The organism is Sinobaca sp. H24, from assembly GCF_023845525.1.
This window is the reverse complement of sequence record NZ_JALBWT010000001.1, coordinates 171,769-228,590: the sequence shown is the minus strand read 5'-3', so window position 1 is coordinate 228,590 and position 56,822 is coordinate 171,769. Positions and strand designations below refer to the sequence as shown.

59 protein-coding genes, 8 pseudogenes and 1 riboswitch are annotated in these 56,822 nt (G+C 43.7%); of the genes and pseudogenes, 46 read left to right on the top strand and 21 right to left on the bottom strand.

Annotated features, from left to right (window positions below):
* Positions 1 to 28: 28 nt before the first annotated feature.
* Complete coding sequence (locus tag MMY81_RS01310) at positions 29 to 595, top strand: FAD-dependent oxidoreductase (protein ID WP_252311317.1); 567 nt, start codon at positions 29 to 31, stop codon at positions 593 to 595.
* Between the two features lie 96 nt (positions 596 to 691).
* Here MMY81_RS01310 and MMY81_RS34810 read toward each other — a convergent pair.
* The 3 genes and pseudogenes from MMY81_RS34810 to MMY81_RS01300 all read right to left on the bottom strand — a co-directional run.
* Positions 692 to 1,048: pseudogene (locus MMY81_RS34810) on the bottom strand (Asp23/Gls24 family envelope stress response protein); the annotation flags it as partial.
* Positions 1,049 to 1,080: 32 nt separating this feature from the next.
* On the bottom strand, positions 1,081 to 1,650 hold the full coding sequence (amaP, locus tag MMY81_RS01305) for an alkaline shock response membrane anchor protein AmaP (protein ID WP_252311316.1): 570 nt from the start codon (positions 1,648 to 1,650) through the stop codon (positions 1,081 to 1,083).
* Positions 1,651 to 1,783: 133 nt separating this feature from the next.
* Entirely contained in the window at positions 1,784 to 3,226 is a 1,443-nt protein-coding gene (locus MMY81_RS01300; protein ID WP_374560987.1) for an alanine/glycine:cation symporter family protein, read from the bottom strand.
* Between the two features lie 533 nt (positions 3,227 to 3,759).
* Between MMY81_RS01300 and MMY81_RS01295 the strand changes: the two genes are divergently transcribed.
* From MMY81_RS01295 to MMY81_RS01270, 6 genes are all read left to right on the top strand, one after another.
* Complete coding sequence (locus MMY81_RS01295) at positions 3,760 to 5,181, top strand: GAF domain-containing protein (protein ID WP_252311315.1); 1,422 nt, start codon at positions 3,760 to 3,762, stop codon at positions 5,179 to 5,181.
* Entirely contained in the window at positions 5,178 to 6,563 is a 1,386-nt protein-coding gene (locus MMY81_RS01290; protein ID WP_252311314.1) for a putative bifunctional diguanylate cyclase/phosphodiesterase, read from the top strand. Before MMY81_RS01295 ends, MMY81_RS01290 begins: the two co-directional genes overlap by 4 nt.
* 112 nt (positions 6,564 to 6,675) lie before the next feature.
* On the top strand, positions 6,676 to 8,181 hold the full coding sequence (locus MMY81_RS01285; protein WP_308215193.1) for a thiamine pyrophosphate-binding protein: 1,506 nt from the start codon (positions 6,676 to 6,678) through the stop codon (positions 8,179 to 8,181).
* 113 nt (positions 8,182 to 8,294) lie between these two features.
* Entirely contained in the window at positions 8,295 to 8,654 is a 360-nt protein-coding gene (locus tag MMY81_RS01280) for a winged helix-turn-helix transcriptional regulator (protein ID WP_252311313.1), read from the top strand.
* Between the two features lie 117 nt (positions 8,655 to 8,771).
* Positions 8,772 to 9,608 (top strand): SDR family NAD(P)-dependent oxidoreductase, encoded by an 837-nt coding sequence (locus MMY81_RS01275; RefSeq protein ID WP_252311312.1) that lies wholly within the window; start codon positions 8,772 to 8,774, stop codon positions 9,606 to 9,608.
* Between the two features lie 84 nt (positions 9,609 to 9,692).
* Complete coding sequence (locus MMY81_RS01270) at positions 9,693 to 10,382, top strand: YqcI/YcgG family protein (RefSeq protein WP_252311605.1); 690 nt, start codon at positions 9,693 to 9,695, stop codon at positions 10,380 to 10,382.
* 28 nt (positions 10,383 to 10,410) lie between these two features.
* On the opposite strand, the gene MMY81_RS01265 is transcribed toward MMY81_RS01270, so the two are convergent.
* Positions 10,411 to 10,992, bottom strand: a complete 582-nt coding sequence (locus tag MMY81_RS01265) for a uracil-DNA glycosylase (protein ID WP_252311311.1) — start codon at positions 10,990 to 10,992, stop codon at positions 10,411 to 10,413.
* A 97-nt stretch (positions 10,993 to 11,089) separates the two neighbouring features.
* Positions 11,090 to 11,716, bottom strand: a complete 627-nt coding sequence (locus MMY81_RS01260; RefSeq protein WP_252311310.1) for a uracil-DNA glycosylase — start codon at positions 11,714 to 11,716, stop codon at positions 11,090 to 11,092.
* Between the two features lie 98 nt (positions 11,717 to 11,814).
* On the opposite strand from MMY81_RS01260, the gene MMY81_RS01255 reads away from it, so the two are divergent.
* Positions 11,815 to 12,585 carry a TSUP family transporter gene (locus MMY81_RS01255; protein ID WP_252311309.1) on the top strand — a complete coding sequence of 257 codons (771 nt, stop codon included), beginning with the start codon at positions 11,815 to 11,817 and terminating at the stop codon, positions 12,583 to 12,585.
* Between the two features lie 38 nt (positions 12,586 to 12,623).
* On the opposite strand, the pseudogene MMY81_RS34805 reads toward MMY81_RS01255, so the two are convergent.
* Positions 12,624 to 12,674, bottom strand: a pseudogene (locus tag MMY81_RS34805) (hypothetical protein); the annotation flags it as partial.
* 215 nt (positions 12,675 to 12,889) lie between these two features.
* Here MMY81_RS34805 and MMY81_RS01250 point away from each other — a divergent pair.
* The 6 genes and pseudogenes from MMY81_RS01250 (at position 12,890) to MMY81_RS01225 (ending at position 17,579) form a co-directional block, all read left to right on the top strand.
* Complete coding sequence (locus MMY81_RS01250) at positions 12,890 to 14,104, top strand: BglG family transcription antiterminator (protein WP_252311308.1); 1,215 nt, start codon at positions 12,890 to 12,892, stop codon at positions 14,102 to 14,104.
* Positions 14,104 to 14,715, top strand: coding sequence for a PTS sugar transporter subunit IIA (locus MMY81_RS01245; protein WP_252311307.1), 612 nt, complete (start codon positions 14,104 to 14,106; stop codon positions 14,713 to 14,715). Before MMY81_RS01250 ends, MMY81_RS01245 begins: the two co-directional genes overlap by 1 nt.
* A 19-nt stretch (positions 14,716 to 14,734) precedes the next feature.
* On the top strand, positions 14,735 to 15,640 hold the full coding sequence (locus MMY81_RS01240) for a ketose-bisphosphate aldolase (RefSeq protein ID WP_252311306.1): 906 nt from the start codon (positions 14,735 to 14,737) through the stop codon (positions 15,638 to 15,640).
* Between the two features lie 23 nt (positions 15,641 to 15,663).
* A complete protein-coding gene (locus MMY81_RS01235) occupies positions 15,664 to 16,146 on the top strand; it encodes a PTS sugar transporter subunit IIA (protein WP_252311305.1) in 483 nt (160 codons plus the stop codon).
* Between the two features lie 2 nt (positions 16,147 to 16,148).
* Positions 16,149 to 16,465: pseudogene (locus MMY81_RS01230) on the top strand (PTS fructose transporter subunit IIB).
* A 19-nt stretch (positions 16,466 to 16,484) separates the two neighbouring features.
* Positions 16,485 to 17,579, top strand: coding sequence for a PTS fructose transporter subunit IIC (locus tag MMY81_RS01225; RefSeq protein WP_308215192.1), 1,095 nt, complete (start codon positions 16,485 to 16,487; stop codon positions 17,577 to 17,579).
* A gap of 52 nt (positions 17,580 to 17,631) precedes the next feature.
* Here MMY81_RS01225 and MMY81_RS01220 read toward each other — a convergent pair whose 3' ends face one another.
* The gene (locus tag MMY81_RS01220) at positions 17,632 to 18,798 is read right to left on the bottom strand and encodes a M20 family metallopeptidase (RefSeq protein WP_252311303.1); all 1,167 of its coding nucleotides are present in this window, start codon (positions 18,796 to 18,798) and stop codon (positions 17,632 to 17,634) included.
* 206 nt (positions 18,799 to 19,004) lie between these two features.
* On the opposite strand from MMY81_RS01220, the gene MMY81_RS01215 reads away from it, so the two are divergent.
* Genes MMY81_RS01215 through MMY81_RS01205 form a run of 3 tightly spaced genes read left to right on the top strand, consistent with a single transcriptional unit; the run spans position 19,005 to position 21,270 of the window.
* Positions 19,005 to 19,460 (top strand): UvrD-helicase domain-containing protein, encoded by a 456-nt coding sequence (locus MMY81_RS01215; RefSeq protein WP_252311302.1) that lies wholly within the window; start codon positions 19,005 to 19,007, stop codon positions 19,458 to 19,460.
* Positions 19,457 to 21,037, top strand: a complete 1,581-nt coding sequence (locus MMY81_RS01210; RefSeq protein WP_252311301.1) for an ATP-dependent helicase — start codon at positions 19,457 to 19,459, stop codon at positions 21,035 to 21,037. The genes MMY81_RS01215 and MMY81_RS01210 overlap by 4 nt, the downstream gene beginning before the upstream one ends.
* A 38-nt stretch (positions 21,038 to 21,075) precedes the next feature.
* A complete protein-coding gene (locus tag MMY81_RS01205) occupies positions 21,076 to 21,270 on the top strand; it encodes a cold-inducible protein YdjO-related protein (RefSeq protein ID WP_252311300.1) in 195 nt (64 codons plus the stop codon).
* Between the two features lie 307 nt (positions 21,271 to 21,577).
* Here the strand turns inward: MMY81_RS01205 and MMY81_RS01200 are convergent, their stop codons facing one another.
* Together MMY81_RS01200 and corA are read right to left on the bottom strand one after the other, a co-directional pair.
* Complete coding sequence (locus tag MMY81_RS01200; RefSeq protein ID WP_252311299.1) at positions 21,578 to 23,290, bottom strand: pyruvate oxidase; 1,713 nt, start codon at positions 23,288 to 23,290, stop codon at positions 21,578 to 21,580.
* A gap of 124 nt (positions 23,291 to 23,414) precedes the next feature.
* Positions 23,415 to 24,329, bottom strand: a pseudogene (corA, locus tag MMY81_RS01195) (magnesium/cobalt transporter CorA).
* 134 nt (positions 24,330 to 24,463) lie between these two features.
* Positions 24,464 to 24,566: riboswitch (TPP riboswitch) on the top strand.
* A gap of 80 nt (positions 24,567 to 24,646) precedes the next feature.
* On the opposite strand from corA, the pseudogene MMY81_RS01190 reads away from it, so the two are divergent.
* Together MMY81_RS01190 and tenA are read left to right on the top strand one after the other, a co-directional pair.
* Positions 24,647 to 25,928: pseudogene (locus MMY81_RS01190) on the top strand (acetylornithine deacetylase).
* Positions 25,929 to 25,930: 2 nt separating this feature from the next.
* Entirely contained in the window at positions 25,931 to 26,599 is a 669-nt protein-coding gene (gene tenA / locus MMY81_RS01185; protein WP_252311298.1) for a thiaminase II, read from the top strand.
* A 97-nt stretch (positions 26,600 to 26,696) separates the two neighbouring features.
* On the opposite strand, the gene egtD is transcribed toward tenA, so the two are convergent.
* The 3 genes and pseudogenes from egtD to egtB form a co-directional block, all read right to left on the bottom strand.
* Positions 26,697 to 27,665, bottom strand: coding sequence for an L-histidine N(alpha)-methyltransferase (egtD, locus tag MMY81_RS01180; protein ID WP_252311297.1), 969 nt, complete (start codon positions 27,663 to 27,665; stop codon positions 26,697 to 26,699).
* Positions 27,666 to 27,830 (bottom strand): annotated as a pseudogene (locus MMY81_RS01175) (ergothioneine biosynthesis protein EgtB); the annotation flags it as partial.
* 13 nt (positions 27,831 to 27,843) lie between these two features.
* Positions 27,844 to 28,824 (bottom strand): ergothioneine biosynthesis protein EgtB, encoded by a 981-nt coding sequence (gene egtB, locus MMY81_RS01170; protein ID WP_252311604.1) that lies wholly within the window; start codon positions 28,822 to 28,824, stop codon positions 27,844 to 27,846.
* A 235-nt stretch (positions 28,825 to 29,059) separates the two neighbouring features.
* Between egtB and MMY81_RS01165 the strand changes: the two genes are divergently transcribed.
* Both MMY81_RS01165 and MMY81_RS01160 read left to right on the top strand, forming a co-directional pair.
* Positions 29,060 to 29,962 carry an alpha/beta hydrolase gene (locus tag MMY81_RS01165; RefSeq protein WP_252311296.1) on the top strand — a complete coding sequence of 301 codons (903 nt, stop codon included), beginning with the start codon at positions 29,060 to 29,062 and terminating at the stop codon, positions 29,960 to 29,962.
* A gap of 12 nt (positions 29,963 to 29,974) precedes the next feature.
* The gene (locus MMY81_RS01160) at positions 29,975 to 30,433 is read left to right on the top strand and encodes a flavin reductase family protein (RefSeq protein WP_252311295.1); all 459 of its coding nucleotides are present in this window, start codon (positions 29,975 to 29,977) and stop codon (positions 30,431 to 30,433) included.
* Between the two features lie 57 nt (positions 30,434 to 30,490).
* Here the strand turns inward: MMY81_RS01160 and MMY81_RS01155 are convergent, their stop codons facing one another.
* From MMY81_RS01155 to MMY81_RS01145, 3 genes are all read right to left on the bottom strand, one after another.
* A complete protein-coding gene (locus tag MMY81_RS01155; RefSeq protein ID WP_252311603.1) occupies positions 30,491 to 31,360 on the bottom strand; it encodes a DMT family transporter in 870 nt (289 codons plus the stop codon).
* A gap of 73 nt (positions 31,361 to 31,433) precedes the next feature.
* The gene (locus tag MMY81_RS01150; protein ID WP_308215170.1) at positions 31,434 to 32,933 is read right to left on the bottom strand and encodes a potassium/proton antiporter; all 1,500 of its coding nucleotides are present in this window, start codon (positions 32,931 to 32,933) and stop codon (positions 31,434 to 31,436) included.
* Between the two features lie 76 nt (positions 32,934 to 33,009).
* Positions 33,010 to 33,897: an amidase gene (locus MMY81_RS01145; protein WP_252311294.1), complete on the bottom strand. Its 888-nt coding sequence runs from the start codon at positions 33,895 to 33,897 to the stop codon at positions 33,010 to 33,012.
* A gap of 84 nt (positions 33,898 to 33,981) precedes the next feature.
* Between MMY81_RS01145 and MMY81_RS01140 the strand changes: the two genes are divergently transcribed.
* Positions 33,982 to 35,037, top strand: a complete 1,056-nt coding sequence (locus MMY81_RS01140; RefSeq protein ID WP_252311293.1) for a potassium channel family protein — start codon at positions 33,982 to 33,984, stop codon at positions 35,035 to 35,037.
* Between the two features lie 21 nt (positions 35,038 to 35,058).
* Here MMY81_RS01140 and MMY81_RS01135 read toward each other — a convergent pair whose 3' ends face one another.
* Entirely contained in the window at positions 35,059 to 36,036 is a 978-nt protein-coding gene (locus MMY81_RS01135) for a zinc-binding dehydrogenase (RefSeq protein WP_252311292.1), read from the bottom strand.
* Positions 36,037 to 36,217: 181 nt separating this feature from the next.
* Between MMY81_RS01135 and htpX the strand changes: the two genes are divergently transcribed.
* The 12 genes and pseudogenes from htpX (at position 36,218) to MMY81_RS01075 (ending at position 44,250) form a co-directional block, all read left to right on the top strand.
* A complete protein-coding gene (gene htpX / locus MMY81_RS01130) occupies positions 36,218 to 37,117 on the top strand; it encodes a protease HtpX (RefSeq protein WP_252311291.1) in 900 nt (299 codons plus the stop codon).
* 128 nt (positions 37,118 to 37,245) lie between these two features.
* The gene (locus MMY81_RS01125) at positions 37,246 to 37,803 is read left to right on the top strand and encodes a copper resistance CopC family protein (RefSeq protein ID WP_252311290.1); all 558 of its coding nucleotides are present in this window, start codon (positions 37,246 to 37,248) and stop codon (positions 37,801 to 37,803) included.
* Positions 37,804 to 38,931, top strand: a complete 1,128-nt coding sequence (locus MMY81_RS33695) for a copper resistance D family protein (protein ID WP_252311289.1) — start codon at positions 37,804 to 37,806, stop codon at positions 38,929 to 38,931.
* A 116-nt stretch (positions 38,932 to 39,047) separates the two neighbouring features.
* Entirely contained in the window at positions 39,048 to 39,971 is a 924-nt protein-coding gene (rarD, locus tag MMY81_RS01115) for an EamA family transporter RarD (RefSeq protein WP_252311288.1), read from the top strand.
* Positions 39,972 to 40,388: 417 nt separating this feature from the next.
* A complete protein-coding gene (gene qoxA / locus MMY81_RS01110) occupies positions 40,389 to 41,321 on the top strand; it encodes a cytochrome aa3 quinol oxidase subunit II (protein WP_252311287.1) in 933 nt (310 codons plus the stop codon).
* A 30-nt stretch (positions 41,322 to 41,351) separates the two neighbouring features.
* A complete protein-coding gene (locus MMY81_RS01105) occupies positions 41,352 to 41,717 on the top strand; it encodes a cbb3-type cytochrome c oxidase subunit I (RefSeq protein WP_252311286.1) in 366 nt (121 codons plus the stop codon).
* Positions 41,718 to 41,991: 274 nt separating this feature from the next.
* Complete coding sequence (locus tag MMY81_RS01100; RefSeq protein WP_252311285.1) at positions 41,992 to 42,093, top strand: hypothetical protein; 102 nt, start codon at positions 41,992 to 41,994, stop codon at positions 42,091 to 42,093.
* Positions 42,094 to 42,167: 74 nt separating this feature from the next.
* A complete protein-coding gene (locus MMY81_RS34800; RefSeq protein ID WP_374560967.1) occupies positions 42,168 to 42,431 on the top strand; it encodes a cbb3-type cytochrome c oxidase subunit I in 264 nt (87 codons plus the stop codon).
* Positions 42,358 to 42,687, top strand: coding sequence for a cbb3-type cytochrome c oxidase subunit I (locus MMY81_RS01090; RefSeq protein WP_374560964.1), 330 nt, complete (start codon positions 42,358 to 42,360; stop codon positions 42,685 to 42,687). Before MMY81_RS34800 ends, MMY81_RS01090 begins: the two co-directional genes overlap by 74 nt.
* Positions 42,687 to 43,181, top strand: coding sequence for a hypothetical protein (locus tag MMY81_RS01085; protein WP_252311283.1), 495 nt, complete (start codon positions 42,687 to 42,689; stop codon positions 43,179 to 43,181). Before MMY81_RS01090 ends, MMY81_RS01085 begins: the two co-directional genes overlap by 1 nt.
* Positions 43,182 to 43,293: 112 nt before the next feature.
* Positions 43,294 to 43,897 (top strand): annotated as a pseudogene (gene qoxC / locus MMY81_RS01080) (cytochrome aa3 quinol oxidase subunit III).
* An 83-nt stretch (positions 43,898 to 43,980) separates the two neighbouring features.
* Positions 43,981 to 44,250, top strand: a complete 270-nt coding sequence (locus MMY81_RS01075; RefSeq protein WP_374560961.1) for a cytochrome C oxidase subunit IV family protein — start codon at positions 43,981 to 43,983, stop codon at positions 44,248 to 44,250.
* Positions 44,251 to 44,373: 123 nt separating this feature from the next.
* Here the strand turns inward: MMY81_RS01075 and MMY81_RS01070 are convergent, their stop codons facing one another.
* The 3 genes from MMY81_RS01070 to MMY81_RS33685 form a co-directional block, all read right to left on the bottom strand.
* Entirely contained in the window at positions 44,374 to 44,676 is a 303-nt protein-coding gene (locus tag MMY81_RS01070; RefSeq protein WP_252311282.1) for a hypothetical protein, read from the bottom strand.
* Positions 44,677 to 44,839: 163 nt separating this feature from the next.
* A complete protein-coding gene (locus tag MMY81_RS01065) occupies positions 44,840 to 45,391 on the bottom strand; it encodes an SDR family NAD(P)-dependent oxidoreductase (protein ID WP_308215168.1) in 552 nt (183 codons plus the stop codon).
* Positions 45,358 to 45,645, bottom strand: coding sequence for an SDR family NAD(P)-dependent oxidoreductase (locus MMY81_RS33685; RefSeq protein ID WP_308215167.1), 288 nt, complete (start codon positions 45,643 to 45,645; stop codon positions 45,358 to 45,360). The genes MMY81_RS01065 and MMY81_RS33685 overlap by 34 nt, the downstream gene beginning before the upstream one ends.
* Positions 45,646 to 45,776: 131 nt before the next feature.
* Between MMY81_RS33685 and MMY81_RS01060 the strand changes: the two genes are divergently transcribed.
* The 9 genes and pseudogenes from MMY81_RS01060 (at position 45,777) to MMY81_RS01010 (ending at position 53,096) form a co-directional block, all read left to right on the top strand.
* Positions 45,777 to 46,400, top strand: coding sequence for a flavodoxin family protein (locus MMY81_RS01060; RefSeq protein ID WP_252311281.1), 624 nt, complete (start codon positions 45,777 to 45,779; stop codon positions 46,398 to 46,400).
* A 201-nt stretch (positions 46,401 to 46,601) separates the two neighbouring features.
* Positions 46,602 to 47,901: pseudogene (locus MMY81_RS36215) on the top strand (PepSY-associated TM helix domain-containing protein).
* Positions 47,902 to 47,921: 20 nt separating this feature from the next.
* A complete protein-coding gene (locus tag MMY81_RS01040) occupies positions 47,922 to 48,380 on the top strand; it encodes a FixH family protein (RefSeq protein WP_252311278.1) in 459 nt (152 codons plus the stop codon).
* A 20-nt stretch (positions 48,381 to 48,400) separates the two neighbouring features.
* Positions 48,401 to 48,976: a DeoR family transcriptional regulator gene (locus MMY81_RS01035; RefSeq protein WP_252311277.1), complete on the top strand. Its 576-nt coding sequence runs from the start codon at positions 48,401 to 48,403 to the stop codon at positions 48,974 to 48,976.
* Between the two features lie 128 nt (positions 48,977 to 49,104).
* Positions 49,105 to 49,731, top strand: coding sequence for a nitrous oxide reductase accessory protein NosL (locus MMY81_RS01030; RefSeq protein ID WP_252311276.1), 627 nt, complete (start codon positions 49,105 to 49,107; stop codon positions 49,729 to 49,731).
* Positions 49,694 to 51,088, top strand: coding sequence for a right-handed parallel beta-helix repeat-containing protein (locus tag MMY81_RS01025; protein WP_252311275.1), 1,395 nt, complete (start codon positions 49,694 to 49,696; stop codon positions 51,086 to 51,088). The genes MMY81_RS01030 and MMY81_RS01025 overlap by 38 nt, the downstream gene beginning before the upstream one ends.
* The gene (locus MMY81_RS01020; RefSeq protein ID WP_252311274.1) at positions 51,081 to 51,548 is read left to right on the top strand and encodes a nitrous oxide reductase accessory protein NosL; all 468 of its coding nucleotides are present in this window, start codon (positions 51,081 to 51,083) and stop codon (positions 51,546 to 51,548) included. Before MMY81_RS01025 ends, MMY81_RS01020 begins: the two co-directional genes overlap by 8 nt.
* Positions 51,545 to 52,372, top strand: a complete 828-nt coding sequence (locus MMY81_RS01015) for an ABC transporter permease (protein ID WP_252311273.1) — start codon at positions 51,545 to 51,547, stop codon at positions 52,370 to 52,372. The genes MMY81_RS01020 and MMY81_RS01015 overlap by 4 nt, the downstream gene beginning before the upstream one ends.
* Positions 52,362 to 53,096, top strand: a complete 735-nt coding sequence (locus MMY81_RS01010; RefSeq protein ID WP_252311272.1) for an ABC transporter ATP-binding protein — start codon at positions 52,362 to 52,364, stop codon at positions 53,094 to 53,096. Before MMY81_RS01015 ends, MMY81_RS01010 begins: the two co-directional genes overlap by 11 nt.
* Before the next feature lie 36 nt (positions 53,097 to 53,132).
* Here the strand turns inward: MMY81_RS01010 and MMY81_RS01005 are convergent, their stop codons facing one another.
* Positions 53,133 to 54,566: an SLC13 family permease gene (locus tag MMY81_RS01005; RefSeq protein ID WP_252311271.1), complete on the bottom strand. Its 1,434-nt coding sequence runs from the start codon at positions 54,564 to 54,566 to the stop codon at positions 53,133 to 53,135.
* A gap of 146 nt (positions 54,567 to 54,712) precedes the next feature.
* On the opposite strand from MMY81_RS01005, the gene MMY81_RS01000 reads away from it, so the two are divergent.
* Complete coding sequence (locus tag MMY81_RS01000) at positions 54,713 to 55,333, top strand: protein kinase family protein (protein WP_252311270.1); 621 nt, start codon at positions 54,713 to 54,715, stop codon at positions 55,331 to 55,333.
* Positions 55,334 to 55,373: 40 nt separating this feature from the next.
* Here the strand turns inward: MMY81_RS01000 and rpsN are convergent, their stop codons facing one another.
* Positions 55,374 to 55,643: a 30S ribosomal protein S14 gene (rpsN, locus tag MMY81_RS00995; protein WP_252311269.1), complete on the bottom strand. Its 270-nt coding sequence runs from the start codon at positions 55,641 to 55,643 to the stop codon at positions 55,374 to 55,376.
* A 148-nt stretch (positions 55,644 to 55,791) separates the two neighbouring features.
* Here rpsN and MMY81_RS00990 point away from each other — a divergent pair, with 148 nt between their 5' ends.
* Both MMY81_RS00990 and MMY81_RS00985 read left to right on the top strand, forming a co-directional pair.
* Positions 55,792 to 56,229: a cupin domain-containing protein gene (locus MMY81_RS00990; RefSeq protein ID WP_252311268.1), complete on the top strand. Its 438-nt coding sequence runs from the start codon at positions 55,792 to 55,794 to the stop codon at positions 56,227 to 56,229.
* Between the two features lie 51 nt (positions 56,230 to 56,280).
* Entirely contained in the window at positions 56,281 to 56,553 is a 273-nt protein-coding gene (locus MMY81_RS00985) for a GNAT family N-acetyltransferase (RefSeq protein WP_252311267.1), read from the top strand.
* The last annotated feature ends 269 nt before the right edge of the window (positions 56,554 to 56,822 follow it).

Here is a 56,822-nt window from a genome sequence, read left to right as displayed (position 1 = left end):
AGATAAAAAGAGATAAGGGGAGATACTTATGTATGATTTGATTGTAATTGGAGCAGGTCCGGCCGGTGCAAGTGCTGCCATATTCGCGGCTAAAGCTGGAAAACATACGCTGGTAATTGATAATGAACAAAGTATGACAAAAGCGGCTTGGGTGGAAAATCATTACGGGGTACCGGAAATAGAGGGACCGGATCTGCTGGAAACAGGAAAAAAACAGGCGGAAAAACATGGGGCAGAGCGTGTTACGGCAACAGTAATCAAAATGGAAAGACTGGAAAATGATCGAATAAAAATATATTTGGACGACGGAGATTATGAAGCAGAGCATGTCCTGTTAACAACCGGAAACAATCCCCAGCTGCCGGAAGCGGCAGGTATTGAAATGGAAGAAGGCAGAGAGCCCCGCATTAAGAAAATCATAAAAGCAGATGCTGATGGCCGGACATCGATGAAGAATGTATGGGCAGCCGGTACAATTGCCGGTACAAGTGTGCATACGATCATTACTTCCGGTGACGGTGCAAGAACTGCTGTTAATATTATCAGTGAGATGAACGGAGAGCGCTACGTGGACCATGACGTACTGAAAAAATAATAAAAAAAGCATGCAGAAAACTGTCCGGCAGCTCTGCATGCTTTTTATTTGATTAAGCGATGGATTCTTCCTGAGGATTTTTTCAATGTTCTCAACAAGAAGCTTTACGCTTGTAATAGTCAGGCCTGTCATAGGCTGAAGTGCTTCGGTTACCGCTGCTTTTACACGCTGCTGAAGAGATTGAAGGTTTTCTCCGTAGCGTGCCGTAACAGTCAGCTCAATAGAAAGAGTCTGCTCATCTATAAAAGCCTGAACGCCTTTACGAGGATTGTTACTGCCAAGTCTTTCTGTCATACGATCAGCGACATTACCGCTCATTCCAACGATACCCTGCACATTCTTTGTAACGGAAGCGGCTGTCTTTTCAATAGCTTCCCGGTTATATTCAGCAGGAGTGACGTTTGCTTCTGCACCTTCTGGATGAATACGTCCCTGATAAGGATTGTGTTCCATAGTATCACCTCGTTTTTCTGCTTAATATCCTGCTATTGTACTTTTTGTTTGGAACGCTGCGAAGAAGCTTCTGCGCCTTCTACTTTAAGATTCAGATTTTTAATGGTTACTTCCGCATAGTTCTCTACATCATGACGAATGGATTCTTCTACTTCCTGTGATAGGTAGGATTCGTCCGCGCGCTCATTAGCTCTAACGGTTACATTCAGCGTGACTACATTTTCTCCGGCACGGGAACATGACACGTCTACATGTCTTACACCCGGTTTCGTAGCAGCGCTTCTATGCGCGATATCTTCTACAGTCTCCATAGGTACCTGAACACTGCCGTGAGAAGAAGTAGTGTTAATATACTTTACTTTTTTTGGTTTTTTCTTTGGCTTTAATGCGGGGATAAGAAATAGTAAGCATATAAGGGCCCATGCGCATACAACGATTAAACCAATCCACCAGCTCTGTGACATATAGGCGGCCTGAAGAAAGTAAGTTTCTATGGTCTGCAGGGCAGGCTGCCATTGGAATAGTCCTGCGATAACAAGTCCTGCCAGTGCCAGGTTTAATAGGGCAAATAGAAATAATAAAAAGCGTAAAATAACAGTCATCGTTTATTCCTCCTTTCTTATTAACATCGTGCATTGCTTACTAGATACCCCAAATACTAAGGTTGTAACCCATTTGAAAAATATTAATTGTTATAAAAAAAGCCGGCAGGGACTGTCCTGCCGGCTTTTATGCTTATTTTTTGGTGTCTTCTTCATCATCCCACGATTCTATATTCTTTAATCCTGGAATAGTATTTTTGTAAAAAACAGGATCCTGTCCCGATTTTTTCTGTCGTCTGTAGTCATTTAGTGCAGCCACCGCTGTCTTGGTAAGCAGCGTGATTGCTATTAAGTTTACTACAGCCATTGTGCCCATAAATACATCAGCCAGGTTCCAGATCAAGTCCAGTGAAAGCATGGATCCGATAAGCACCATAGCAAGAAAAGCGATACGGAATATTTGAACGTATAATCTGTTTTCCGTAATAAATTCAATGTTTGCTTCCCCGTAGTAATAGTTACCAAGCAGAGAGCTGAAAGCAAAGAAGAAAATGGCGAGAGAAACGAAGGTCTGAGCCCAGGCTCCAAAATGCGTGTCAAACGCCATTTGTGTCAGCTGAATGCCTTCCATTTCTCCAACGGTATGAACATCGGCAAGGATAATAACAAAGGCTGTCGCACTACAGATAATAAGGGTATCTGTAAACACGCCAAGTGCCTGTACGAGACCTTGTTTAACCGGGTGGGTGACATAGGCTGTAGCCGCCGCGTTCGGCGCGCTTCCCATACCGGCTTCGTTTGAGAACAATCCGCGCTGAATACCATTCATCAAGGCTGCGGCCACCCCGCCGCCTACGACTTCCTGCAGGCCAAACGCATTGCCGACAATCAGAGCAATAACACCAGGAACTTCTGTAATGTTGATGATCATTATAATAAGAGCGGCAAATATGTAAAGCAGAGCAAAGACAGGAACAATAACTTCTGCTACAACAGCAATTCTGCGTATGCCGCCGAATACCACAATACCAATAAGAATTGCGATAGCGATACCGATATAAATGGGATCAATATTGTAAGAACCGCTGAAAGCTGCAGCAATTGTATTAGATTGAACAGCGTTAAAGATCAGTCCAAAACAGAGTGTGATCAATATAGCGAAAAGAATGCCCATCCATCTGGCTCCAAGTGCTTTTTCCATGTAGTAGGCAGGACCGCCGCGGAAGCCGTCTTTATCCTTCACTTTATAGATCTGCGCCAGGGTGCTTTCTACAAATCCGGTAGCAGCACCTAATAGGGCGATAATCCACATCCAGAATATAGCACCCGGTCCGCCTACAGTGATAGCAATAGCGACACCGGCCAGGTTTCCGGTACCAACTCTTGCAGCGGTACTGATAGCAAAAGCCTGAAACGGGGTAGTACCTTTTTTGTCTTTAAATCCTTGACGATTTGTGCCTTTAAAAAGCTGAGTCACCATTTCACCAAGTAATGAGAACTGAACAAAGCCTGTTCGAACAGTAAAGAAAACTCCAAGAATCAACAGCATTGCAATAAGTACGTAGGTCCAAAGCAGGTCATTTGTAAAGGACACTGCATCTCCCAAAGGGGTATCCATTGTTAACCAATTTGCCATGGTAGGCCTCCTTTTAAATAGTATGTGTGTATAAGGTCATAATCCATAATAGCATATAATTTTCGCTTATCATGTATAGAATATAATAGAAGAAAAAAACATTTATTCAAGAGTACTGGAAGAGTCTATGGAAGCAGCGTAAATCGTTCGGCATCCCTGCAGCTGAAGCCCTTATTCTTTACCGGATGCTTTGTGACACTGGATTATCAGCCGGGTTCTTCATTAAACGTATAAATAAAATTCCTAAAAATGATATAATAGACAAAGACGGCTTTTGAAATTACACTCACAGTGAAATTTATTGAAAATTCTTTTAACTAATCATTTTTGCAGAAAGCAAAAAGCAGATAACCGGGAGCGCTGCTGTGTCAAAACAGTCCATTCATTATAGTGGTTTTTTAACATGATTAAAAAAATACGTGCCCGATTATAGAAATAGATATATATTAAGTATAACGAAATATTTTCTTTGTAAATACATATACATGCCGGATCATCCGGCTGTGGATATTCATTTAACTGGGGGGACAGACATGGAGCAGCAGGACCGATATACCAGGCTGGCAGAAGTAACCCGGCTTATTAATTCAAGGCTGGAGCTGAAGGATATGCTGAATCATGTAGTAGAGGCAATCTCTGAAGAAGTGGTCCTCTGTGATTCAGTCGGTATTTATCTTCCTCAGGGAGACGGCACATACAAAGGATTTGCAGGAAAACCTGAATTTATAAATGGAAAAACGCTGGATATGCATGTCATAGATCCGGAAACAGACATGCTGGCCCGGCAGATTATTGAAACAAAAGAAACGATTTATATTCCGAGCATTACTACAGATGAAAGGCCCGACGCAGCAGCGGTTGATGACTTTAAGATTCGTTCTCTGCTTGCTTCTCCTATCGTTTTTGATAATGAAATTTACGGGCTGGTGTTTCTATTTAACTACAATATGCCAATGGAATTGAGCCGGAATGAAATCGAAGCAGTAGAGGCCTATATTAATATGACAGCTGTAGCCATTCGAAACGCAAATGAGTTAAAACGAAAAGAATCGCTTATCGCAGAAAATGAATTAATACTGGATGTTACAAAAGCTTTATCGATGAATCAAACGGTCGAGCAGGCTATTGAAACCTGTTTTTCCTATCTCGAGAAAGTGCTGTGCAACAAGAATGCAGGTATGCACTTTGTGGAAGCTTCCATGAGCCGCTATGTTAAACCAAGAAGTTTAAATCATAAAAGCGAGTGGTCTGAAAAAGCATGGAAAGAAACCCATCAAAAAGTGAATTTAACACACGGTGAAGATCCGCTGTATCAATACGTGATGGAGAATAGACAGTCTGTTTATCTGCAGCAGGCAGAAGAAGATCCAAGAACACACAAAGAAGCAATCAAAGAATTTAATATCCGCAGCCTTCTCATGATTCCGCTTGTTTCAATAGGAGACGTACTAGGTGTTGTTGCGGTGCCTCAATTTCATGGAGGGGACCCGTACTTTACAGAAACACAGCAGACGAAAGCCAGATCTATTGTTGACGCTGTCGCCCCGGTCCTGTCCACTTTAATTTATATGGATAAGCAGGAGCTGATTATTAAGGACCGGACCTCCGCCCTTTTGAAAAAGAACGAAGAGCAGGCGGAAAATGTTAAGGAATTGGAGCGTCTTAGTAAAGAGAAAGCAATGATCCTTGATGCAGCAGGGGAAGGGATATTTGGTATTGATACGAAAGGATATGTGACATTCTGCAATCCGGCTGCCCTTCATATGCTGGGATATCAAGAGGATACTTTTGTAGAAACACGCCATATTCACGACGTATTCTCCACTCCGATTATGGAAAGCAATCCGGAAAGCAGCGTGTTTGATGAGAAACCTAAGCTTTCCGCTGAATTTTTCAAACGGGAGGATGGCACGCTGTTTCCGGAGAATATGTGCTTTCGCCGATTCTGGACATGAATGAAATAAAAGGTTACGTTATTACGCTTCGTGATGTGACGCAGCGAAAGGAAATGGAGCAGAAAATAAGATACCACGCTTATTATGACAGTCTTACCGGACTTGCAAACCGGGTGCTGTTTAAAGACCGTGTCCAGCAGGCGCTTGGATATGCAGAAGATAATAAAGAGCAGCTTGCTATCCTATTCCTGGACGTAGACCGTTTCAAAAACGTAAATGATTCTATGGGCCATGAACATGGAGATCTGCTGTTAAAGCAGGTGGCCCACAGGCTTCGAGAGGTAATGGGAACTTCTGATACGCTCTCACGGCAGGGAGGGGACGAATTTACAGTCCTTCTTCTTGGAAAAAATAATATTAAAGAAGTTCAGTGCAAAGCTAATTCGATTGTAGAAGCTTTTCAACATCCAATTACGATAAACGAAATAGATCATTTTATTACGGTAAGCATGGGTATCAGTTTATATCCATTTGACAGTGATAATGTAGAAGGGCTTCTAAAGCATGCTGATACAGCAATGTACCGCTGCAAAGAGGCCGGCGGAAATCAGTTTCAGTTCTACCACCCTGAGATGGAAACAGAAATGATGGAGCGGATGAAGCTGGAAACGGCTTTATTTAAAGCATTGGAATATGAGGAAATGGATCTTTACTACCAGCCGCAGTTCAATATGAAGACAAAAGAGCTTGTAGGAATTGAAGCACTAATTAGATGGGATCATCCTTCCTATGGAAGGTTGAGTCCAGATTCGTTTATTTCTCTAGCAGAAGAAACAGGTCTTATTATTCCAATTGGTGAATGGGTGCTTCGTAAGGCCTGCCGGCAGATGAAGGAATGGATGGCTTCCGGTATGAAGCCGGTGACGATTGCTGTTAACATCTCTCCTCGTCATTTCAGCCACTCCTCATTTATTGAAAACGTCCAGTTGATTCTGGCAGAGGAAGAAATTGATCCAGGTCAGGTAGAGCTCGAACTGACGGAAAATTTATTAATGCACAATAATGAAAAAAATGCCGGAAAAATGGAAGTTCTGCGCAGTATGGGGCTTGATCTGGCTATTGATGATTTTGGAACCGGATACTCTTCTCTCCGCTATTTAAAAGATTTTCCTGTAAGTCTTTTAAAAATAGACCGTTCCTTTATTGACAGCATGAATAAAGATACGAAAAGTGCAGCGATTACGAAATCAATTATTGCGATGGCTCATAACCTTGAATTAAAAGTAATGGCTGAAGGAATTGAAACAGAAAAGCAGGTGGAGGTCCTTCTTGAGCAGGATTGTCTTTACGGACAGGGTTATTTATTTTCTAAACCTATGGCAGCAGAAGATATTTTCACTACGTATGGACCAGTCGATATAAAAAGGAGATCTGTTGAATGAAAACTGCACGCCACTTAGTGGATTATTTAAAATCCGGCGGAATTGAATACGTTTTGGCATTCCTGCCGGATCAGTTAACGCTTTCTTCGATGAGTTATATGAAGAGCCTGGTATAGAGCCTGTTATTACGAAGCATGAAGGAGCAGCAGGCTACATGGCATGCGCGTACGCCAAATATTCCCAGTCTTTAAGTGTTTGTGTTGGAAGCAGCGGCCCGGGAGCGACAAACTTTATCACTGGAGCAGCCAATGCGATGAGAGAACAGCTCCCGGTTCTATTTTTAACAGGAGCAGTACCAGTAGCCTCCAGAGGCTTGAATGCCTCCCAGGAGCTGAATGTATCGGATGCTTATGAAAGCCTGACAAAATACAGCGTCACAATTCCAACGGCAGAAGCGTTCATGCCGGAAATAGAAAAGGCTGCGGCTATTGCTCTGGAGGGGACCCCGGGACCGGTTCATGTTGCGCTTCCTATCGATCTGCAGCTCACCTCCGTAGAACAGGGGGCACTGCTGCCTTTTCCTTCAAGAGAGAGACGCACACCAGACATGGAAATTGTTCAACAAGCAGCAGCTCAGCTTAACTCCTGTGAAAAAGGTATTATTTTTGCCGGGCAGGGTATCCGTCAGTCCGCAGACGAGGTGGAGGCATTAGCAGAAAAGCTCCAGTGGCCTATTGTGACAAGCCCTCAGGCGAAGGGAATTATTCCTGATTCCCATCCGGCAATGAAGGGGATTTTTGGATTTGCCGGAGTGGAAGAGGCTTCTGAGATTATGAATGATCCGGTCTATCAGACCATTCTAGTACTCGGTTCAAGCCTGGGAGAAACGGCAACCAATAACTGGAATCCATGTATATCAACGGGTCGTTATGTGATTCAAGTAGATCATGACACAGGTGTATTCGACCGGAAATACCCTGTCGATCTCCGTGTGCATAGCGATCTTGCTTTATTTCTTCGTCAGCTTCAGCCTCTGCTGAAAACAAAGTCTCTTCTTCAGGAAAACAAAGAGGAACCGGAGTTAAAGCAGGAGGAGTTTAATACACAGACGGTACTTCATAAGGTACAGGCTCTTCTTCCGGCTGATACGAGATATGTGGTTGATATAGGGGAATTTATGTCCTACGTTGTCCACCATATGAAAGTGCTCGAGAGAGATACGTTTGATATAAATGTGCATTTTGGAGCGATGGGAAGCGCAATTGGAGGAGCCATTGGTGCAAAAATAGCACAGCCGGAAAAGCCCAGCGCCTGCATCACCGGAGACGGATGTTTTTTCATGCACGGAATGGAAATACTTACAGCCAAAGAGTACAATCTGCCTGTCGTGTTTATTGTTATCAACAACGCCCGGCTGGGAATGGTTCATCACGGGCACAGCCTTCAATATAAGCGGGTTCATAAACGTTTCAGCCAGAAGCCGGTTTCTATTAAAGCGATGGTGGAAGCAATGGGAATTCCTGCTTTTAAAGCATCAAACCTTGAAGAACTCGATGAGCTGATACAAAAGCCGTTTCTTGAAGCAGACGGGCCATCCCTGCTGGAAATAGAACTGGTTGATGAGCAGGTACCGCCAATGGGAGACCGGGTAAAGTTTTTATCGTCTTTCGGTAAATAAGTAATAAAAATACGTATTTTTTTCTGATTTAGAAAATAGAGTGCTTTGAACCCTTACAGTTGACATTTGCGTTGTGATATAATATAGAAAACGCAAAGAAGTGAGGAATTATCATGGCACAATCAGATAAATGCACAACCGATAAATGCATGATTACGAACGCGATGGACCTGCTCGGCAAAAAATGGGTCGTTCTTGTCATGTATAAGCTGCTTAATGGGCCGCGCCGCTTTACGGAGCTGGAGGCAGACATGGCAATCAGCGGCAGGTTATTATCCGAGCGTCTAAAGGATCTGGAAGCGGCTAACATGGTAACCCGCAGGATCTATCCGGAAATTCCGCCGCGTGTGGAATATGAGTTAACTGAGAAAGGCAGGGGCATTGAACCGGTTATTAAAGAAATTTATGCCTGGGCTGAGAAGTGGGAAGCGGCTGACCTGGAACACGATAAACATCTTGTGGATCACAAATAAACGTTCTGTGGAGAATTTTCTCCATGGAACTTTTTTTTAGAAAAAAAGTGGATTCGCTTGTAAGTAGAAGAATACGGGTATAGGGAGGAAATGGAATCTGACAGAAGAGGTGTAGAAATGAAAAATATCGTAATTACAGGAGCAACCGGCGGAATAGGACGCGATGCTGCCCGCATTTTAGCCAATCAGCACCACCGCATACACATTATTGGGCGAAGCAAAGAAAGAGGGAGATCTACAGTAGAGGCACTAAAACGGGAAACCTCGAACCCGGATATTTTTTTCTATCAGGCAGATCTTTCTATTATGGAAGATATTGAGGCTGCTGCAGAAAGCCTGAAGAATAAACTTCCCGTCATTGATGTACTGATTAATAATGCCGGTGCTCTTTTTGAAAAGCGAACAGTAACGAAAGAACGGTTTGAAGAAACGTTTGCTTTAAACTATTTAGGTGTGTTTCTGCTCACTCATAAATTACTGCCGCTTATGAAAAAAAGCACAGAGGCACGGATAGTTAACGTGTCCTCTGTCGGCCATAAATTTGCACGATTTGAGCCGGATAATCTACAGGGAGAGAAAAAGTATGGAGCGATGAAAAGCTATGCAGGGGCTAAGTTGTATTTGAACATGTTTACATATGATTTAGCGGCCCGGCTCGAATCTGAAAACATTCAAGTGAATGCCATGCATCCGGGTAATATCTCAAGCGGCTTTGCCATGAACAACAAAGGTCCCTACCGGCTGCTTCACTATTTTACAAAATATGCAGGGGATTCGCTGCAGCAGGGAGCGCAATTGGAAGCAGACCTGGCCGTTTCTGAAAGCTACAGCGGAATGACAGGTAAATATTTCACGCCAAAAGGAGAGCAGGCATCGTCTGCGGCTTCCTACAATAAAGAAAATCAAAAAACACTGCGAAAGGTGTCCGAATCGATGCTTTCTTCTTATATATAACGTTTGATTTCTGACCCTTCGGGTATGGAATAGCAATACGGTGTAAGGAGGAATTCATTGAAAACATTACTCACAAAGCAGGACATGGAAGAAGGAAAAGATCTTCCGGAATGGCTTCTGCAGGAATACCGCACATTCCACGATACTGTAACCGATGCTTCATTCCCGTGTTATTTTGGAATGAAAGCAGAGAATAAAGGCGAACTAAGGTATGCATATATAGAGCATAAGGACTGGTCAGCTCTGCCGCAGGCGGTGGGGGAATTTCTGGAATTATTCGAGGAGCCGCCCTTCACCAGACACGGTTTGTTTGTATTTGTAGAACCCGAAATAAATGAAGGTTCGATGGATCAGTATCGAAACCAGTTTTGGGATATTCTTCAGTTTCTTCATGAAAAAGACACACAAAGCTGGCCGGGTGATAAGCCAAGAGATCCGGAGCATTATTTATGGGATTTTCATTTTCAGAAAGAACCTATCTTTGTGTTTGGCAACGCTCCGGCTTACAAACAAAGAAAAACCCGTGATCTTGGAAAGAGTCTGGTACTGGGATTTCAGCCCCGCAAAATATTTGAAGGTCTTGAGGGAACAGAAAAAGGCGGTATTATGTCGCGCGAAAAAGTAAGAGAACGCGTAGAAAAATGGGACAACCTTCCAAAGCATCCGGATATCAGTCATTTTGGAGACCCGGAGCATAATGAGTGGAAACAATTTTTTATTGGCGATGACGCAGAGCCCATAAAAGGCAAGTGCCCGTTTCATTATGATAAATAGAAAAAAAGCAGGAACTGTTCCTGCTTTTTTATTTTGTGCTCTCGGCGGTTGTCTGCCTCAGGCATTCCCGCAGTCTGCATAAATGTTCGTACATAGCGCTTTCAAGGGAACGATTATATAAAAGAGCGGCTGGATGATAAATAGGGAATAAAAGATGTTCTTCAGCGGACCATTGGTATTCGTAGCTGTCCGGTGAAGTGAGCTGGAGCACACTTCGTTTTTGGAGCCTGCCGGTGACAGAAGACATTTTGGGGTTGTCTCCGGTCAGGCGGCGGTATGCTACCTTGCCCATTGGAACGAGAACCCTCGGCTGGAATGTCTGAATTTCATAATCGAGCACAGGGGCATGGGCCGCTGCTTCTTTTAAAGTCGGTGTTCGATTGTATTTTTTATTTGGATTGCCGGAAGCATTTCCCCATTTGTAAGGCCGGCTTCGTACGGCACTTGTAATATAGACATCTTCCCGGGAAAGACCGAGGTAATCGAGAAATAAATTAAACTCTCTGCCGGCTCTTCCGGAAAAGGGAATTCCGTTATGAAACTCCGTTTCTCCTGGGGCTTCTCTCGATAAACATGACCTCTGGATGTAAAGGTCCGATGCCCGATACAAATCCTTCGCAAGGATAAGGGGCTAATCGTTTTTTGGCAGCGTCTATTAATTCTTCGGGGAGCATAAGAACACGTCCTTTACATTAGATGAAAAGCGATTAAAAGGTGTTGTCGGCCAGCGTCTTTTTCAATTTGTCCAGATGAGCGTATATAGTCTGGTCAAGAGAACGATTATATAAAGAGGCAGCCGGGTGGTACAGTGGGAAGATGGAATACTCTTTTTCCGACCAGACGTAGCTTCCGGATTCCCTGGAATACTGTCTGATGGGAGAACGAATGAATTGTCCCGCCGCATCCGTCATCGCAGGGCTTTTCCCGAGTAGACGCCAGTACGGCGTTTTCCCCATCGGAAGCAGCACGGCCGGACAAGTATGGCGGATTTCATAATCAAGCAGCGGCGCATGGGCCAGGATTTCCTTTTTGGAAGGGGTTCGATTGTATTTGCGGTCTTCTCCGTTTTTTTGTTTTATCGTATAAGGCCTGCTTTTAATCGTACGGGTCACATAAACGTCTTCGAGCACGTAACCAAGATACTCGATGTATTGAAGAAACTGTTTTCCGGCACGTCCTCCAAAAGGGTCTCCTTTGTATATTTCCGTTTCACCCGGTGCCTCCCCAATGAAGAAAAGATCCGGTTTGGCAGGATTTTCGCCATTAAGAAATCCTTCGCACGGGTAAGGTGCCATTCGTTCTTTGGCTTCGACAACCAATTTTTCCGGCAGCATAATGAAAAAATCTCCTTTCCAATAGAAATGATATGTCATTTTCTGTATAGTATAAAAGGTCAGTAAATAGGAATAAATAAAGAGCAGGAGTTTTACATATGGAAGATATATCACTCTACGTTATGCTGTTTCTAATTATAGCAGGGTTTCTTGCAGCTTTTATTGATTCCGTGGTTGGCGGAGGCGGGATGATTTCCACGCCGGCTCTGCTGGCTTCGGGATTGCCGCCTTCTACAGCACTTGGAACAAACAAATTAGCCAGTACAATGGGATCATTTACGAGCATGATCTCCTTTATGCGAAACGGACAGATTAATAAACGCCTCGTTTGGATTTTATTTCCGCTCTCTTTTGGAGGTTCCGTGTTTGGGGTGTTCATTGTCCAGCTGCTTCCGCCGGATGTGCTGGAGCCGATTATTTTAGTCCTTCTTATTATAGTAACCATTTATACGATTTTAAAACGCGATTGGGGCATGGCCTCCACATTTAAAGGAATATCCATGTCGCTGCTCATGTTTGCCGGAACTGCAGCTTTTGTTATTGGCTTCTATGACGGCTTCCTGGGAGCGGGAACTGGTTCATTTCTTTTATTTGCCTTTCTTATGATGGGGTTTAATTTCGTCGAAGCCGCCGGCAATGCGAAGGTGCTTAATTTTGGAAGCAATATTGCAGCGCTCATTACGTTTATCAGCTTTGACTCGGTACATTATATTTACGGTATTACGATGGGGCTTTCGATGGTAGCCGGAGCCTACCTGGGTGTGAACTTTGCTATTAAAAAGGGTGCCGCCTACGTGAAGCTGCTGTTTGTCGTTGTTACCGTCGTGCTGATTGCCGTAAATATATGGGAGTATATGACGGCTTCTTGAAAGCTGTATCATAAAAGATACTTTATAAATAAAAAATATCATATCAGTAAAATACCCTCGCCCAAAAAATGGTGAGGGTTTTCTACAGTTGTTGAGCTTTTTTAAAAGATATTTAAAAGAAGGGCAGCCAACTTCATGCTTAAATTCTTTTTTAAGTAGCTAGTTTATGTAAAAAAATTTACTATTAGATATATGTTTAAAAGCTTAATCGTAGATTTTGAAAGCGCTTCCTAAATAGTTAGGAAGAACTTTAATATAGTGATACTGAATATAATTTTTTAATATATGCATAGGGGAGAAAATAATGAAAAAACGTCACATTAAGTTACTGCAGCTGTTAAATAGAGAGGAGGAGTACATCAGCGGAAAGATGCTGGCCGAGATTCTGGGAGTTAGCGTTCGTACAGTTCGAAATGATATTCGCGACTTAAATGAAAGTTATTTAACAGAAGCGATTATTGAATCGAATAATCGATTTGGCTATAAAATATGTGGAGAAATAAGGATACTAAAAAATTTGAATGAAATGGATCCCGATATAAGAGCTTTTTTCATTATTAAATTGCTTAAAAAAAGTAATAACTGGCTCACCTATCAGGAAATAGCTGACTGTCTGTGGTTTTCTCCTCAAACCATTAGCACAGACATTCAAAAAATAACAGAAATGATTAAAGAAAAACATTATCCTCTAACACTGCATACAGAAACTTTCCGAGGCATCATGCTTAGCGGGCATGAGTGGGGCAAGCGCCAGTTAATGGCCTCTCTGGCCATTCGATCATTTGCTTCAATGGATGAATGTAAACAGATTCTATTCTTTTTATTTGAACAGGAGCTTGAACAGGATTGTATGGAGGAATTAATCCGTTCGATGACCTCTTTTTTGCAAGAGAATGAAGCAACTTTTAATTTGTACACCTGGCCTGCTTTAATGATTCATGTTTGCATACAGCTGATTTCTCCCCCTGTAGAGCATTGTGAGTGGCTTTTGGATAAAGACGATCCCTCTCTGACATTAGCTGAAACTATCGTAAATACCTTATCAACGAAAAGAGTGCCTGATAATAAGGTATCTGAAATATACTACCTTGCATCTCAAATAAAAGGATTGAAAATTCTACCATGTTCGAAAGTACAGCAGACAAATATTGATGAATTAAAACATCTTACGCAGCAGACGCTGCAGCTGGTTGGCGATAGATACGGATACGAATTGCTGAAGGATGACCAGCTCATCATAGGTATTTACATGCACTTACTTGATACGCTTCAAGTTCTGCATTACAGCCTGCCGGTTTATAATCCTTATCTTAATCAAATAAAATCCGATTATATTCAAGCTTATCAAATGTCTATATTTTTTGCGGAGATCATGGGAAAAAAAATGAATATATTTATACCGGAAGAAGAAATAGGATACATTACTCTCCATATAGAGGCAGCTATAGAGAGAATAGATACGCTCTCTCTATCCATGTTGGTCTATTGCAAACAGAAAGCAGTATTATCAGCACATTGATGAGACAGAAAATAGAGAAAAACTTCAAGCAGATTCATATTGAAGATATTTATGAGTGGAAAGATACCACATCCATACCGGACAGTATTTCCTTTCTGCTTTCCACACAGCCAATTGTAATTCCCGAAAAGAAAGTACTTGTGGTCAATCCTATATTACAGCAAAAAGATATTTCCAAAATAAAACAGACGATTACACCAAATGTGATTCAAGAACACATGGAGCCAGCTAAGTTTATTTATCTTAACGAAAAAACCAAGCAGGGTTTTTTAAAAGCAATGACTGAAGAATTTAAACTGGAACCTTTTTTTGAAGGAATTATGGATAGAGAGAATCTTTCTTCCACAGAAATTGGAAACAAGATAGCTGTACCTCATCCCTTATTTTCAGCTCATGTACCTGCCTCATCTATTTATATTGGCGTGAATGCCAGAGAACTGGACTGGGGCCATAGCAATGTAAAAGTAGTATTCTTGATTATTTTAAGTGAAAAAGACGAACTGCGATATGAATATATTTACAGAGAAATCTATCAAATTATGAAATATCGGGACATGATGGACCGCTTAATGAAGGTAAAAACGTATGAAGATTTTATTCAATTACTATAAAAAATCAGGAGGTCTACCTATGTTAATTAATATGAAAGAAATGCTGAGTGTTGCCTATAAAAATAAATTTGCTGTCGGCTCTTATAATGTATCCAATAATGAACTCCTTCGAGCCATCATAGAAACTGCTGAGGAAAAGCAGTCACCTGCTATTATACAAATTCATCCAAATGAACTCGATCTTGTAGGAGATGATTTTACTGCCTATGTTCGAGAAGCTGCCCATCATGCCAGTGTTCCAATTGTTATACATCAAGACCACTGCGACACTATTGATGGAACTATACGGGCCCTTAGAAATGGGTATACTTCCGTTATGATAGATGGATCGCATCTTCCATTTGAAGAAAACATTGCCTTGACTCAGAAAGCTGTAAGTGTCGCACACGCTGTAGGTGTATCTGTGGAAGCTGAACTTGGTACTATCGGAAACAATGAAGGAAGTTCAGAAGGAGGAGCCGATCATATTTTATATACTGAGCCGGAACAGGCAAGAGAGTTTGTAGAACGGACGGGGTGTGACACGTTGGCAGTGGCTATAGGAACTTCCCATGGGTTTTATCCTAAACACCTTCAGCCGAAAATTCAGTTAGACCGCTTAGAAAAAATATATAAATTAGTTGATATCCCGTTAGTTCTTCATGGAGGATCTGATAATCCAGATGAAGATATTCGGAACTCTACAAAATATGGAGTAGCTAAAATCAATTTATCCAGTGATATGAAAAGAGCGTTTTTTGATCAATTGCGTACAACCTTGGAAGAAAAACCAAATGATTTCGAGCCGGATATTCTTTTTCCTGAAGCTAATAAAGCAGCAAAGAGCCTGTTAGGCAGGAAGATGGATTTGTTTGGATCATCCGGAAAATCTCCTTTGTATCATATTGGGGAGCTTAGAGAGAAAAAAATGGCAGTTGTTGATTAAATATAGAACAGGAGGACAACACGATGCAGAAAGAAAAACTAGATTTAAAAGAGTTAATGAATGAACATACTATTAACCTTCATTCCAGGGCGGGTTCTAAAACGGAAGTGTTGAAAGAAATGGTCAGCAAATTAGAATCAATTGGAAGCGTTTCTGACGCTTCCAGTTTCTTAAAAGATGTTTATGCTCGGGAAAAGGAAGGATTTACAGGTATTGGGAGTGGAATAGCTATTCCTCACGGGAAATCTGAAAGCGTTATCAAAAATACCATTATGATTTATCGTACTGATCAGCTTATAGAGTGGGAAACTCTCGATGACCTACCTGTTCGTGTTATTATCCTGCTGGCAGTAAAAATAGAGGATCAAAATAACCTGCACCTGAAAATGCTCGCTTCTATTGCAGGCTCGCTTGCAGACGAAACGAGATGCGAAAGAATTACTAAAGTTGAATCAAAGCAAAAATTAATACAAATACTAGAACAAAATGAACAAGGAGAGGATTAATAATGAAAATAGTAGGAGTCGCTGCATGTACAGCTGGGATAGCACACACGTATCTAGCAAAAGAAAAAATTACAGAAGCATCAAAAAAGCAGGCCATCAAGTAAAAATAGAAACTCAAGGAACAATTGGAACCGAAGATGAGTTGACAGCCGAAGAAATTAAAGAGGCGGATGTTGTTATCATTGCAGCAGATATAAGCATATCAAATAGAGATCGATTCGAAAATAAGGTTGTGCTTCAAATACCTACACATGTAGCAATGAAATCGCCTAAGGCATTGATTAAGAAAATTGAAGAAGAGATTAATACTAAGGCTTAATCAAAAAGGAGACGAGAATCTGATGAAAAATGTTGGCTTTATTATTAAAAAACATTTATTGACTGGCATTTCATATATGATTCCATTAATCGTCGCATCTGGTATTTGTATCGCCCTTGCCCAAATATTTGGAGGGATAAATGTTTCTGAAAATGAAGGAACACTTCCTTATTTTTTAAGCCAAATCGGGGGATGGGGAATGTCGTTAGTTGTTCCTCTTATTGCTGGAGCAATTGCTATGTCAATATCGGACAGACCGGGGCTGGCTCCAGGATTAATTATAGGATTTATCGCTAACGAGATAGGCACTGGATTTATTGGAGGAATTATAGGCGGGTTTCTCGTTGGGTATGCAGTTATTCTTATCAAAAAATATATTCGTCTTCCTAAAAGTATGGAAGGTTTAATGCCTATTATGATCATTCCCGTACTTGCTACGGTAATCTGTGGTCTTTTGATGATCACTCTAATCGGACAGCCAATTGCAGCTTTTCAAAGTACCACTCTTAATTGGCTGCAGTCTATGGAAGGTGGATCTAATTTTATTTTAGGATCTATCCTCGGAGCAATGGCGAGCTTTGACTTTGGTGGACCAGTTAACAAAACAATGTCTCTCTTTGCTGACGGCTTATTAGTTGATGGGGTTTATGGTCCGCAGGCTGTAAAATTTATCGGTTCGATGGTGCCGCCTTTTGGTATTGCTCTTTCATTTTTATTTACTAGATACAAGTATACAAAGATGGAACGAGAAACGCTCAAAGCCGCAGTGCCAATGGGTGTATGTATGATTACGGAAGGAGTTATACCTATAGCTGCAAGAGACATTATTCGCGTGGTTGGCTCCTGCTCTCTAGGAGCGGCTATTGGAGGCGGATTGTCCATGTCTTTAGGAGTAGGGAGCACGGTTCCTCACGGTGGACTATTAGTGGTTCCTTTAATGATCCATCCCTTGTATTTTCTGATGTGTCTCGGTATAGGGAGTTTGGTAACAGGAGTAACATTATCTTTATGGAAGCCAGCAATAAAAGCAGAAGAGGAAAATATGGTAGAAGAAGAAGAGAATAATATGGAACCGGAACTCATCGATATAGAATTTAAACGCGGAGCTCAATAATTTAGCTTATAGAGTAGAATAATAAAAAGCTCCCATTGAGGAGCTTTTTAGTTTAGCCATGCTGCCTGTTAAATTCGTCTTTCACTTTATGAAGCAGTTCAGGCTGATCAAGCAGATCTAATGCGGTCATAGCCATAGCCGCTGCGCCCTTCAGCATATCATCAAATCCGCGCCGGCTGCGGGCAGCCTGTTCAAATCCAGGAGTATGACACGCATAGTCTTCGTCTGTAATCTGGATGTATGGATGAATAGAAGGCACAACATGGCTGACGTTTCCCATATCGAGCGATCCGCCCCCGTCCTTTTGCTCCCGAACCGCTGACAACTCTACACCTGTTTCGACTAATCGGTTTGTGAACGTAGTGGAAAGGGTTTCGTTGGTTGTCATGTCGTCATAAGAAAATTCGTAGTTGGAAATATCAAGAGTGGTCCCGGCCGCAAGAGAAGCTCCACGCGCACAGTTTTTCACTTTTTCGGTAATCTCATCAAGATCTCGTCTTCTTCCGGCCCTTACATAAAAGCGGGCCTCCGCATAATCCGGAACAATATTGGCCGCCTGACCGCCTTCGGTAATAATACCGTGAATACGAACGTCGGCAGGCACATGCTGGCGCAAGGCGTTAATGCTGTTGAAGGTGTTAATCACTGCATCAAGAGCATTGATGCCTTTTTCCGGAGAAGCCGCTGCATGGCTGGATTTTCCCTCAAATGAAAACTGTACAGCATCCATAGCAAGAGACGTTCCGCTTTTTTCATAGTGGCTGTAAGGATGAATCATCATAGCGGCATCCAGATGATCAAAAATACCATTGTCAGAAAAAGGTACCTTGGCTCCGCGGGTTTCTTCAGCAGGGGTGCCGTATACATAAAGAGATCCCGACCTCTCATCCATAGACTTGCTCGCAGCAATCGCTGCGGCTGCAGCCATCGTGCCAATTAAATTATGGCCGCAGGCATGTCCGAGTCCAGGCAGCGCATCATATTCAGCCATAAAAGCAATATGAGGACCGGGAGTGCGCCCTCGATAAACCGCTTCAAATGAAGTAGGAATACCATCAATACCGGTTGTGACGTCGAATCCGTGCCGCTTTAGAAGTTCCACCAAAGCAGCAGACGCTTTGAATTCCTCATGTCCGAGCTCCGGATGGTTTCCTATGTATTCGCTTATTTTATAAAAATCTTCTTTCCATTTTTCTAAAGTCTGTGTAACGTGGTCCATTCGATACAGCCTCCTTTCTGCTAGTCTAGCATAGGAAAAGAAAGATCGGCATGCAGAAAGAAATAAAGATAATTTCCGCATAAGCACTGCCGGACAGGGGACATGAAGATTCCTTCCTGCAGTAATGCCTGCTGGTAACCGGCAAACGTGGTAGAATAAAGAGTAGCATAATGATATGTCGCATACTACGTAAAATTGGTGATAGCATGGAAAATACATCATTTGAAAAAACACCGTTTGGAATCGTCAGTCCAGTTGTTCCGGAGGCAGACATTGCCCGGGAAGAATCAGGCACCATACAGGAAGAAAGCGCAGAAGCAGATTACTCCTATTTCCAGGCGCTTGAACAAAAGGGAACCGCTCTTAATCGAGCCCAGACGAAAGCCGTCCGGCACGGAGAGGGGCCTTTTCTTGCTCTTGCAGGGGCAGGTTCGGGTAAAACGTCGGTTCTTGTCTGCCGAACCGGATATCTGCTCGCTGTGCGGAAAATACCAGCTGCTCAGATTCTGCTTGTAACCTTCACGAAAAAAGCAGCCGAAGAGATGAAGCAGCTATTTGCGCTGCCCGGTATCTCCGCTCAGGCAGTACGTCAGCTTCAAATACGGACCTTTCATTCTTTTTTCCTGCAGCTGCTGCGCGGCAGGGATATGATCAGAAGATGATGACAAGTGAGCGGTTTAAGCATATTATCATTAAAAAAAAGCTGAAAGAAGCGGGATTTGATGGGAAGTATCAGCCGGAAACCCTGCTTTCATTATACTCTTCTTATCGAATGAATAATCTTTCCCTCGCAGAAATGCCTGCTAAAACCCCGATGGAAATCGAGCAAAAAGGGGTTTTCCGCAGGTACGAAGCCTGGAAAAAAGAAGAGCATCAGCTGGATTTTGATGATATTCTCTGTCATGCATACGAACTGCTCTGCGAATCCGAACCTCTGCTGAAAAAGCTGCAGGAACGATTTCAATATATTATGGTAGATGAATTTCAGGATACCAATCCGCTGCAGTATGAAATGATGAAGATGCTTTCTGCAACGCACAAGAACTTATTTGTAGCAGGTGATGATGATCAGACAATTTATTCATTTAATGGAGCGCAAAGTGAAATCATCCTGGAATTTGATAAGGAATTTCCAACAGCAGAAATCGCTACACTCGATATTAATTACCGATCGACATCACCTATTACAGGATTGGGAAATGAAGTTATCCGGCATAATACGAATCGACGGGAAAAGACACTCAAATCTACAGTCTTATCTCAAACATATCCGCTTTATTTCCGGGCGGAAACGACAGATGAAGAAGCGAAGCTTGCCGCCGCTGATATTCTTCATAAAGTACAGAACGGCAGCCGGTCCTTTGCTGACTTTGCCATTCTTCACCGCACCGCCAGTGTAAGCCGTGCTATGTTTGAACAGCTTACGCTCCACCAGATTCCTTTTTTGTCTTTTACGACAGTGGATCAAATGTTTTACAATCAGTGGCCGATCAAAGCGGTAATGGATCACCTGCGTCTTGCTTTGAACCCTTATTATAACGATGCACTGCCTGAAGTGCTCCCCACGTTATTTATTAACAGGGAAAAAGGAATGCTTCATATCAAACGTCTAGAGGCTGTAGGGGAGCAGGCAGAGCCGCTGGAGATGCTTGAATCTCTCGGCGGACTGCGCGCTTTCCAGGTGAGCAAACTGCAGGAGAGAGAGCGTCTGCTCAAACAGATGAAACCAATGAAGCCAAAACAGGCAATAAAGAAAATGCGTGAAGCGTTTTATGATTCTTACCTGGAAGCTAATGAAGCACAGGCGGAAACAATGCATAAAGAAGGCGTGAAAGAAACGCTGGATGAACTCGAGACGTCTGCCGGCCGATTTGATTCGGTTCTTGCTTTTGTATCCTTTGTAGATGATATGGTGGAAATGTATAAAGGCATGCAGAAAAAAACGCAGTCCGCCAAAACAGATGCAGTGTCGCTTATGACAATTCATCGGGCGAAAGGTCTTGAATTTCCGGTCGTCTATTTAATCGGTGCATCGGAAACGATACTGCCGCATAGTTCTGCAGTAAAGGCTGCCGGATGTGGAGATTTTATAAAGAAGAGTAATGAAAGTGAAGAAAAAGCAATAGAGGAGGAACGACGCTTAGCTTATGTCGCTATCACAAGGGCAAAAGAAGAGCTCTATATCGGTTCCCCCGCCCAATACGCGGAAAAGCTGTGGAAGTATCCCGATTTTTTTTAGAAGCTTTCCCACATGCGACCCAAAAAAGGAGCCAGCCCATGGAACAGTTGCCGGAAGAAAGAAAAATAGTAAAAGCGTGGTTATGTACGAACGAGGATTGTATTGTATGGGTGAAAATTCAAACCCAGGAAGACGATACGCTTCAGGAAAAGACATGCCCTATCTGTAAATCAAAAATGGAAAAAGGCGAAAAAGAAGTTATTATCGCGCAAAGAAGAAACAACAGAAGATAATAAGAAAAGCGGACACATCCGTTAAGCCCCAGAGCTCCTGGAGCTCCTGCAAGAAGAGCCTGCGATTCGCTGACAGGAGGGAAGGAGGCTCGAGGGGCTGGATGTGGAGCTGGACAACAAGAAAGGAATAAGAGTCCTGGTCAGCCGCAGAGATTTCTGGAAAGTTCGCGCAGGAAGCTCTGCTGCCGAAGCGTAACCTGAAGAAGCGGCAGCGGTTGGACTCTTATTCTGGACAAAGAAAAGCGGACACATCCGTTAAGCCCCAGAGGCTTTTAAGAATGGATAAAAAGAAAAGCCTAAAGCGGTGTTAAAGTCGCTTTAGGCCTTTTTTTATAGGGGGAATGGTGGTGGAGCCTTTGGAAAACATGCTTTTGATCATGTATTGTCCATATTGGATCCCCTGATGATAAGACACTTTACCGGGAAGCGGCGGGATATGCTCGACATGAGCGTCAATAACGACAGGAACCTCACTGGTGGATGCCTGCTTCAATGCGTGCCGGAGCTCTTCGCGTGAATCAGCTGTATAGCCGATCCCCCCGCAGGCGCGGGCAAACGCTGCATAATCTATATCACTAATATCCGTTGCTTCAGGCTGATTGCCCATTGCCTGCTGTTCAAATTCAATCATCGAAATTTTTTCATTATTGAATACGACCATAATAATGGGGAGCTTATATTTTACAGCTGTTACAAAATCCTGCATGCCCATCGAAAAACCGCCGTCGCCGACAATACCAATCACCTGGCGGTCAGGAAAAGCAAGTTTTGCTGCAATCGCTCCGGGCAGCGAACAGCCCATCGTTGCAAGCCAGGAGGAAATGATCATCTTTTGCTTATTCAGGTGTAGATAGCGGGCGGTCCAGACTGTAATACTGCCCACATCGAGAGAGACAATAGCATCATCTTCCAACATACGCTGGATCTCAGCCATGGCCTGCTGAGGCTGCAGGAGCTTCGTTTCTTTATCAATGTCCTGCTGGAGTTCGTCGTTCCAGCTTTTCCGTTTTTTAATACAGCTTTGCAGAAAATCATCCTCTTTTTCTTCAAGCCCATTCGTGAACCATGGGAGAATCGAGCGCAGATCTCCTATAAGTCCGACCCGGGAAGGGTAATATTTCCCGATAACAGAAGAATCAATATCAATTTGGACGGCCGGGGTGTTCTCTGGAAGAAATTCACGATAAGGAAATGCTGTTCCAAGCAGGAGGAGCAGATCGGCTTCCTGTATGGCTTCATAGGACGGCTTTGTCCCAAGCTGTCCGAGCTGGCCCATATTGTGTGGATGATCATCCGGGATCATTCCTTTAGCCGGAAGGGAAACGATAATAGGTGCTTTGATTTTTTCAGCGAAAGCCAATACTTCATCGGCTGCACCTTCGGCTCCCTTTCCAACGAGAATAGCAGGTTTTTTTGATTCGTGTATATACGCCGTTGCTTCTTTGAGGTCTTTTTCCTCCGGACGTATAACAGGAGAAGAATAGATGGGGGACGTCATGGCTTCTTTTGATTTCACCTTCTGGCTGAATAAATCATCCGGAACAATTAGAACGGCCGGGCCTTTTTGGGCGTAAGCTGTACGTATAGCCTGATTAAGCATATCCGGAAGCTGCTCGGCTGTCTGGACGCGGCGGTTGTATACCCCTACGTCTTCAAACATCGCTTCAAGCTTTAACTCCTGAAAATGATCGGTTCCGACCATTGTGCTGCTGATTTGTCCTACAATAGCAAGGACTGGTACTTTGTCTTTTTTTGCGTCGTAAAGTCCGTTCTGCAGATGAACAGCTCCGGGACCTGCAATGGATAAACAGACACCAATCTGATGAGTAAGCTTGGCATGTGCTGAGGCCGCAAGTGCCCCTGTTTCTTCGTGTCGTATTTGAATAAAACGAATGTCTTCCTGTTTTCGGAGTTCTTCCATCAGTTCATTAATAGAATCACCCGGCATTCCAAAAATCCGGTCTACCTGCCACGTGTGTAAAAGATCAATCACCTGTTTACCGGCTGTTTGTTCGAGCATTAGAACATCCCCCGTTTCATAGTGTTATATAGGTTAAACCATTCCCTGTTCACGGACTATTAAACAATTCTTTCCAAACGTAGAGGTCTTATGCTACTTAAAAATATTGAACCAGCCTTTCCATTTAAACAAAAGCAAAAACGCCTGCTGTGCCGGCCATCGCTGCGAGAGTAATAAAATAGCCGTTATCTGCTGAAAGCTCCGGCATGTTCGTAAAGTTCATACCATACAGTCCGGCAATAAAGGTAAGCGGAATAAAAATAGTAGAAACAATAGTCAAAGTCATCATAATTTCGTTCATTCGATTGGAGTTGATCGTCTGATAGTTGTCCCGCATATCAGAAGTCATCTCGCGGTTCGATTGAATGAGTTCAGTCTGTTTTAATAAGTGATCATATATGTCCCGGTAGTATGCCTTATGTTCCGTAATAAGTTCCAGGCGCAGGTCAAGCATCCGGTAAAGAAGATCCCGCATTGGTACGATAGTCCGGCGCAGCTGAAGAAGGTCTCCGCGGATATCAAACACTTCATCAATCAAAGCCCCATATGTTTTGTCCGCGTCTTTTTCTTCAATTTCGTTCAGGCGGTCTTCCATTTGATAGAGAGGCGGGAAGTACGCGTCAACCATCTTATCGATAACAGAATAAATAATGTAATATGGCCCCTTATCACGAAAATCAGCAGAGGCCAGGGCCTTTTCCCAGACTGCATCTATCTCCGGCGAGGCGCTTAAGTGAAAGGTCACGACAAAGTTACTGCCGGAAAGATATCTACTTCTTTTTTAGCAAAGGTGTCCTTCTGAAGCGAATGCATGACAAAAAAACTCAAAATCTTCATAGTGATCGTATTTAGGGCGCTGCATGGAATGAAAGCAGTCTTCCACAGCGAGCGGATGAAAAGCAAAATCCTGTTCCAGCCGGGAAGCTTCTTCATCCGCAGGGTCTCTAAAATCAGCCCAGAACCATTTAATCGTGTTATCTGCCAGCAGCACAGAAATATCTTCATTTTCTTTCCACTCATTATGTATCGTAACCGCCATTGTGCGAATCATGGACGTGCTCCTTTCTGTATCTTAACCAACATATATAAATAGCCTATTTGTCACCAGGTCAAACATGCGGTTGTATGAAAACGCAATATATGATTTACTGGAAATACAAATGAATAATCACGCATCACTTCTAGGGGAGCTGTATAAGCTGAGAAAAGGAGACATCCTTGACCCTTATTACCTGATCTGGTTCATACCGGCGGAGGGAAGAAGCGGAAGACGGTTTCGTTGTCTTTGCTTCTTCTTTCAGGAAGAAGCTTTTTTGTATTCTAGATGCGAATCAGCCATTTGATGGGGGAGCAGAGATAATGACAGAACTATCCGGACTGTTAACACATATGGAAGAGAAGCAGGAAGATCTTCTCGAACTGGTGAGGACCTTAATTTCTTACAAAACACCGGCACCACCGGCAAGATACAGCAGAGATCCAGGCGTTTATTGCTTCGTATGTAAAAGAAATGAACTATGAGGTCGACACCTGGGACGTTTACCCCGGTGATCCTAACGTTGTAGCGACGAAAAAAGGAACCAGTTCATCCAAATACCACAGTCTTATACTGAACGGACATGTCGATACAGCAGAAGTGGAAGGATCAGAATGGACAACAGACCCATATCAGGCAGAAGTAAAAGATGGCTGGATTCAGGGGCGCGGGGCAGCCGATATGAAAGGCGGGCTGGCCGGAGCTTTATTTGTGCTGCGTATGTTCCATGAACAGGGAATAAAGCTTCCAGGTGACCTGACGCTGCAGTCAGTCATTGGAGAAGAGGTTGGTGAGGCAGGAACGCTTGCCTGCTGCAGGCGCGGCTACACAGCAGACTATGCGCTCGTTGTAGATACGAGTGATCTTCACATTCAGGGCCAGGGCGGCGTGATTACCGGATGGATTACGATCAAAAGTCCGGAGACGTTCCATGATGCCATGAGACGGAATATGATCCATGCAGGAGGCGCAGTAAGGGGAGCCAGTGCAATTGAAAAAATGATGGTTATTATCCAGGGCCTGCAGACGCTGGAAAGACAGTGGGCTGTAGAAAAGAGTTACCCCGGCGTTCCGGCCGGAGCTAACACGATTAACCCGGCCGTCATTGAAGGGGGAAGGAACGCGGCGTTTGTAGCAGATGAATGCCGGCTTTGGGTGACGGTTCACTTCTACCCGGATGAAACACATGAATCTGCCGCTGCAGAAGTAGAAGCACATATACGGAATGTGGCATCAGGAGATCCCTGGCTGCAACATCATCCTCCTGTATTTGAATGGGGCGGTACGTCTATGATTGAGGACCGGGGAGAAATTTTTCCATCGCTTTCGGTTGATAAAGAACATAAGGGGACGAACATGCTGGCAGACTCCCTGGAGAAAATATCTGGAGAAAAAGCAGTCCTTGATGTTTCTCCCACTGTAACAGATGGAGGGTGGCTTGGAGATGCCGGTATCCCAACAGCTATCTTTGGACCGGGGACGCTTTCGAATGCACACGCCGTGAACGAACAACTTTCTATTGATCAGCTGCTTACATTTACGAGAACGCTTGCCGTTTATATATACGAATGGCTGCACTCAGAAAAGAACGAGGAGGAATAGATATGTCATTCAGCCGCACGCTTCAGCAGAAACTGGAGCCGATCTGGACCAAAAACCACAGCCATCCATTTGTTACCGGGATGGGAGACGGGACATTGGACAAAGATGCATTTCGTTATTTCATGATTCAGGATTATTTGTATTTAAAAGAGTATTCCCGCTTGTTTGCAATGGGAACGATGAAAGCCCGGACACTAAAAACGATGGGGGAGTTCGCCGATCTGCTGCAGTCTACTCTGAATGAAGAAATGCAGCTGCACCGGGAATACAGTGCTAAGCTGAATATTACAGAAGAAGAACTGGAGCAGGCAGAGGCAGCCCCTGTCACTTTGGCTTATACAAGATACATGCTGCATGAAGGACAAAGCGGCGGGCTCGCCGAGCTGACAGCGGCCCTGCTTCCGTGTATGTGGAGCTACGCAGAAATCGGACGGGATTTAAGCCGTATACCCGGCGCTGCTGAGCACGAGTTATATGGAGAATGGATACGGATGTACAGTGATCCTGGTTTTCAGGAGCTTGCCGACTGGTGCATTGCTCTGTTGGATGAACTGGCAGAAGGGAAGCCTCAGCATGAACTCGACAAGCTGGAAGAAATCTTTTTAACGACAACTAAATTTGAGTATTTGTTCTGGGATATGGCCTATCATCATAAAACCTGGCCGGTATAATAGAAAGAAACACGAATCGAAAAAAAACCTCGGATTCCTAAAAAGGGATCCGAGGTTTTTTTGTTACGACTTCTTTTGAGGCAGCTCTTTTTTTGATTTAAGGTTTTTTTAACAAGAATACCCCAAACCATTCGTTTTCATCGGTCCAGAATGCGTCGACTTCCAAATGTGCCTGGTCGACAAGAGCAATAAATTCAGAAATGGAAAACTTATGCGAGTTTTCCGTATGAATGGTTTCGCCTTTGGAAAAATGAAAGGTGTGCTCTTCCAGAGAGATGAATTGTTCTTTATTGCTTTGAATATGCATTTCGATGCGCCCTTTTTCCTCGGAATAAAAAGCATGATGCATAAAATCGTCAGCATGGATGCCCGCATTCATTTCCTTATTCATACGTTCCAGAATGTTTAAGTTAAAGGCAGCCGTAATCCCCTTTTCATCATTGTAGGCTTTGTGAAGAAGGGAGGTGTCTTTCTTTAAATCGACACCAATCAAAATCTGCCCATCTGCCGCAAGCTCACTTCCAAGCGACTGCAGAAAATCCGTGGCTTCTTCTCTTTGGAAGTTGCCTATTGTAGAACCTAGAAAACAGATTGTTTTATTGATTTCCAGGTCCTCGTGCAGAAACTCCAGCGTGCTCGTGTAATCTGCGCAGATGCCGGTAACTTCCAATGCCGGATAATACTTCAGCACTTGTTCTGCCGTATCCTGAAGGGCGCTGATCGATATATCGACCGGTTTATAAGCTGCAGGCTTGTCCAGGAAAGGAAGCACCTGATTAATTTTTTCGAAGCTTCCGCTGCCGAGTTCAATAATATGAGCCTGTCCACCGATCGCCGCAGCAATATCAGGGCCAAAATCGTGCAGGATTTCCATTTCTGCCCGGCTTACATAATACTCCGGCAGCTTTGTAATGGCATTAAATAATTCACTTCCTGTTTTGTCGTAAAAATGCTTAGCAGGAAGGGTCTTGGGCATCTGTCCAAGACCGGCAATGACATCATCTTTAAAAGAAGACAACTCAGGCTGCAGATCTACTAACGTATAAGGAAGGTTTATTTTTTTCATTTATTCATCCCTGGCAAGACGGATACCGCTGAACTGCCAGCGTTTTTCAGGTGGAAAGAAATTTCGGTACGTAGAGCGGATGTGTGCCTGAGGTGTGGCACAGGAGCCGCCGCGCAGTACCATTTGGTTACTCATGAATTTAGCATTATATTCTCCGAGTGCCCCTTCGAGAGGACGGTTATTTGGATAAGGAGCATAAGGGCTTCTCGTCCATTCCCATACGTTCCATAGACCTGATGCGGTCTTCTACAGGTGCAGGGTGATAAGCCTCTGACTCTACAAAGTGTCCCTCTGGCGGATGATCACGGAAGGCATGCTCCCATTCCTGTTCTGTAGGAAGCCTGAATCCGGCCCAGCGGGAAAAGGCGTCTGCCTCATAATAGCTGATATGAGTCACTGGTTCTTCCGGATTCACTTTCTTTAATCCCTGGAGAGAATAGGCATACCATTCTCCATCGTGCTTTTCCCAGTACAGCGGGGCGTTCCACTGCTCCGCCTTGACGATGGCCCACCCTTCAGACAGCCAGTAGCCGGCTTCTGTATAGCCGCCGTCTTCTATGAATTCCATATATTCTCTGTTGGTTACAGGCACCGAGGCGATGGAAAAAGGATGAATCCAGTATTTGTGTACAGGACGTTCATTATCGAAAGAAAAATGAATGTTATTCGTTCCTATTTCAGTAAGGCCTTCCTCAAATGTCAGCCATTCTCTCGCCGCAGCAGTACCTCCGCCGGTTCGTTCTGGAAAGACGGCAGGATTTGTTGGATTAATAGAGAAGTTGTATTTAGTATCTGTAATAAGAAGTTCCTGATGCTGCTGTTCGTGCTGAAGACCAACTTCCATTAAATCAGCAATTTCTTCTGTGAGAGGGGTATTAAGTAAAAAGGCTTCTACTTTTTGTTCTACATATTCACGATAAGCAAGCGTTTCTGCTACCGTAGGCCTGGAGATAAGCCCGCGCTTTGATTTCGGAAAAATTTTCCCCTGTGTTTCATAATAAGAGTTATAAAGAGCGTTGGAGTCTTTGGAAAACTCTACATAATCATCTGCATGGTTTTTCAAAATAAATTGCTCAAAGAACCAGGTTGTATGGGCTAAGTGCCATTTTGCGGGACTTACGTCATCAGAGGCCTGCATCATATAATCCTCTGTTTCCAGAGGGGCGGTGAGATGAAGCGTTTGTTTCCGGATCGTTTGAAAATCGGTCAGAAGCTTTTCGACAGTAGATGAAGCAGTGTATTCGATGAGAAAAACCTCCTAAAAAAATTTTACTTATCTCATACCTTCTTTTTGCCAGAACGAAACCTAACAGAATTCCGGGAACAATAGAATGTTAGAATTGACTGGAGAGGGGGTACATAATGATATACGACAAATTATATGGAGCGGTAAAATGATAAATACCTGGAAGGCAAAAGCAGTTAGAAAGAAAGCTTCTTTTCAAAAACGTCCGTCCACTATAAACATTCAAGCAGTAGCTTCCGTGGATAAACGATTAATTTCCACAACGGGGCGTATGACACCTGTGACCTTTTATTATCCGGTAACAGCTGGAGCAGGTAAGCTTCCCATATACATAAATCTGCATGGAGGCGGGTTTGTGCATGGAACGGCTGAACAGGATGACCCCTATTGCAGGTATATAGCCAATGAGGCTTCCTGCCTCGTAGTGAATATCAACTATGCAAAAGCACCGGAGTCTCCATTTCCGGCAGCTTTAGAAGAAAGCTATGAAGTGATTAAGTGGGTGATCGATCACGCAGAAAGTCTTGGCGCCGATAAGAACCGGCTGGCTGTCGGCGGGCAGAGTGCAGGTGGCAACCTGGCTGCAGCCCTTACTCTTCTGGCAGCTATTAGAAAAGAGTTTTCTTTTTCTAAACAGGTTCTGAACTATCCAGTGCTCGATTTGGTGACGCCGGCTGAAGAAAAGCCGGTACTGGACGAAAAACGTGTCATTCCAACTAAACAGATGATTTTTTATAACAATTGCTATGTAATAGATAAAGAGAGTGCAAAAAACCCTCTCGCTTCACCTATTATGGCGGAGAGCATGAAAGGTGTCCCGCCGGCTCTGGTTATCACAGCCGAATATGATTCGCTTGCAGAGGAAGCGGAGCTGTATGCGGCTAAATTGACCAAGCATGGAATCGAAACAGAGCACAAACGTTTTGATGGATGCGAGCATGCGTTTACGCATGATGGGCCCAATAAAGAAGCAGAGGAAGCATGGAAGCTGATTGCCGGCTCACTAAAGGCATCGCTGCACATCAATCAAACATCAGCTACTACTAAATAAGGAGTGAATAAAATGGATGATCGTTTATTTAAATCCGCCATGGGCAAATTTGCCTCCGGCGTAACCGTTATTACAACAGAAACAGAGGAAATACATGGCATGACAGCTAACGCATTTATGTCTGTATCTCTTGATCCGAAACTAGTTGTCGTCTCCGTGTCAAAAAACGCCACCTGCCATGAGAAAATCAAAGAGGCCGGAACGTTCGCGGTAAGTATTCTTTCACAAGAGCAGGAGAAGTATTCCATGTATTTTGCAAGACAGCTCAAAGAAGAGATGGATGTGGCATTTGAGCGGTTTGAAGGCCAGCCTATTATTGAAGATTCCTTAGCCAGCCTGGTATGCAGGGTGCATTCAACTCATGAAACAGGAGATCATACCTTGTTTGTGGGAGAAGTGCTGAATCTTAAAGTTCAAGATGGAGATCCACTTCTGTACTTTGAAGGAAAATATAATAAGTTTGCTGAATAAATGAATAGTGCTTTCAAAAAAAGCGTGTCCCGGAGTTTTATTTCCGGAACACGTTTTTTAATTGGACGTCTTTACACTCACTACCGTAACCGTAACCAGAATAAGTGCCATTCCGACAAGCTGAATAAGCGTTAAATGGTCTCCAAGCAGCAAAACCCCAAATAAAGAAGCAGTTACCGGCTCGACCATTGCAACCATTGAAGCCTTGGAAGGGGTAGTTAAGCGGATACCGATGACATATAAAATAAAAGAAATACCGGCTCCAACGATACCTAAAAGAAGAAACCACCCTATATCATTTGAGGTCAGGACAGCAGCAGCTTCATTAATATCTGCAAATAGAAAAAGGATAATACAGAAAATGAAAAATGCAATCGTCAACGTTGCCTGAGGTTTTCCAAGAGAGGAAGCATTTTTAAATCCAAATATAAACAGAGCATAGGAAAGACCGGCAGCCAGGCCGGCGGCTGCTCCTAAAGCATTGACCGTAAGGGAACCCATATTGTAAGCCCCGGTTAGAAGGACAATCCCTGCCAGTACGCCGGCAATACTTCCCCATTTCAGCCAGGAGGACTTTTCCATTCCCAACACAAAAGAAATAAGAAGAACAAATATCGGTGCCGTATACATTAACGTAACCGCAATAGCGATACTAGATGCCTGGATGCTTACAAAATAAAAAGTGAAATTCCCGGCTACGCCAACTCCGGCAAGAAGAGCCCATATGTAAAAAGAAGTGGAACGTACCCAATTCTCTTTAAAGTGAAAAAGAACCCATATAAAAAAACATATAAACCCAATAATTCCTCTATATAGGGAAATAACAAGAGGATCCCAGCCTTTTCCCATCAGAATATCTGCAATCCCTCCGGTGATGCCCCAGAATACAGCAGCCAGCATCACCAGCCCAACGCCGGCGTATTTCATGTTCATAATATACCCCCTTTGTGCAAATGAACTTCCATCATCCCATTGTTATCAGAATAAATAAAGTTCAGGTCTATCTATTTTTACCAAAAACATTTTTTTCTTTTTTTCCATCAAGCATCTGCTTTAAATCATACTTCTTTCTAGTGGCTACAAGAATAAACAACGTATCACCCGCCTGAATTTCCATATTGCTGTCCGTGTTGAGAAGCTCTCCATCGCGGACTAATGCATTGACAGCAGATTCTTCAGGAATATTAAGACCGTTTACATTCTGTCCGATAATAGCTGAGTTCCTGGAGGCCCGGTATTCTATAAGCTTGGCGTCCGTTTTCCCTATATTAACAAGCTCCCAGGAAGAATGTTCGTCTCTGGTGTCAGGCGCTGTAACATTCAGTTTGTTAGATAAAGGAGCAATGGTTGATCCTTGAATGAGAGCAGAAGTAAGTACGATAAAGAAAACCGTATTAAAAATAATCGAATCGTTATCCACGCCGGCTACGATTGGAAACGTGGCCAGGATAATAGGAACCGCTCCGCGGAGGCCGGCCCAGGATAAGAACAACCGATCGTTTAGTGAAAAGCCGCTGCCTAACGTAGAAAGAAAAACGGCTGCTGGTCTTGCAATAAACATAATAAAAAAGGAAAGCAGCACCCCTGTCCATATAACTCCCCAGGAAAAAATGTCTTCCGGGGTTGCCAGTGCTCCAAGCACAATAAACATGACGATCTGTGCCATCCAGGCAAATCCTTCGTGAAAAGTCGTGATGGAATGTCGGTAGGTCAATTCTGAATTGCCGATCACAAGTGCAGCCACATATACAGCCAGAAAACCGCTTGCCATCGCAAATTGAGCCGAACTGTAAATAATGAAAGCAAAGGAAATGGCGAAAATAGGATAAAGGCCGCCGGCATCCATATTAATTTTGTTAACGGCGTAAGAGCCAATCTTTCCTAAGACCAGGCCTATCGCAACCCCGCCGATCATCTGCCATAAAAAACTTCCGGCCATCAGCGTATAGCTTGGGTCCGGAGACATGAGAAGTTCTATAGCGGCCAAAGTAAGGAAGACAGCCATAGGGTCATTAGCTCCGGCTTCGCCTTCCATGGAGGCACTGAGGTTGGGCTTTATGTTTTTTCCTTTTAATGTAGCAAATACAGCGGCGGCATCAGTAGAACCAACTAATGCCCCGAGCAGAAATGCTTCGATAATAGTAAGATCCAGCAGAAGGTAGGCAAAGCCGGCCAGAAGCAGTGAAGTCAGCAGCACGGTAAGCGTAGCTAATGACAGAGCGGTACCTGCGACCGGACGGATAACCGACCATTTCGTCTGGATCCCTCCTTCAAATAATATAATAACGAGAGCAAGTATCCCGATTGTCTGCACATATTCTACGTTCCCTAGAGAAAGAATATCCAATCCGCCGGACCCCATCAGCATGCCTATACCGATAAACAATATTAAAGAGGGAACCCCGAGCCGGCTGGAAAATTTAGATACGAGAACGCCGCAGGCAAGCAGCAGGCCTACGAGAAGAAGAATATAATCACTTAATAAATAATCGCTCAGCACCTCGTGTCCTCCTTTTCTGAAACAAAATAAAAAAATGCCCGGTTACAGGCATTTTGTAAGATACTGTCCTTTTGTATTATGGTTTCATATCAATCCACGAATACGTATGGTGCATGGAAAAGCCATTAAAACTCCGGTATCCGCTGTAGGCGGTCCGTACCTTTTCCAATTCTGCCTGCATATATGTTTCGCCTTCTTCATAGAAAGTAGTAAATGATTCAGATGAGCCGAGGTTCATCGTTTCTACTCCAACGGTTACAGGCGTTGCATATACATTCCCCCAATTCATCTCGTTCGAAACTAGGGCAATAATACCATTAGGACCTTCGGCTTTATCGCGGTAAGCCATTATATTAACTCCATCGGCTTGTTTGATGATCCATTCTGCGAGGTTACCTTTTCCAATCTTATTGCTGTATGTCCTTTCATCAAACCAAAATGGCATATCAACAAAAAGAGGAAGTCCCATATCATTTGCAGCTTTTGTGCTGTTCACAATTAATGTTTGGTAATTCAGTACGCTTTTTGCATAATTTTTATTCCAGCTTGAATGAAGGTAAGGCTCCACATCAAGGTGCAGTGCTGTAAATTTTTCTGAAGGAGCTGCATTGTTCTGATAGGTTTTCAGCCAGGGGATAACGGGCGGTGGTGTTTTGCCGCTGTATCGTTCTCCCCAGTCGGACGCGCCGTCAAGCGCGTGTACTGCGATGCCGCGTTCGCCTGCACGCTTGATGAAGCTTCGGTAGGAAGAAGATGGAATATCCCGGTCAATCTGCAGATAAACGGCTTCTGCCTCTTTTGATTCAAGGAAAGTAAGAATGCGGTCCGGTTCGGAAAGCATTTTATTCGTGTCCCAAAGCCAGGTAGATAAGTAATTACTGCTTGCGTTTACATGCTGCTGAGGCGTAATAGCCACAATAATCACCGCCAGTACAATAGTTAAAATAGAAAAGAGCCGCTTCATATTATTTTCCTCCAATTATAAGTAATGATGAAAGACCGCGTACCTAAAAAGGGTTATGCTATAATTTAGGCAAAAAGAAAAGGAGTGGGGATTATATTTTTCAGCCAGATTTTTGGACGGCTTATCAAAGTAAACAGTAAATTTATTTTTTTGAGTGCTGGTCTTTTAATTGCATTCAGTTCTTACTTTATTTATTATCTGGAGCCGGAAACATTCGAGTCCCCCTTTAATGGATTCTGGTGGGTGATGACAACGGTAACAACTGTTGGTTTCGGCGACTATTCTCCCATTACAATGGCAGGAAGACTGTACGTCATCTTTCTTTATATAGTAGGTATCGGTCTTATTTCGATAGTTATAAGTAAAATTGTTGATTATTTTTATGTGTACAATCGAAAAAAAGAAGGTGGAAGATTGGATTATAAAGGAAAAGGTCATATTGTTATTATTGACTGGAGCCGGAATGCAGGACTGGCTATTCAGGAAATTTTACATACAGATAAACAGGTAGAGATTGTCATCATAGATCAGCTGGAGCAGGCACCGATTCATCATGACCGGGTTCATTATGTAAAAGGCAACCCGATTCATAAAGAGACGCTCGACCAGGCGAATATTAAAAAAGCAAAAGCAGTGTTTGTTTTTCCCAACGAGTTAACAAGAAATGGAGAGTTTATTCATGATCCCTCCTATATTGATGGAAAAACACTGTTAATTGCAACGAATATCGAACGTCATTATGAATCTATCTATATTATTGTAGAAGTGAAAGAGCGTGAAAATATTCATAACTTTACTCATGTTCGAATAGACGAATTTATTTTATCTTCGGAGATGGTAGCCCAGCTCGCAGTCAGGTCTGCGTTTAGTCCTGGTACATCCAAGCTTGTATCCCAGCTTTTGTCCAAGAATCACGGGGATGATTTATATGAAATAACCAAGCGCCCGGAATGGAACACTTACCGGGAAGCATTTAAAGAGCTTCTCCAGGAAGGAGCAACGCTCGTATCGGATGGACAGGATTTTCATATTAATCAAAAGCTGGATGAAACAATCAGTGAAAAGGCTCGTCTATTTGTCATCTGCAATGAAAAAACGTATGAACGGATCAATAAACCAAAAAAGCAGAAAAACCGTTGAAGGTTTTTCTGCTTTCTTATCTTATAAGGCTGCTACAATTTTCCCGCGCACATGCCCATCTTTTATACGGTGAAGGGAAGAAACAACTTCTTCCAGGGAAATAACCTCTTGAGGAAGGGGTTTAATTTTCCCTTGGGAAGCAAGGGCACCCAGTTCCCTTGCCATACGTCCAAGATCGGCACGCTGCTCCAGGTCGTCGGAACGATAAACAAAACCAAGCGCTACTTCATGGAAAGAAGGAGCCAGTGTTTTCGGTGTATATTGTGTAAAGTCGGGCAGCGCAGCGATGCACACCAAGTGGCCGTTGAAAGCAAGGAAATCAATCGCTTCGGTTGCTGTTTTATTACCAATAGTGTCCAGAACGATATCAACGCCGCGGCCATCTGTATATTTATGAATCGCTTCGGTTACATTCTCGGTGTGGTAATCGATCGTTTTGTGAGCTCCGAGTCCGGTGACATACTCATTGTTTTCCGGGGAACACGTTGTAATAATATGAAGCCCTGCAAGCGAAGCCAGCTGAATAGCATAGCCGCCTACACCTCCGGCTCCTGCCTGAATAAGAATGGTCTGCCCATTCTGCACCGTTACTTTGCGGTACAGGGATTGATAGGCTGTCAGGGCTGCTGTTGGAAGAGAAGCGGCTTCTTCATGGCTCCATCCTGATGGAAGCGGAGCGATCACATCAGCAGGAACGGTCACATATTCTGCGAAAGCGCCATTGTCCGTCATGCTTATGTGACCGTAGACTTCGTCTCCTTCTTTCCAATCAGACAAGCCTGGGCTCACTTTATCAACAATTCCAGACACATCAAGACCTGGCACGTGGGGGAATTCCCATTCGGGAAGTCCGTTTTCTGATAGTTTATAATCGACCGGGTTAACGCCGGCTGCCTTCACTTTGATCCGGACCTCTGTTTCTTTCGGTTCCGGCATTGGAAGATCGGTAATTTCCAGGTGATCGATATTTCCGGGTTTAGTAAGGGCTAAAGCTTTCATTGATGAGTCCTCCTTTATTTGGTGAATCTGATGCATGCTCTGAAAATAGACGTATATGTATCTTCATTCCTTTTTTGGAGAAGAATAAACGAAACCACGGCAAAGAAAGTGAAACAAAACATTCAGTAGCATCGTAAAATAGAAGCAGGTATGATGAAAGAGAGAAAAAGGAGTGGGAACTATGGGAAGAAGAATAATGCTGTTAATACTTACTAATATTTTGGTTATAACAACTATTACTATTGTTATAGGGATTCTGGGCTTATTCGGCATTAATATCGGAGGCATGACGAGTCCGGACGGCAGCATGAACTTTGGTGCACTGCTTCTGTTTAGTGCAGCATTTGGTTTTGGCGGCGCTTTAATATCCTTAGCAATGTCCCGGTGGATAGCCAAAAAAACAATGGGCGTGAAAGTAATCAAGCCGGACCAGCCTCAAACGCAGGCAGAAAAGCAGGTACTTGATACCGTTCATACGATGGCAAGAAATGCAGGGCTTACTCATATGCCTGAAGTAGGTATTTACAATTCCAAAGAAGTGAATGCTTTTGCTACCGGTCCTACTAAAAAGCGTTCACTGGTAGCCGTATCCAGCGGACTGCTTCAGACGATGGACAAAACGGCTGTAGAAGGTGTGATTGCGCACGAAGTAGCCCACGTTGCTAACGGCGATATGGTCACCATGACGCTTTTGCAGGGTGTGGTAAACACATTCGTGATTTTCTTTGCCCGTATTGTGGCTACTGTTGTAGCTAATTTTGTGAAAGACAATACACTGCGGATGTTTGTACGATTCGGAGCTATTATCGTGTTCCAGATTCTATTTTCCATTCTGGGAAGCATTGTCGTGATGGCTTTCTCCAGGTACAGGGAATATCATGCAGACCGGGGCGGAGCTGATCTGGCAGGCCGCGATAAAATGACTCATGCTCTTCAGTCCCTGAAGCAGTATTCCGAGCGGATTGATGACAGCCACGGGTCTGTGCAGACGTTGAAAATTAACGGAAAGACTTCCATGGCGATGCTGTTTTCTTCGCATCCGCCTCTTGACGAACGAATTAGAAGACTGCAGGAAAGATAAACAACAACGAGCTCTTTTATACAGGAGCTCGTTTTTTACTGCGTTCATTTAAATGTCTTTCTTTATTCACAGCCATTTTGCTCCATTTCTGTTATAAAGATAGAGAGACTAATTAAAGGAGAGATTGTATGAAGTATTTAGGAACAGCCTTTGCGGCTTTTGCTTTGTTATGGTTTCCAGCTTCAGCCGAGGCCCATACGTATATGGAAGAATCAACACCGGAGGATGGAGAAACGGTCGAAGAAGATCTGAACGAAGTCCATGTTATATTTGATTCTCCCATTCAGGATTACAACATAGCCGATCTTTATGATGAAGAGGGAGAGCCTGTGCTGGGCGATGTGATACATGAGCCGGTGGATGAAGTTGTTTTTTCTACAGACGATCCACTTCCAAATGGGGATTATACATTTGAATTTGAAATCATCAGCGAAGATGGCCATATTATAGAAGACACTATCGCCTTTGCCGTTGATCAGGAAGAAGACGCGGCTGCGGTGCAGGAAGAACAGGAAACTTCTGAAGAAGAAACTGCATCGGAAGAAGAAGGAAATACAGATGAAGCAGATACTGCGGGTGCAGCAGAGGAAGAAGGAAATGGCAATACACTTGTACTGGCAGGCACTGTAATCCTTCTAGTGCTTGTAGCAGGAGCCTTATTCTTTCTTATCAGGAGAAAAAAATAAGTGCTTATTGCAATCAGCAACGGGCTGTTATATGTCGCGCTTGGCGTGCTGATGGGAACTGCTCTTCTGAATATGATTCCAAAGACGAACCGCCCGGAGCTGCACGTGCCATTTCCACTCGTGTTGGGAAGCGCTCTGCTGCTTCCTGTCTTATCGTTTCCTTCGCTGCTGGAAATTGCCCGGTCTATTTCAGCCGGGCGTGATCGTCTGCTCTCCGAAGCGTTGGAGATGGTCATGTTTTCTTTTCAAATTGGAACTGCCTGGATATCGTTAACGGCAGCTTCTATAGCGCTTGCTTTATTGATTGTATTATTTTACAGAAAAGCAGAGGCCCACTGGAGTATTTATCTGGCCTCTATGGCGATTTTAGCTGCCATTATAGGTTTTCAGGCAAGTGTAGGGCATGCAGCTTCAGCGAGCAGCCTGATTGGGTTTACTACTCATACAATGCATTATCTGGCTGTCAGCGTGTGGATTGGAACCTTATTTGTTGTAAGCTGGTTTTCCAAAAGCTATGTAAACTGGGAAGGATTTTTGGAATGGTTTACGCTTATTGCTGTAGGTTGTGTAGTGCTTATTACCATGTCCGGTCTGATTATGTCCCAGATTATTACGGAATCAATTACCGGATCCTGGGTATTGAGCTATGGCCAGGCGCTGCTGCTAAAACATCTATTATTTGCAGTTATTCTGCTTTTTGCCATTTTTAATGCGTTTTTTATTAGAGGACGCTTAAAAAAGGATGCTTCTTTTAGTCCCAGATCCTGGCTTCGTGCTGAAAGTACTGTGGCTTTAACCATTCTTGCGGTGACGGGGTTCATGACAGAACAGGAAACCCCGCAGCGAATTGAAAGACTGCTTCGCTCTGAAGGGCCGTCCCCGCTTTATGCACTGTTATTTGACAGTGGACCAGCTGGACCATCCTCTCCTGTCTTTTCTTTTCATGGCCCTGGTTTAGTTTTAATTTTAATAGGGGGCTTGTTTGCCTGGCTGGCGTATTATTCGATCAAGAAAGAAATGTCAGCCTGGGTGGTGTTTGGCATTTCGCTCTTTTTTGCCATCAGCATGTTTTTAGGGCTGATCAGTATGATTGGTCTGGAGGCAGCAGGCACCGCCGGCTTGTTCTAGAGCTCTGTATTTTGTAGATGACGCATGTATTCTTTCGGTTTCCGAAAAAATGGATGCGTCATTTTCTATTTTGCGATAGGCTTGTAGAGTAGAAAAAGGGACGGGAGAGAAAAAAGATGAAAGAAAATCAACAGGCGGCAGGGGTGGCTTTTGCCGGACTGGCCTATATGCTTTGGGGGTTTCTGCCTTTGTACTGGAAAATGCTCGGAGGCGTTCCGGCAGGAGAGGTGCTGGCCCACCGGATTGTCTGGTCCCTTATTTTCATGGGAGCTGTTCTCCTGGTGCTGAAAAAGATTCAACCGGTAGCAAGAGAAATTATACGTGTATTTAAAAATAAAAAATCAGCGGCGGCTATTACGGCAGCAGCCGTTTTGATAAGCATCAACTGGTTCTTGTTTATTTTTGCGGTGAATAGTGACAGGGTGATTGAAGCGAGTCTGGGCTACTATATTAATCCGTTGTTCAATGTTGTTCTTGCTACTGTCTTTTTAAAAGAAAAACTGACCAGGGCAGAAGGAGTGGCTTTCTTTCTGGCAGTTGGAGGCGTCATTACACTAACGTTTTACTATGGTTATTTCCCTTGGGCGGCAATTGGTCTGGCGCTCAGCTTTGGTCTTTACGGACTGATAAAAAAAACAACCCCGCTCAGTGCATGGGCTGGTTTAACAGTAGAAACAATGATAATGGTTCCTTTCGCGCTTTTGTTCCTGCTTGCCGTGCAGGGAGATACAGGCAGCATATTCCGCTTTTCGTGGGAGGATCATGCCCTGCTGATTGGAGCTGGAGCAGCCACGGCGGTGCCTTTGCTTTTATTTGCTGCAAGCAGCAAACGGATTTCTTTTTCTCTTATTGGATTTCTGCAGTATTTTGCTCCAACGATCATGCTTCTGCTTGGAGTTTTCCTGTTTAACGAGCCATTCAGCCTGCAGCAGCTGACAGCCTTTATTATCGTCTGGATCGGTTTAATTATTTTTACGATTTCGAGATCAAGAACCTCCTGGAAAGCAAGAAAATGGAGAACGTCTGAAAAAACGGAATAAATCTTGTACATTTTATGTTTTTCCTGCTGAAACCGAGGGTGGGACTTTACTTTTTCTGCAAGTCGTAGCACAATACTAACGGTAGGTATTTATGTAAATCAATAAAAGAGCTCTTCAGATAAAAGGGGGCAGTAAAGCAGACAGCAGGAGCATGACAGCATAACTAATTGTATAAATAATGCTTTTTCATACTAAATGAAAAACGCATAAAAAATTCATTAAAGCGGAAATAATCTTACATAGGAGAAACCGTGAATTTTTTATGTCGATTTTGTGTTGAATTTGAAACACAAAATTGAGATTTGTATGACAGTCTTTGAAAAGGGAACAAAAGAAAGCGTAAATTTGCTACCATAGACAGAGCAGAATGTAATTCTGGCAAGGCATTACTATTACTAGGAAGGAGTGTTGGGTAAGGTGGGAAAATTTATAAGCCGGGCAAAGCGGACGCTGATGCTGCCTGCATTTGCTCTTGTTATATTCTTAAGCGGCTGTGCGGACCTGGTCGTTCTTGATCCACAAGGGCCGGTAGCAGAGAGTCAAGCAGAACTTATCACATTTTCTATCATTATGATGCTGGGAATCGTAGCGGTTGTATTCGTGCTTTTCACATACATGCTTGTGAAATTCAGGTACCGTCCTGAAAAGGAAGGCAATGACAATTATGATCCAACGCATCACGGCAACAACAAGCTTGAAGTAATTTGGACGGTTATTCCTCTTATTATCGTAACGGTACTATCTATACCTACCGTAACGACAATCTACGAATTAGAGGAGCCGCCGGAAGTATCGGCGGATACAGAACCTCTGGTTGTTCATGCAACGACATCAAACTTTAAGTGGTTTTTCAGTTATCCTGAAGAAAATATAGAGACGGTTAACTATTTACACATACCAACAGACCGGGCTATTGAATTCAGACTTTCTTCAGCCGATTCCATGACGGCTCTTTGGATTCCTGCACTGGGCGGACAGAAGTATAACATGGCCGGTATGGAGAACACACTATATCTTCAGGCTGACAATGAAGGCGAGTATGCAGGACGTAATGCAAACTACAACGGATCCGGATTTGCCGGTCATACGTTTGAAGTAATCGCACAGAATGAAGATGATTACAATGCGTGGGTATCCGAAACACAGGAAAATGCACCTGAGCTTACAGAGGATGAGTATATAGCTATGCTTACGCCTGGCCTAAGTGAAAACAACGAATTTTCATCAACGCATTTAGATTTTGTCGATCATGGAACAAATGAGGGCCGTGATTATATTATTGACCACCATGGTGGAGAACTTGGAGAGAAGCTTTATCTCCAGGGCGGTCGTGACATATGGGAAGATTAGTACGTTTCAATAGAAAGCAGGTGAGATAATTTGGATGCGTTTATAGATTTTTTATTTGGTGAATTTATCGTAACAGGAGATCCGCTTATATATGGCGCCATGGTTTCTATTGCGCTTGGTTCTATAACGGTTATCGCTGTACTCACCTACTTTAAGGCATGGGGATGGCTCTGGAGAGAGTATATTACTTCTGTTGACCATAAGAAGATAGGTATTATGTATATTATCGCAGCAATCGTCATGTTTGTCCGCGGTGGTATAGATGCAATGATGATGCGGGTTCAGACCTCGCTTCCGGGAATGACCTTCCTGGATTCACAGCACTACAATGAAATTTTTACAACACACGGAACCATCATGATTATCTTTATGGCAATGCCGTTCTTAATCGGTTAATGAACTTTGCCGTACCGCTTCAAATCGGGGCGCGGACGTAGCATTTCCATTCTTTAATAACCTGAGCTTCTGGTCCTTTGCTTTTGGACTTGCACTCTTTAATATCTCCTTTATTATCGGGGGATCGCCGGACGCGGGTGGACAAACTACGCTCCGATGGCCGGGGCGGAACTAAACCCCGGACCGGCAATAACTATTATCTTCTTGGGCTTTCAGCTCTCAGGGTATTGGTACGCTGGGAACTGGTATTAACTTTATTGTTACAATTTTGAAGATGAGGGCTCCAGGAATTACAATGATGAGACTGCCAATCTTTACCTGGTCGACGCTTATTACATCTCTTATCATTGTGTTTGCTTTCCCATTCTTACAGTAGCACTTGCTTAATGACGCTTGACCGATATTCGGTGCTAAACTCTTCACGCTTGCCGGCGAAGGGATGCCGATGATGTGGGCAACCTTTTCTGGCTGTGGGGACACCCGGAAGTATATATCGTTATTCTGCCGGCGTTTGGTATTTTCTCTGAAGTTATTTCCACTTTTGCAAGAAAACAGCTGTTTGGCTACAAAGCGATGGTTTATGCAATGGTTTATCATCGCACTTTTAAGCTTCCTCGTATGGGTTCACCATTTCTTTACAATGGGTGCCGGCGGTGGAGTAAACTCCTTCTTCTCGATTACGACAATGCTTATTGCCGTACCGACCGGGGTTAAGATATTCAACTGGCTCGGACGATGTACCGCGGCAGGATTACGTTTGAAACACCGATGTGTGGGCGCTTGCCTTTATCCCAACTTCGTTATCGGCGGGGTAACAGGGGTTATGCTTGCGATGGCCGCAGCTGACTACCAGTACCACAATACGTACTTCCTTGTAGCTCACTTTCACTATGTGCTAATCGCAGGTACCGTATTTGGATGTTTCTCCGGTTTGATTTTCTGGTATCCAAAAATGTTTGGACAAGCTTAATGAAAACTCGGAAAATATTCTTCTGGTTGTTTATGATCGGCTTTAACGTCTGTTTCCTTCCAATGTATTTCCTCGGATTTGCAGGATGCCGACGTACGTATACGATCGAACCAGAATGGATGCCGCTCAGCTTAACGGCTACAGCGGGCGCCTTCATGATGGCAGCCGGATTTGCTGTATTTGTTTACAGTATTACTTACAGCTTCCGTTATGCAGAGCGCGAAACGCAGGGCGACTCATGGGGAGAAGGAAGAACATTGGACTGGGCTACCGCAACACCAATCCCATTCTATAACTTCGCTACTCTTCCTGAGTTTGACAGCAAAGATGCTTATGTAGGAATGAAAGATAAAGGCGAAACCACCTATGACAAATCAAAAGTGGAAGAAATACACATGCCAAGCAACTCCGGCCTTCCTTTCTTTATGATGCTTGCTTGTTTATCGCAAGTTTCGGCTTGTCTGGGAATGGTTCTGGATGGCATTCCAGGTTGATTATGTTCTTTATCGTATGGGAATCCGCTCGTTTGATTATAATGAAGGCTTCCATGTCTCTGTAGAAGAAATTCACGAAAAGAGCAGGCAGCCAGAGGGGAGGATAGCAATAATGAGTGCACATACGGAAGCAACAACAGGACCAATGGAGTACCGCACACAAGAAGGACGTATGAATATCCTTGGATTTTGGATATTCTGGCGCAGAAATTGCATTATTTGCTACCATCTTCGCCACCTATGCTGTTATGATAGGCAGAACGGCGGATGCTCCGCTCCCCACGAATTGTTTGAACTGCCTATTACTCTGTTAATGACATTTCTTCTAACAAGTAGTTTTTACCTGCGGAATCGCCATCAATGAAATGCGCCGGGGATCAAAAAACGGCCTCCTCATCTGGATGGGATTGACGCTTGTATTAGGTCTTGGGTTCCTCGGACTTGAGATTTATGAGTTTAACCACCTCGTTCATGAAGGTGCATCCATCAGTTCAGCAGCATACTGGTCTGCATTCTTCACTCTGACCGGTACACACGGGCTTCACGTAACGGTCGGTCTCGGCTGGGGTGTCCTCTTATTAATTCAGCTTTACCAAAGAGGCATTACGCCGAGGACTGCAAGTAAATTCTTTATATTCGGCTTGTATTGGCACTTCTTAGACGTTGTGTGGATATTCGTATATACAGTCGTGTATTTATTAGGGATGGTGGCTTAAATGAGTTCACACAGTGAATCGCGTTTCCCTATAAAACACTTTATTGGGTATCTTGCCTCGATTGTGCTTACTGGTGCAGCGGCATGGATTGCTCTTGGCACGGAACTCCAATGGGATGGATTGTCACCGGCATTATGGCATTGGCTATCGTTCAAGCAGGCATTCAGCTGTTTATGTTTATGCATATCACCGAAACAGACAGCGGAGGCATTCAGCTTGGTAATATGATTTATGCTTTTGTAATTGCAGGTATTATTATCTTAGGTTCTATCTGGGTTATGTCGTTTGGTTATCATGATCACGATACCGGTAACGGTGGTGCAGAAGTAGAAGAACACAACAGCGATCATTAAATAATAAAAGGAAGCTTATCACATCCGATAAGCTTCCTTTTTATTCTATTTTTGAAAGTTGTATAAACAAAGCCGGAAATACTGTCAATGCATACAGTATACCGGCTTTTTCTATGTCGCAGTTTATTTAGAATTATTGTTTACCTCGGAACGGAGGAAAGGAACACGGCGTGAACGCTCCAGCTGTTTAAAGTAGCTGATCATAATATAGATAATGGCAACGTTCGTGATAAGGAGGCTGCCATAGAACGCAATGATAGAAGTCGGTGCATTAAGCACAGTGATTGGAGTGAAGTGGCTTAGGAAATAATCCCACATACCTAAAGCAAGAGCTGACTGAAGAACAACGAGAAACCATCTTTTGCGGCGGGCAAAGAAAAATGGAACAAGGGTGGCGAAAACCATAAATACGAGCAATACATCCATTAGAAGCACCTCTTTTTATAATATTCAGATTAGTAAGCGTTTTCATTTATTCTGTAAATTTATTATATCAAATTATTCACAAAAAAGACATAAAAAAAAGAAATAGTTTGAACTTTTTTTGAACAAACTATTTCGTATGTTGACATAACCGGTGAACGAGTGCTCAACGAAGCACGCTGCCGCCGGATATTTTGACTGATTCCCCGACGATATTCTGGGCAGCATTGGTTAACAAAAAGGCAATCGTATTCGCTACATCCTCCGAACGGGTAAGAGAACCAGATGGAATGCCGGATTTTGCAGCCTCCAGCTGCTCTTCATATGTGCGGCCTTCCCGTTCCCCTTTATTGGCGATAGCGGTCTCGCCCATTTCGGTGTCTACATAACCCGGACAAACCGCATTGACCCGAATGCCATGGGGTATCGCTTCAAGAGCCATGGAGTGGGTAAAGCCAATAAGGGCAAACTTGGATCCTGCATAAGCAGTGTTACCGGTCGTTCCTCTAAGTCCTGACAAAGAAGAAACATTAACTATAGCTCCCCGGCCAAGTGTTTTCATCCCTTCATATACAAGCTGGCTTAATAAGACAGCTGAAGTGTAGTTAATGTGCATGATAGATTCCATCTCTTCCTGTTTAAATGTCAACTCAACTGTACTGCCTCCTATAATACCCGCAGAGTTTACAAGCAGGCTGATCGTTCCGTTTTTTTCCACTGCTCTTTTTTCACCAAAGCCTCTCTCTCATCACTGCTGCCGATATCCGCAGGAATTACAGCTACGGAAGCTTCTGCATTGGATTGTTTTATCTGCTGTTCCAGGGCCTGTAATTTCTCCTGTCGGCGACCTGTAATGGTAACGGCTGCTCCCATTTCAGCGAGTGTAACCGCCGTATCATATCCAATACCGCCGGTAGCCCCGGTAATGAGGGCGTGTTCCCCTTTTAAAGCATCTGCTGCATAAATAGTCATTCGTATTCTCTCCTTTATAGCTGTTTTTATCCAGTACCCGTCTTCAAAAAAATAAAACAGTATAGTACTGCATACATCTTCCAAAATAAGGGTACACATCAAGTATTCAAATAAAAAGGCGGGATAATGATATGGCAGCTCTTAAAGCATTAGTATTAAATGGATCATTGAAAAAAACCGGAGATGACGAATCCAATACAGAAGCGCTGACGAATGAAGTGTTAAAGATATTAGAAAAAGAGGGAGTTTCTACAGAGACAGTAAGACTTGCTGATTATCATATTCCTTACGGTATAAGCGAGGATCTGGGAGAAGGAGATGAGTGGCCGGCTGTTTTTGAGAAAGTGAAAGAGGCAGACATTCTTATTATTGGTACGCCTTTATGGATAGGAGAAAAAAGCAGTATAACGACGCTTGCCATGGAAAGACTATATGGAGGAACAGGTGTTACAAATGAAAAAGGCCAGGCTGTTTACTATAATAAAGTAGGAGGCGTTGCTATTACCGGCAATGAAGACGGGGCAAAACATGCAGCAGCTTCTGTATTGTATGGCCTCTCTCATATAGGATTTACAATTCCACCAAATGTAGACTGTTACTGGGTGGGTGAAGCCGGCCCAGGTCCATCATTTATTGAAGCAGACGGGATGAGTAATGAATTTACGAAAGGCCACGTCACAATGCTTGCCTACAATCTGCTTCACATGGCGCGTATTCTTCAAGATAATCCGATACCGCCGGAAGGGAATGTATAAAAAACGGAAACAGACAATGCAATAAAGCAGCAAAGCTGAACCTTCTTTATGACGGTTCAGCTTTTTTGTTTTCCAATAACGAATGAAATTTTTCAACAATTATTCACATATTTTATCATAAAATATATGTATACTGGGTATTGTAGAGAAGGGAGAGCGTTGTGAAACATATACATAAAACCAAACAGAATCATTGCAGGCGTGTGGCGGTGGCATTTTTATATTGGACTGCTGCTGGCCCCATTTTTACTGATTTTGGCTATTACTGGAGGCATCTATCTATTTAAAGGAGAAATTGAAAGTGTTATCTACAGCGACTACTATGAAGTGGAGCCTGGAGAAACAGTGCATCCCCCGAGTCACTTAACAGAAGCAGCTCTGGCAGAAATACCGGCAGGGGAAGTAGTGCGTTATCGACCGGGGGATACTGCTTCAAGGTCTGCTGAAGTCGGGATCAGCACGGAAGAGGGGGAAGTCTACACCGTTTTTGTAGATCCTTATCAGTCAGAAGTATTAGGCATGATAAATGACGAAAATCGTGTGATGAACACTATTGAGGACCTGCACGGGGAACTGATGGCAGGAACCCTGGGAGACCGGCTGGTTGAACTGGCAGCGAGCTGGACACTTCTTTTAATAGCGTCCGGGCTTTATCTATGTGGCCTAGGAAAAAGCCATCTATTTACGGTACTTTGATTCCAAGAAAAACCACGTCAAAAAAGCAGTTAATCCGGGATATTCATGTTGTTCCTGCATTTTGGATATCCGGCGGGCTGGTTTTATTCCTGGTTACCGGTTTGTTATGGACCGGTTTTGGGGGAATGGTGTTCAGCATGTGGCAACAAGCACAGGAGTTGGCTATCCACCTTCCATCTGGGTTGGGGATCCGCCGAAATCAGGAAAGCAGGCAGAAGATGTTGCCGATGTTTCCTGGGCTGCTGAGAATATGCCGGTAGCTGATTCTGTCCCTTTAGAGGCATACGAACAACTTTCTATTGATACTGTTGTACAGACGGCTGAACAGGAAAATGTGCAGACGGCTTATGATATCTTTTATCCCGGTGATACAACGGGCGTTTATACGGTATCTGCTTTTCCTGATCGGGCCCAGGACGAGGTCACGATGCATATTGATCAATACTCCGGTACCATCCTGGCTGACTATCGCTGGGAGGATTATCAATGGGCAGGAAAAGCGATGGCATTGGGAATTACGATTCATAAAGGATTTCAATTCGGCCTTATCAATCAGCTGGCAGGCCTGGCTCTTTGCATTGGATTGATCGGCATGATAGTGAGCGGTATTTGGTTATGGCGTAAAAGAAAACCGGATAATCATATCGGTGCCCCTAAAGGAAGAATAGGCAAAGGATTTTGGCTGCTGGTGATTGTATTTGGCGTTCTTTTTCCATTAGTCGGTGTCTCTCTCATTTTAATCTTTTTGATCGATCGTTTCCTTATCCAGAAAAATCAAAGACTGAGCCGTTATTTTAATGTCTGACAAAGAAAGGAATATACTATATGAGATATGTTCTGCTGGCCGGGAGTGTCAGCTTGCTGTTTCTAAGCGGCTGTTCGTTGTTTTCGGTCGATAATCATGACGAATATAATGACTTAAAGCCAATAGAAGTTTCGACGTATCTGCCTGAAAACAGAGAAATGTCTAAAGAACAGCCTGTTAGTCTTCTGCTTACACAGAATAATAAAGAAATAGAGAACGCAGATGTTCATATAGAAATATGGTCGGAGGATCATTTCCAGCACGACACGTTACCTGTTACCAATAAAGGCGGGGGGATATATGAAGCAGACGTATACTGGGAAACAGAGGGAATATATTATATGCGGTCCGAGGTCTCTGCTGGAGAATCGGCCGCAAATCCCGTTGTGATGCTGGGAGTTGGAGATTTAACGGAAGAAGAGGAGCTTCAGATCGAAAATGGGGATGAAGGCAGTGCGACGATAGAAGGTCATCATTAATAATAGGGAGGGGAACGCACTTGTTACCAATAGAGCGTCAGCAAAAGATAATGGAATGGCTTCAGGAAAATAAGGCAATGAAAATCAGTGAGCTGAGTGAAAGGCTCCACGTTTCCGAAATGACAATTTACCGGGATACGAAACCCCTAATCGAAGAAGGGAGGCTGCTTAAGACAAAAAATGGCGTAATGCTTTATGAACAACCCGCAGTTTTATCCAATCATTGCAGTTATTGCAAAAAACTTTCGGATGGCCGGCTTGCCATGACATTAATAAAAAAAGATCAAAGTATAGAAGCTTTGTGCTGTGCTCACTGTGCGGTTCTTCGTTATTTTGATATTGAGGATAAAGTAGATCAGCTCATTGGACAGGACTTTCTGACGGATGTAACCATCAGCGGAAAGTCAGCTGTATATATTCTTTCTCCGGATCTTGATATCCACTGCTGTGAACCACGCGTACTCATGCTCGGAACAAGGCAGAGAGCAGAACGCCTTCAGCTGGGATTCGGTGGAGAAATCGGAAATATTAAAGAAATAAATGAGGCAATCAATAAAAAGATGAATCAAACCAGCAGTCCCTGCTGTCCTTCTTGAGGCTCATTGAATATGTCACTAAATCGATACAGAATAGTCACGGGATAGTTCTTTGTACCGGGCGGCTGATTTATCATGCGATGTTAAAATAAAAGAGTGAAAAAGTACCTAATGAAAAGAGTGAGACGATGAATAAAAAATACATGAAAATTTCAATGGTTTCGGTTTTGTCTGCCATGGTTCTGGGAGCATGTGGAAGCGGTGATACAGAGGAAGAGCAGAATGGAAATGAAGATAACGGCCAGCAGGGTTCGTCTGAGCAGGGCGCCGGCGTGGCAGATGCCAGTGAGCCGAGAGAGCCGGAAGAGGATGAAGTCTGCATGTACTGCAATATGAATATTCCGCATGACGAAGACAGCGTATTTACCGCTCAAGCTGTGACAGAAGACGGGGAACGGGTCTTTTTTGACGACTCCGGATGCCTGACAAATGCGAAAGAGGAAGCAGGAGGCTCCTTTGAAAAAGAATGGGTCAAAGATCATTCATCCAATGAGTGGATTGAAGCAGAAACGGCTCATGTGGTGGAAGACAGCGAATTCAATTCACCAATGGGATACGGCTATGCCTTTTTTGAAGAAGAAGCCGATGCAGAAGAATACGTCCTATCAGATACAGCAGAAGCTGCTGACTGGCAGAGTGTAGAAGAAGACGGCATAGAGCGTGCGGGCGGAGGAGAAGAGATGGATCATGAAGGGCATGGAGAGGAAGAATCAGGCCATGATCATGAAGAAAATGGAACGCACGACGATCATTAAGCTTTTTGTTCCGCTGGGCGTGCTCTTCTTCTTGTTTTTCTTTTATGCGAATTCATCGTCAGCAGCATCGCTTCAGGATCAGATTGACGAAGCGGGTGCAGGTGACACGGTTACAATAGAAGAGGGAATACACGAAGAAGTTCTTCACATTGATAAGCCGATTCATTTAAAAGGGCTCGGTGAGCAGCAGAGCCGTCTTCTCAATAAAGAGGCGGGCACTATTATTTTTATCGAGTCTGATGATGTAGTCATAGAAGGTATTGCTTTTGAACATACGGAAGAAGATACGGAAGAAGAGGTTGGGTATAGGCAGGTGACGGATCCCTTTGACCCGGAGCCGGTCATTTCTGCTGATGCCCCATCTGATCTTCATATTATTGATAACACGTTTGATGCGATTGGTTCCGGCATTTATGTAACGAATGGGACGGATATAGAAGTAGCCCGCAACAGCTTGATCGGTGTCGAAGCGGAGTACTTTATGGAAGGTAACGCCGTAGAGTTATATGACACGGATGACGTCGAGCTTCGGGATAACCGCGTCCGTTATATGATGGACGGTTTTTATCTGGATACACTATCGCGGGCAGATATTACTGGGAACGATGTAAGCGAATCCCGGTATGCGACCCACTTAATGTTCAGCGATCAGGTGACCGGCGATAACAACACTTACACAGACAATGTGAACGGCATGATGATTATGGACAGCACGAACAGCTCCTTTTCCGACAATGTATTTCAGGAGCATTTTGATGTCCGCGGATTCGGTGCCATGATTTTCCGATCGGAAAACATAGAGCTGCTTAATAATCGTATTTCCCAGAACAGCACTGGCATCCAGCTTCAGGAAACACGTGGTACAACGATTCGTGGAAATGCGATAACAGGTAACCATGTAGGACTTTCCTGGAACATGAGAAATCCAGATTTTGTATTTACAAACAATGACATGATCAGCAATATCATTCAAACGCAGGCCTTGTCAGATGCACTCCCGCTGGATGCAGACGGAGAAGGCAACTACTGGGATGATTATTTCATGGAAGACTTAACAGGGGACGGAGTAGGAGAGCTTACCTACGAGTCGGGAACCGTTTATGATTTAATATTGGAAGAACAGCCGGAATGGCAGCTTTTCTTTGAAAGTCCGGCTGTCTCTCTCTGGAGCCAGACGGAAGAATGGCTTCCGGCTATCGGCAGGGAAACGGCTGTCGACAACTATCCGAAAGTGGAAGAACAGTGGGCAGAGGAGCCGGAACAACAGTCTGCGTGGGTATACATCACGATTGGCTTCATCTTTCTGGCGATTGCTGCAGCAATTATCTACTATTACAGGAGGAACGAATATGCATAATAAAAAGCTGATGATGCTGATGCCGTTTGTCTTTTTTGCCGGGGCCTGCCAGCAGCTGTCCCACGATCCGCATGATATCGATCACCATGTGGACACATGCGAAATCTGCAACATGAGCATTGTGAGGGTGGAGGAAGCCGCGCAGATCGTTAAAGAAGACGGCACTGCTGTATTGTTTGATGATGTTGGGTGTCTGATGGAGTATAAAGAAATTTACGCTTCCGAATCAGACGAATTTCATACAGAGTATGCACAGGACTATGAGCTTGCTGAATGGTTTGATATGGAAGAAGGAGCTTATGTATACGATGAGGATATTCAGACGCCGATGGGTAATGGCGTCGTAAGTTTCGAATCAGAAGAGAACGCGCAGGCATTTATCGATAATGAGAATAACGGGGAAGGGACGCTTTATCAATACGAAGACCTGCCTGGTCATGAGTGGGACAGTCATTTATGAATGTAGCCCATTTTGTTAAACAGGACTTAAAGCAATTTATGAGAAATCGCTGGCTGCTCGTTTTCGGCCTGCTTTTTGCACTGGTTGCCACCGGTTTAATGGTCTTCGGCGGTTCCTCCCATTCTTCCTACGAAGGATTTAACCGCACAACGGCCAGCCTGCTGAATGCTAATTTATTTCTCATTCCGTTAATTGTCTTTATTGTAGGCGGCGTTACGTTATCCAATGATAAAGAGGAGGGCCACTTCGGGCTGCTTCTTACCTATCCTGTATCGTATGCTGCTCTAATAGTATCTAAAATTTTATCCTTGATCCTGGCATTAATTGTTATGCTGCTGCTTGGGTACGGCATAGCGGCAGTGGCCGGTTACTTTCTGGCTGTGCCGATGGCTCCCGGATCATTTCTGACATTTTTCTTTCTATCGTGGATTTTGGTGATGTGCCTGGCTCCGCTTTCAATCATGATGGGGCTTTACTGTTCGTCAAAATTCCAGGCAATGGGTGCCTCGCTGCTTTTGTGGGCGGTGCTCGTACTGTTTTACGAATTTGTGGTGATGGCTCTTACAGACATCGTGCCGGCTTACATGCTGACGATGTTTTTAACCTGGATTGTCGCCCTGAATCCGGTTGAACTGATGAGGGTGCTGGCCATTGTTATTTTAGACGGCGGAACCACCTTCGGCCCTTCTCTTTATGACTTCACCCTGTTTGTGACAGAAGGTTTCGGTATTGTGATTTTTGTGGTCGGTATTCTGCTTTGGATACTGATACCTTCTCTGATCAGCTATTATTTAATACGAAAGGGGTATGGCTATGCCAAATAGTCCTTTTCTGGAAGCGAAGGATCTTCATCTAAAAAAACGATTGGATTCAACCAGCTTTACTATGAACAAAGGAGAAGTACTGGCTCTCTGCGGAGGAAATGGCGCCGGGAAAACCTCATTGTTCAGTATTTTGACCGGCATGATCCGCCCCGACCGCGGAGCACTGGAGATGAACGGCCAGCCTGTTAAAAACCAGTCCATGGCTTATCGGAAGAGTTTTTCCTATATGCCGGACAGAATGCTGTTTCCTTCCTACCTTACAGGTCTTGAAGTTCTCTATTTCTACGGCACGATGATAGATTCGAATGAAGAAGAAGTAGAATATTGGCTGAAAAAGGTAGGACTCTATGAAGTACGTCATAAGAGAATCAAAGAATACTCTAAAGGGATGCAGCAGCGCTTGAATATGGTTCAGGCATTCCTCGGAGACCCGGAATGGGTGATGATGGATGAGCCGACCAATGGACTGGATCCCTATTGGATTTATCAAGCGAAACAGTGGATAAAAGAAGAAAAAGAAAAAGGAAAAACCATTCTGTTCTCTACCCATACGCTGTCGATGGTTGAAGAAGTAGCAGATACGCTTATTTTCCTTCAAAACGGTTCCATCCTCATTAAAGAAACCATCCCCTCTATTAAAGCAAAGCTGGAGAATGGAGAAACATTGGAAGACTACATTTACCGCTCGATCGAGTCCCTTTATACAATGGAAACGAAGCCATAAAAAAGCATGCGCGTAGCTGCGCATGCTTTTTGTGATCTAAAAGCTTAAAACAATAGGCTGCCAGAAGTAAACGAAAACGACAATGACGATGATACCAATAATATTCAGCCAGAAGCCTGCCTTAATCATGTCATCAATTGTAATGAAATCCGAGCTGAATACAGCTGCGTTCGGTGGTGTAGAGATAGGCAGCATAAACGCACAAGAAGAAGCGAGGGCTACTACAGCCATAATGCCATATGGCTCTACCCCGATACCGAGTGCAAGGCCAATACTCACTGGGATCAGCATGTTGGAAACGGCTGTGTTGGACATAATTTCTGTCATAAACAGCACCATTGCCGCGAGCACAATAAGAATAAGAAGATACGGAAGCACCTGCAGGCCTCCTAGAATATCGCCGAACCATTCGGTTAGGTTGGACTCGTCAAAAGCTGCCGCAAGAGACAGGCCGCCGCCGAACAGGAGAAGAAGCCCCCACGGCAGCCGCTTCATATCTTCCCACACCATGATCCCGCCGCGCTTTCCTTTGTAGCGGCTTGGGATAAGGAAGAGAGAGACAGCAGCCATCATGGATATGGTTGTATCGGACAGATCAAGACCAGGAATAAATCCACCGAAAATCCATAAAAAGGCGGTAGCAGAGAAAATGATAAGAATCACTTTTTCCTGATAGCTCATTGGTCCAAGATCCTTTAGTTGATCCCGGGCAAAGTTCTCGGAAATACTGCCGGTATTCGGCACGGAGAATTTAATTTTTGTCATGTAAAAGTACAGCACAGTCATCATAATAACGGTGATTGGAAAACCGAATATAAACCAGTCAAAAAAGGTAATGGTCTGATCGAGCTGCTGGTTGGCGATTCCAACAAACACGGCGTTTGGCACAGAACCGATAAGCGTGGCAAGACCGCCGATGGAAGCCGCATACGCAACGGTCAAAAGGAGGCCTTTTGCAAAGGACTTCAAGTCTTTTTCGTTAAAGAATTCTTTGTCTTTCGCCTCTGTAATTAAAGCCAGCGCAATGGGAAGCATCATCAGCGCTGTAGCAGCATTGGAAATCCACATAGAGAGAAAAGCTGTGGCAATACCTACACCTAAAACAATCCGATTGCTTGTTGTTCCTAAAAGCAGCAGAATAAACATGGCAATACGCTTATGTAAGTCCCATTTTTCAATAGCCAGCGCGATCGTAAAACCGCCCATGTACATAAATACAATTGGATCGGCGTACGCCATCGTTGCAGTGCTCTCTTCTGCACCTCCCGTAAGCGGTAACAAAAATATCGGCATTAAGGAAGTAGCTGGAATAGGCATAGCTTCGGTAATCCACCATGTGGCCACCCAGACGGTAACAGCAAGTACAGCACGCGGTGCATCCTCAAGACCGGTCAAGGCAGGAAAGAAATAAATAAGGGCAAATAACAGCGGACCAAGAATGATTCCAATTCGATGCCGGTTCCAAGACATGCTTATCACATCCTTTCAACGTATACTTATAATAGTAGCTTTCTCTTTTTCATTTGTCATTGCCTTTTAAAAAGAAAGCGGTAAAAAATGAGAAATGAAAAAACCGTGATATAATAAGACACACGACAAAAGGAGGATTGGGCATTGTGAACACATACCTTGCTCTTGCAGAAAGCGTCCGAATGATAAATAAAGGAACGCACTCACTCCTTATTGATTATGATGACAAATTAGAATTTATAGGAAAAGGAAGAAGTGCGTATGTTTTTAAAATAAAAGGAACAGAAGTAGTGCTGAAAATGTTCTTTCCGGATTTTGCAGCAGTAGCAAAAGAAGAAGCTCTTATCTATCAGGCTCTTGGAGGTCTGGAATATTATCCGAGTATGTATGAAGCAGGAGAGAACTACCTTGTCATCGATCACGTAAAAGGAAGCACTCTTTTTCAATGTCTGCAAAAAGGAATGCCAATTACGGAACATCACCTGCAGGAAGTAGACCGGGCTTTACAGCTGGCAAGAGACAGAGGCTTAAATCCATCGGATATTCACCTGCGTAATATTCTTATTACAGATACCGGAGCTATCAAAATCATTGATGTGGCCCGCTACCGTCAGCAGAAAGACTGCACGCAGTGGGACGACCTGAAAAACGCATTTTATGTATATTATACGAGAAAGTATTTTCCTAAAAAAATGCCGCTTGTGTTATTGAATACTGTAGCTGCTCTATATAAAAGAAAAATGCTCCCACATTATGGAGGACATTAAGAAGCACTGGATCTGCAGCAGAGATCCAGTGCCTTTTATTTTACCAGCTTGATTTTTTTACGCCGGGGATCTGGCCTTTATGGGCAAGGTCCCGGAAAGCGATACGGGACATATTAAATTTTCTCATATAACCGCGTGGACGGCCGGTCACACCGCAGCGGCTGTTGGAACGGGTAGGCGAGGAGTCTCTTGGAAGCCGGCGCAGCGCTTCATAATCCCCTTTTTCTTTTAATTCCCGGCGTATATCAGCATATTGTGCAATAAGTGCTTCCCTTTTTTGCTGCTTGACAACTTTTGATTTTTTAGCCATTATTCTCTCTCCTTTTTCAAAACGTAATGATTACGATTTATAAAATATATCATGCCTTTTTCTCCTTTGCAAGGATACGGCTTGATTTATTTTTTTATGAAAGCGTTATATAATTCAGAGTGAACATAAAATTAGAGGAGGGTCCAGCATGCCGGAAAAAAAGCAGGGTACCAATTATACAGCAGCCTATCCAGGAAAATGGGAAGATTTAAAGGACTATAAGATCGAAGGCAGGGTCAAAACGAGAGGCAAATTGTTTTTAAATGACCTGCTTGGTCTTACAAGTATGGAAGCATCACTAAGTTCTTTTCCCCCGCATACATCGATTCCGTTCCATCACAAGCACATAGAGAACGAGGAGCTCTATATTTTCGTGAAAGGAAGCGGACAGTTCCAGGTCGATGATGAGATATTTGATATCGAAGAAGGGACGGTTGTCCGTGTGGCGCCGGAGGGAGCCCGGACGCTTCGCAACAATTCCGATGAAGTGCTGTATTATATTTGTGTGCAGGCTAAAGATCACTCACTGAATCAAAAAACAAATGATGACGGGGTACTTGTAGAAAAGCCGGTGGAATGGGAATAATGTTTTAACTTCTCCGGAAAAGGTAAAAAGAAAGCAAAGGAGAGATAAGACATGGATGTAAAAAAAGGAAACAATGAATTTTATGTAGAAGATCAGCAGGGAACCAAGGCTGCCCAAATTGTTTATTTCGAGCAAAAAGACGGTGAAATCGTAATTGAACACACAGAAGTAGCTGAAGATTTAAGAGGGCAGAGTATTGGTTATCAGCTTGTTGAACACGTGGTGGAAAAAGCAAGAGCAGAAAATAAAAAAATTATTTCACAGTGCTCCTATGCAGAAAAACAGCTGAAGGATAATGAAGAATTCCACGATGTATTAGCATAGAGTCAAAATATATAAGTAAAACGAAACGATTCCAAAACTCATTTTATAGGTTTGCCTTCTTCATCCCGCGAGCAGGATAACAAGGTAAAGGCAAATGGACAAAAGCCTCGAATTCCTTTTAAAAAGGAATTCGAGGCTTTTTGAGATGATACTGATTAGTGACAGACATGAACAGAAGAATCAAACAGCGACTCGGGCAGACCAGCCATAGGTGAAGATAAAGAGGGTGTCTTTTTCCTCTTTAGCTGAGGCATGGCCTGCCGAAAGCT

Bases quoted from the DNA above. Each gene is read 5' to 3' on its own strand.
- MMY81_RS00985 (WP_252311267.1), top strand. From the start codon at position 56,281: ATGGATGTAAAAAAAGGAAACAATGAATTTTATGTAGAAGATCAGCAG.
- MMY81_RS01300 (WP_374560987.1), bottom strand. From the start codon at position 3,226: ATGGCAAATTGGTTAACAATGGATACCCCTTTGGGAGATGCAGTGTCC.
- rpsN (WP_252311269.1), bottom strand. From the start codon at position 55,643: ATGGCTAAAAAATCAAAAGTTGTCAAGCAGCAAAAAAGGGAAGCACTT.
- MMY81_RS01270 (WP_252311605.1), top strand. From the start codon at position 9,693: ATGGAAGAAGGAAAAGATCTTCCGGAATGGCTTCTGCAGGAATACCGC.
- MMY81_RS01025 (WP_252311275.1), top strand. From the start codon at position 49,694: ATGATCATGAAGAAAATGGAACGCACGACGATCATTAAGCTTTTTGTT.
- MMY81_RS01290 (WP_252311314.1), top strand. From the start codon at position 5,178: ATGAATGAAATAAAAGGTTACGTTATTACGCTTCGTGATGTGACGCAG.
- MMY81_RS01070 (WP_252311282.1), bottom strand. From the start codon at position 44,676: ATGGATGTATTGCTCGTATTTATGGTTTTCGCCACCCTTGTTCCATTT.
- MMY81_RS01085 (WP_252311283.1), top strand. From the start codon at position 42,687: ATGAAAACTCGGAAAATATTCTTCTGGTTGTTTATGATCGGCTTTAAC.
- MMY81_RS01255 (WP_252311309.1), top strand. From the start codon at position 11,815: ATGGAAGATATATCACTCTACGTTATGCTGTTTCTAATTATAGCAGGG.
- htpX (WP_252311291.1), top strand. From the start codon at position 36,218: ATGGGAAGAAGAATAATGCTGTTAATACTTACTAATATTTTGGTTATA.
- MMY81_RS01075 (WP_374560961.1), top strand. From the start codon at position 43,981: ATGGATTGCTCTTGGCACGGAACTCCAATGGGATGGATTGTCACCGGC.
- MMY81_RS01275 (WP_252311312.1), top strand. From the start codon at position 8,772: ATGAAAAATATCGTAATTACAGGAGCAACCGGCGGAATAGGACGCGAT.
- MMY81_RS01060 (WP_252311281.1), top strand. From the start codon at position 45,777: ATGGCAGCTCTTAAAGCATTAGTATTAAATGGATCATTGAAAAAAACC.
- MMY81_RS01030 (WP_252311276.1), top strand. From the start codon at position 49,105: ATGAATAAAAAATACATGAAAATTTCAATGGTTTCGGTTTTGTCTGCC.
- MMY81_RS01145 (WP_252311294.1), bottom strand. From the start codon at position 33,897: ATGAAGCGGCTCTTTTCTATTTTAACTATTGTACTGGCGGTGATTATT.
- tenA (WP_252311298.1), top strand. From the start codon at position 25,931: ATGTCATTCAGCCGCACGCTTCAGCAGAAACTGGAGCCGATCTGGACC.
- MMY81_RS01015 (WP_252311273.1), top strand. From the start codon at position 51,545: ATGAATGTAGCCCATTTTGTTAAACAGGACTTAAAGCAATTTATGAGA.
- MMY81_RS01165 (WP_252311296.1), top strand. From the start codon at position 29,060: ATGATAAATACCTGGAAGGCAAAAGCAGTTAGAAAGAAAGCTTCTTTT.
- MMY81_RS01215 (WP_252311302.1), top strand. From the start codon at position 19,005: ATGGAAAATACATCATTTGAAAAAACACCGTTTGGAATCGTCAGTCCA.
- MMY81_RS01200 (WP_252311299.1), bottom strand. From the start codon at position 23,290: ATGCTCGAACAAACAGCCGGTAAACAGGTGATTGATCTTTTACACACG.
- MMY81_RS00990 (WP_252311268.1), top strand. From the start codon at position 55,792: ATGCCGGAAAAAAAGCAGGGTACCAATTATACAGCAGCCTATCCAGGA.
- MMY81_RS33685 (WP_308215167.1), bottom strand. From the start codon at position 45,645: ATGACTATTTATGCAGCAGATGCTTTAAAAGGGGAACACGCCCTCATT.
- MMY81_RS01040 (WP_252311278.1), top strand. From the start codon at position 47,922: ATGAGATATGTTCTGCTGGCCGGGAGTGTCAGCTTGCTGTTTCTAAGC.
- MMY81_RS01205 (WP_252311300.1), top strand. From the start codon at position 21,076: ATGGAACAGTTGCCGGAAGAAAGAAAAATAGTAAAAGCGTGGTTATGT.
- rarD (WP_252311288.1), top strand. From the start codon at position 39,048: ATGAAAGAAAATCAACAGGCGGCAGGGGTGGCTTTTGCCGGACTGGCC.
- MMY81_RS01235 (WP_252311305.1), top strand. From the start codon at position 15,664: ATGCAGAAAGAAAAACTAGATTTAAAAGAGTTAATGAATGAACATACT.
- MMY81_RS01010 (WP_252311272.1), top strand. From the start codon at position 52,362: ATGCCAAATAGTCCTTTTCTGGAAGCGAAGGATCTTCATCTAAAAAAA.
- MMY81_RS01090 (WP_374560964.1), top strand. From the start codon at position 42,358: ATGGGTGCCGGCGGTGGAGTAAACTCCTTCTTCTCGATTACGACAATG.
- MMY81_RS01245 (WP_252311307.1), top strand. From the start codon at position 14,104: ATGAGACAGAAAATAGAGAAAAACTTCAAGCAGATTCATATTGAAGAT.
- MMY81_RS01240 (WP_252311306.1), top strand. From the start codon at position 14,735: ATGTTAATTAATATGAAAGAAATGCTGAGTGTTGCCTATAAAAATAAA.
- MMY81_RS01260 (WP_252311310.1), bottom strand. From the start codon at position 11,716: ATGCTGCCGGAAAAATTGGTTGTCGAAGCCAAAGAACGAATGGCACCT.
- MMY81_RS01005 (WP_252311271.1), bottom strand. From the start codon at position 54,566: ATGTCTTGGAACCGGCATCGAATTGGAATCATTCTTGGTCCGCTGTTA.
- MMY81_RS01210 (WP_252311301.1), top strand. From the start codon at position 19,457: ATGATGACAAGTGAGCGGTTTAAGCATATTATCATTAAAAAAAAGCTG.
- MMY81_RS01125 (WP_252311290.1), top strand. From the start codon at position 37,246: ATGAAGTATTTAGGAACAGCCTTTGCGGCTTTTGCTTTGTTATGGTTT.
- MMY81_RS01310 (WP_252311317.1), top strand. From the start codon at position 29: ATGTATGATTTGATTGTAATTGGAGCAGGTCCGGCCGGTGCAAGTGCT.
- egtD (WP_252311297.1), bottom strand. From the start codon at position 27,665: ATGAAAAAAATAAACCTTCCTTATACGTTAGTAGATCTGCAGCCTGAG.
- MMY81_RS01155 (WP_252311603.1), bottom strand. From the start codon at position 31,360: ATGAAATACGCCGGCGTTGGGCTGGTGATGCTGGCTGCTGTATTCTGG.
- MMY81_RS01135 (WP_252311292.1), bottom strand. From the start codon at position 36,036: ATGAAAGCTTTAGCCCTTACTAAACCCGGAAATATCGATCACCTGGAA.
- MMY81_RS01020 (WP_252311274.1), top strand. From the start codon at position 51,081: ATGCATAATAAAAAGCTGATGATGCTGATGCCGTTTGTCTTTTTTGCC.
- MMY81_RS01295 (WP_252311315.1), top strand. From the start codon at position 3,760: ATGGAGCAGCAGGACCGATATACCAGGCTGGCAGAAGTAACCCGGCTT.
- MMY81_RS01160 (WP_252311295.1), top strand. From the start codon at position 29,975: ATGGATGATCGTTTATTTAAATCCGCCATGGGCAAATTTGCCTCCGGC.
- MMY81_RS01280 (WP_252311313.1), top strand. From the start codon at position 8,295: ATGGCACAATCAGATAAATGCACAACCGATAAATGCATGATTACGAAC.
- MMY81_RS01100 (WP_252311285.1), top strand. From the start codon at position 41,992: ATGAGGGCTCCAGGAATTACAATGATGAGACTGCCAATCTTTACCTGG.
- MMY81_RS01220 (WP_252311303.1), bottom strand. From the start codon at position 18,798: ATGGACCACGTTACACAGACTTTAGAAAAATGGAAAGAAGATTTTTAT.
- amaP (WP_252311316.1), bottom strand. From the start codon at position 1,650: ATGACTGTTATTTTACGCTTTTTATTATTTCTATTTGCCCTATTAAAC.
- MMY81_RS01250 (WP_252311308.1), top strand. From the start codon at position 12,890: ATGAAAAAACGTCACATTAAGTTACTGCAGCTGTTAAATAGAGAGGAG.